Below are 57,671 nucleotides of genomic sequence, written 5' to 3'. Positions count from 1 at the left end.
GATGTCTTCCTTTGGCTTCAACCCGCCGGAAATTCATGTCGACAGCTTCCTGCAAGGTTTACCGCACGCACTACCGTATCTGGCTTCTGCAGTTCCTTTGGGCCTGGCGAACTATATTTTTGACCTTGAGAACATTGAAAGTGCGCACGCGGCGGGCGATGAGTACAACACCCGTAAGGTCATGATGGCGAACGGCTTTGCTTCCATGCTCGGCTGCATGCTGGGTAACCCGTTCCCGGTGACCGTATATGTTGGGCATGCGGGCTGGAAAGCGATGGGCGCCAGCATCGGCTATACCCTCGCTTCAGGCATCACCATGTTCCTGGTGCCGCTGTTTGGGCTGGGGGCGTTTATGCTCGCCATTATTCCGATGACCGCGATAGTGCCGATTCTGGTGTTTATCGGCGTGGTGACTGCCAACCAGGTGGTGCGAGAAACGCCTAAAGTCGAGGTTCCCGTCATCTTCATCTGTCTTTTCCCGTGGATTGCCAACTGGGCATTGACCATCGTCAACAGCGTGATGGGCGCTGCCGGAACATCCGCGGGGAAACTGGGTAGCGACTTGCTGCACAGCAAAGGTGTCTATTACGACGGACTGGTGCATCTGGGAAGCGGCGCACCGCTGGCCAGCATGCTGTGGGGCTGCGTCGCTATCTTCGCCATTATGAACAAGCCGCTGCGCGGCGCGATTGCCGCAGCCTTTGGCGCGCTGTTATCGCTGTTTGGCGTGATTCACTCCCCTGCGGTTGGCTTTGCGGAAGGCAGCTCGATGATGTTTGTTGTGGCCTACCTGATGATGAGCGGCATGTTTGTCCTCAAGCATGTTCTTGATAGCCGTGAAGCGGTGACTGCGCCTGAGCAGGAACCGACGAAAACGACCTGAATTGCCTGCAAGCGGAAGATAACACTATGAAAGAACTTGTGGTCGTTGCCATTGGCGGCAACAGCATTATCAAAGATAACGCCAGCCAGTCGATTGAACACCAGGCTGAAGCGGTGAAAGCGGTAGCGGATACGGTGCTGGAGATGCTGGCATCGGACTACAACATTGTGCTGACGCACGGTAACGGGCCACAGGTAGGGCTGGATCTGCGGCGTGCGGAAATCGCGCACGAGCGTGAAGGGCTGCCGCTTACCCCGCTGGCAAACTGCGTTGCCGATACGCAGGGCGGTATCGGTTATCTGATCCAACAGGCGCTGAATAACCGCCTGGCGCGGCGCGGTGAGCAGAAGGCAGTTACGGTAGTAACGCAAGTGGAGGTCGACAAAAACGATCCGGGCTTCGCTAATCCGACCAAGCCCATCGGGGCGTTCTTTAGCGAAGCGCAGCGTGATGAACTGCAGCGGGTCAATCCGGGCTGGCGCTTTGTTGAGGATTCGGGGCGCGGCTACCGTCGGGTAGTCGCCTCTCCACAACCGAAGCGCATTGTCGAGGCGGAGGCGATCAAAACGCTGACCCAGCAAGGCTTTGTGGTGATTGGCGCGGGCGGCGGCGGGATCCCGGTGGTGCGTAGCGAGCAAGGGGATTACCAGAGCGTGGACGCGGTGATTGATAAAGATCTCTCCACGGCGCTGCTGGCACAGGAGATCCGCGCCGACATTCTGGTGATCACCACCGGCGTCGAGCAGGTTTGTATCCATTTTGGCAAACCCAACCAGCAGGCGCTGGATACGGTGGATGTTGCAACGATGACCCGTTACATGCAGGAGGGACATTTCCCGCCTGGCAGCATGTTACCCAAGATCGTTGCCAGCCTGACGTTTCTGGAGCGTGGCGGTAAACGAGTGATCATCACCACGCCGGAATGCCTGCCTGCCGCACTGCGCGGCGAAACGGGCACCCATATTGTCCATTCCTGAGAGGAGACGTGAATGAAGGAAAGTAACAGCCGCCGTGAATTTTTAAGCCAGAGCGGAAAAATGGTGACCGCTGCCGCGCTGTTTGGCGCGGTCGCTCCGGTCGCGTATGCTGCTAATCCTGTCGGGAACACCTGCGGGTCGAAGAGCACAATGACGATTAACGATAAACACTATTACCTGGATAACGTCCTGCTGGAAGCGGGCTTTGATTACGAAAACTCAGTGGTGGTGCATACCCGTACCGCGCTGCAAACCGTTGAAATCCAGGACGAAAAAATCGTTGCGCTGCGCGAGAATAAGCAGCATCCGGATGCGACGCTGCCGCACTACGATGCGGGTGGAAAGCTGATGCTGCCCGCCATGCGCGACATGCACATCCATTTGGATAAAACCTTTTACGGCGGTCCCTGGCGTTCGCTGAACCGCCCGGCTGGCACCACTATTCAGGATATGATCCGCCTGGAACAAAAGCTGCTGCCTGAACTCCAGCCTTATACGCAGGAGCGCGCAGAAAAGCTGATCGATCTGCTGCAATCAAAAGGCACCTCGATCGCCCGCAGCCACTGCAACATAGAACCGGTTTCCGGGCTGAAAAACCTCGAAAACCTGCAGGCGGTACTGGCGCGTCGTCAGCCGGGTTTTGCCTGTGAAATCGTGGCATTTCCGCAGCATGGCCTGCTGTTATCAAAATCTGAACCGCTGATGCGCGAAGCGATGCAGGCGGGAGCGCATTACGTCGGCGGTCTGGACCCAACCAGCGTCGATGGGGCGATGGAAAAATCCCTCGACACCATGTTCCAGATTGCGCTGGATTACGATAAAGGCGTAGATATCCATCTGCATGAAACCAGTCCGGCAGGCGTGGCGGCGGTGAATTACATGGTGGAAACGGTGGAGAAAACGCCGCAGTTAAAGGGCAAACTGACCATCAGCCACGCGTTTGCACTGGCAACGTTGAACGAACAGCAGGTAGACACGTTGGCGGGCCGCATGGCGACGCAGCAGATTACCATTGCCTCGACGGTGCCGATCGGTACCTTGCACATGCCGCTCAAGCAGCTGCGCGATAAAGGCGTGGAAGTGATTACCGGAACCGACAGCGTAATTGATCACTGGTCGCCGTACGGGCTGGGCGACATGCTGGAAAAGGCAAATCTGTACGCGCAGCTCTATATTCGCCCCAACGAACTCAACCTGTCGCGGGCGTTGTTCCTCGCCACCGGCGATGTGTTGCCGCTTAACAAAAAAGGTGAGCGCGTTTGGCCGAAAGCGCAGGATGAAGCCAGCTTTGTGCTGGTGGATGCCTCCTGTTCGGCGGAAGCGGTCGCGCGAATTTCCCCACGCACCGCGACCTTCCATAAAGGGCAACAGGTGTGGGGCAATGTCGAAAGCTAGCCTGGTTTTACGCGCAGCGGCAATCGCTGCTGCGCTCTCTTAGTGTTAACCGACGATCCCCATATAGCCGTGAATCCCCATATATAAACCGACCATCGCAATGAGCACACTGGAAAAATAGGGGGCTTTGCGTGCCATCGTGTTAAATCCGCTCCAGCGTTTGGCCGCCTGCTGCACGCTGATTGCCGCTCCCACGCCCACCGTTACCAGCGTCAGTGCCAGCCCGAGGCTAAAGCACAGCACCATGGTGGCACCCAGCGTGAAGGCTTTGAGCTGGATGCAAATCAGCAGCACCGTAATGGCGGCTGGACACGGGATAAGCCCGCCGGTCAGACCGAACAATAATATTTGGCCGTTGGTGACCTCTTTGCCCGCAAAGCGGCGCTGAATATCGGTGGCATGCGCCCGTTCGTGGGCATCCTGATACTCTTTCGAGCCTTCGGTGAGTCCTGCCAGTGCGGCATGGTCGTGATTATGCTCGTGTTCGTGATGGTGATGGTGATGATCGTCATCGTGGTCATGATGATGGTCGTCATGATCATGGTGGTGGTGATGCCCGTGATCGTGGTCGTGATGCGTCTGGGCCAGCCAGTTCTGCTCTCCCTGCCAGGTTCGCCAGAACATCCAGAATGCGGTCCCGAGAATAATTATCGCCGAGACAAATTGCAGCCAGGGCTCAACGGCCTGGGCGGTAAACGCTTTGCTGATATACATGCCACCGAGCACAATCAACCAAACTACGGCGGTATGCGACAGCGTTGCAGCCAGCCCCAGCATCACCGCCTGTTTGATGGTCCCCTTAATGGCAATAATAAAGGCCGCCATCATCGTCTTGGAATGCCCCGGCTCCAGGCCGTGTAACACACCCAGTAGAATCGCGCTGGGAATGAAAAACCAGGCGTTACCTTGCTGAAGAAGCGTAGAAAACTCACCCATGAGAATGATTCTTAGTTGTTTAATTTCGCCTGATTCTACTCCCCCCCAGTATCAAATACTACCCCCCAGTAGAATGTCGATGGTATTGTCCCTACAGCCAGACGTTAAAAAGGTAAAGTTATGTCACATACGATCCGCGACAAACAAAAGCTGAAAGCCCGAACCAGCAAGATTCAGGGGCAGGTAGCGGCGTTGAAAACCATGCTGGATGAACCGCATGAATGCGCGGCGGTATTGCAGCAAATAGCGGCGATCCGCGGGGCAGTAAACGGATTAATGCGTGAAGTGATTAAAGGTCATCTGACCGAGCACATTGTGCATCAGGGCGATGAAATTAAGCGCGAAGAGGATTTGGATGTGGTCCTGAAAGTGCTGGATTCGTACATCAAATAAGTCAGTTTAACGGCTCATCCGCTTACTGGAATGAGCCGTTAAACAACACGTTCTAGCCAAAAAACATCACAGATACGCACAGCAGACCGACAATCAGAGTGATCAGATTACCCACTGAACGGTACGGCTTCAGCGCCGGGATCAGATAGGTAGACAATGTCGGCATGATAAACAGAATCATGGCAATCAGCGGGCCGCTTATCGCGTAAATCATTGAAATGGCATTAGGATTAATGCAGCAAATGATAAACGTGATAGCCGAGACCAGCATGATGGACAGAGCGCGGTTAAAGGCCCGGCTTTTCTTCACACCCACCTGATGCAACGACGTTTTTACTACCTCCGTTGCCCCTTCAATCACGCCAAAGTAGGTGCCGAGGAACGATTTTGACATCGCTACGACGGCAACGATGATCCCGGAAATCGACAGCCATGCCGGCGCGTTTGGCATCATCGACAGCGCGGAAAGAATCGTCACGCCTTCATTTTTCGCGTCTTCGATATAGTTTGTCGGAATCGAAAGCAAACAGCTGAAGACGAAAAACAGTACGCTCAGGCAGATGATGACGTAGGCTACCTTCATGATTTTTTTGCATTTACCCATGGCCTGCTCGCCGTATTTCTCTCGTCTGTCGATGGCGAACGTAGAGATAATTGGCGTATGGCTAAAAGCGAAAACCATCACGGGAATAGATATCCAAACCTGATGAAGCGTGTGCTGATCGAAAGACATCTGGCCGGTGAGTAGCGTTGGCTGCCAGCTTCCGGTCAGGTAGAGCGAAAGGAACAAAAAGTACGCGATGAGCGGGAACACCAAAAAGCCCATGACCCGAATAGTGGCTTGTCGGCCCATCAGAAAAATCAGGTTCAGCACCAGCACCACGCCAAAGCTGACCAGCATGCGGATCCGCAGATCGATAGTGATATGTTTTGCCAGCTGTTCAGTGAGTGAATTGGTTATCGCTACGGCGTAAATCAGCACCACCACAAAGAAGGCAATAAAATAGAGGGTGGTGATCAGGCTGCCAATCTTCTTGCCGTAGTAGTGAGTAACTGCGCCAGTGATCCCTTCACCAGCCGACGTTTTTGAGGACAGGATAAACTGGCACAGCGCCTTGTGCGGCCAGTAGGTTAAAGGCCAGGCGACGAGAGCGGTGATAAACAATACCACCGCGCCTGCAGAACCCAGCTGTATGGGGAGGAAGAGGGTTCCTGCGCCGACGGCAGTCCCATATAGTGCGAAGCTCCAGAGAGTCTCTTCTTTTGACCAAAATTTCGACATTATTTGAACGTATCAACTATAAAATAAACAAAAAGAAGCGCAATTTACCACAAATGGCAGGGGCTGGGGGAGATGTGAACAAGCGGGCGAGTGAATGGGACAATAGCCGGAACCGAGAAGATTCCGACTATTATTTTAATTATCAGGCAGTAACGCGCTGCTGGCGGCGCTTCATAACGCGCTCGCGTAACGTGTCATAAGCCCAGTTATAGAACATGGTGTACGGCAGGAAGAACAAGAAGAAACCTATTTCCAGCGTGAATGCCTGAACCAGGCTGACGTTTAGCACATACGCCACGATGCTCACCCCGATCACAATAAAACCGCTCTCAAAACCTAAGGCGTGAAATGCTCGCACTTTCGCCGTACGTTTTACCAGGTGCGACGGCCACAGACGGTCAAACAGGGCGTTATAAATGATATTCCAGATCATCGCTGTAGTGGCGAGAAGAATGGTCAGTCCGCCCATTTCCAGCACCGAGCGCTGCATCAACCATGCGGTGGTCGGTGCGAGGATCGCGGTGGCAATGCCTTCAAAGCAGACGGCATGAAAAATACGCTCAACTAACGAGCGGCGTTGGACAGTATCGTGTTGCATAACCTAAAACCTTCTTTGATGCCCGGATAACGGAATGGTGGCAATTTTATCGTTTTATGTGATATCTAAAAGATAGTATCCATCGATAAAGTAGATAGCTCATGCGTTATTCTCCTGAAGCATTAACGGCATTTGTGGAGACCGTTTCCTGCGGTTCATTTTCTGCGGCGGCCCGGCGGCTGCGTAAAAGCCAGTCCACTATCAGTACGGCCATTGCGCATCTGGAAGCCGATCTTGGTTTTGCACTGTTTGACCGCTCATCCCGCCAGCCAACGCTGACCGAAGAAGGTAAGCGGGTGTTGGGTTATGTGCAGGCTATTCTGACGGCCAGCGAACGTCTCGATGAGGCGGCGATCTCGCTGTCGGGTGAAACTGAGGCGCGTCTGACCTTTGTGCTGTCTGACACGCTGCATCCGGATGTGCTGGAAGAGTTGATGGTGCAGTTTGATCGCAAGTTTCCCCATACCGAGTTTGAATGCCTGATTGGCGAAGATGAAGACGTGATCGATCTGCTGCAAAAAGGACGCGCACAGGTGGGGTTGATCGAAGCGCGGGAAGATTACCCGACCGACATGGGTGTTACGCGTCTGCCGATGCAAACCTGGATGGGATTATACGTTGCAGCGTCGCATCCGCTCGCGGCTCAAGAAAAACTGCAGTGGGAGCAACTCCACACCTGGCGCGAGCTGCGTCTGAATACCTATCTGGAAAGCGGCACCAACGTGGCGCGCGGTCCCGTCTGGTCTGCTCCTAACTATCTGTTATTGCTGAGTATGGCTGTTCAGGGATTTGGCTGGTGCGCGCTCCCTTGTGCGTTGGTGGAGGAGTTTGCGGCAGAAAAACCACTGGTTCAATTACAACTGCCCGGCTGGCCAAAGGCTATCTCTATCGATCTGTTGTGGAATAAGAAATCACCGCCTGGTGTGGCAGGAAGCTGGTTGCGTGACCATTTGCAGCAGAGTGGCGTTCAGATGACCAATAAGTGATACGAATTTCCTTTGTGATAAAAATCACCGTTTTTAAACAACCTTGATAACTATTTTTAACAATCATCTACTATTGCGGTGTTATTTTGCGCTGAGGTAGTGATGAAAGAGGTTGTGATCGTCGGGGCATTAAGGACACCGATTGGCTGCTTCCAGGGGACGCTGGCGCGCCACTCTGCCGTTGAGTTAGGCAGCATGGTGGTCAAGGCGTTACTGGAACGCACGGGCGTGGACGTTCACGCTGTGGATGAAGTGATCCTCGGACAGGTGCTTACCGCAGGTGCCGGGCAGAACCCGGCGCGTCAGTCTGCCATCAATGGTGGGCTACCCAATACCGTTTCCGCCATCACCATTAACGATGTCTGTGGCTCGGGTCTGAAAGCGCTGCATCTGGCGACCCAGGCTATCCAGTGTGGCGAAGCCGACATTGTGATTGCGGGCGGACAAGAGAATATGAGCCGTGCACCGCATGTCCTTACCGATAGCCGCACTGGCGCACAGCTGGGGAACAGCCAACTGGTCGACAGCCTGGTACATGACGGTCTGTGGGATGCCTTCAACGATTATCACATGGGCGTTACCGCGGAAAACCTGGCGCGAGAATACGGAATCAGCCGAGAATTGCAGGATGCCTACGCGCTGCACTCGCAGCACAAAGCGCGGATGGCAATTGATGCCGGACGTTTTAAAGATGAAATCGTGCCGGTGGTAACGCTGCGTAACGGGCAATCGTTCGTGGTGGACACCGACGAACAACCGCGTACCGATGCCAGCGCCGAGGGGCTGGCGCGTCTGGATCCTACCTTTGACAGGCTCGGTTCGGTAACGGCGGGTAACGCGTCATCCATCAACGATGGCGCCGCTGCGGTGATGATGATGAGTGAGGCCAAGGCGCAGGAACTGAACTTACCTGTGTTGGCCCGTATTCGCGCCTTTGCCAGCGTCGGGGTCGATCCCGCGCTCATGGGGATTGCGCCAGTGTATGCAACGCGCCGCTGCCTTGAGCGTGTGGGCTGGCAACTGGCTGATGTTGATCTTATCGAAGCTAATGAAGCCTTCGCCGCGCAGGCATTATCCGTTGGGAAAATGCTGGAGTGGGATGAACGGCGGGTAAATGTGAACGGCGGGGCCATTGCGCTCGGCCATCCGATTGGCGCATCTGGTTGCCGAATTCTGGTTTCACTGGTACATGAAATGGTGAAGCGTCGGGCGCACAAAGGACTGGCAACGCTGTGTATCGGCGGCGGTCAGGGGGTGGCGCTCGCTATCGAACGAGACTAATTTCCCTTCGATTTCTCTGCTTAAACGCCTTTTCTGATGATTTTCTCCTGCATCTATAAAAAAGCCCTCCAACAGGAGGGCAAGGCCAGTTACAGAAACATACACTCTAAACCCTACCAACATATCAAAACGTTGTTTCATTTCATGTGATTGATAGCGCACTTTGTTAGAAAAGGTGTGTGAATGACGTATGAGCCTGGCTGTATTTTCAATATCTTATCCCTGCCACTAATGATCTGCTTTTTTGTGTTTTTATCTATCTAATTGTTTTAAATGATTTTATTGAAACAAATTTTGCGATTTATATGCGCTAGCGTGATCGCACTTACACTTTTGATAATAAGATGCGGAAAAAGTGAAACATCGTTTTAGTTATAATTGAAAACACATTCAGGGAGGGATATCATGAGCGCATAAGATAAAACGGAACAGCGTTTTGCTATTCGTTTAAGCATTCACGGTCAATTTATCACTGGAGGTAAATGTGGACGTAAGACAAAGTATCCATAGTGCGCATGCGAAAACCCTGGACACTCAGGGGCTGCGTAATGAGTTTTTGGTCGAAGAAGTGTTTGTCGCAGATGAATACACCATGGTCTACAGCCACATCGACCGCATCATTGTTGGCGGCATTATGCCAGTGGCCAAAACCGTCTCTGTGGGTGGCGAAGTCGGCAAACAGCTGGGCGTAACCTATTTTCTCGAACGTCGTGAGCTGGGTGTGATCAATATCGGCGGCCCGGGCACGATTACCGTTGACGGCCAGTGCTATGAAATTGGTCATCGCGACGCGCTGTACGTCGGAAAAGGGGCAAAAGAAGTGGTCTTCGCCAGTATTGATGCGGCGAAACCGGCGAAATTTTACTACAACTGCGCGCCGGCACACTCGACTTACCCAACTAAGAAAGTCACGCCTGCAGACGTTGCGCCAGTGACATTGGGCGATAACCTCACCAGCAATCGTCGCACCATCAACAAATACTTTGTGCCGGATGTTCTGGAAACCTGCCAGTTGAGCATGGGTCTGACTGAACTGGCACCGGGTAACCTGTGGAACACCATGCCGTGTCATACCCATGAACGTCGTATGGAAGTCTATTTCTACTTCAATATGGAAGAAGATACCTGCGTCTTCCACATGATGGGTCAGCCTCAGGAAACGCGTCATATTGTGATGCACAACGAGCAGGCGGTGATTTCTCCAAGCTGGTCTATTCACTCCGGTGTCGGCACAAAAGCTTATACGTTCATTTGGGGCATGGTCGGCGAAAACCAGGTCTTTGATGATATGGACCATGTTGCAGTAAAAGATCTGCGCTAGTTGCGGGCGACAGCCGTGCCTGCTGCGGTGGGCATTATAAAAAATTAAGGATTTACAATGATTTTGAATGCATTCTCTCTTGAAGGTAAAGTCGCCGTTGTGACCGGTTGTGACACAGGTTTGGGTCAGGGTATGGCGCTTGGTCTGGCTGAAGCAGGTTGCGATATCGTCGGTATCAACATTGTTGAACCGACAGAAACCATCGAACGCGTGACCGCACTGGGCCGCCGTTTTTTAAGCCTGACCGCCGATCTGCGTCAAATCGATGGTATTCCGGCGCTGCTGGAGCGCGCAGTGGCAGAATTCGGCCATATCGATATTCTGGTCAACAACGCGGGTCTTATCCGTCGTGACGATGCGATCGACTTCAGCGAAAAAGACTGGGATGACGTGATGAACCTGAACATTAAGAGCGTGTTCTTTATGTCTCAGGCCGCGGCGAAGCACTTTATCGCTCAGGGTAACGGCGGCAAAATTATCAACATCGCCTCTATGCTTTCCTTCCAGGGCGGGATCCGCGTGCCGTCTTACACCGCGTCTAAAAGCGGCGTAATGGGCGTTACCCGTCTGATGGCGAACGAGTGGGCAAAACATAACATCAACGTCAACGCGATTGCACCGGGTTACATGGCGACGAATAACACTCAACAGCTGCGAGCTGATGAGCAACGTAGCGCAGAAATCCTCGATCGTATTCCGGCGGGTCGTTGGGGTCTGCCGAGCGATCTTATGGGGCCTGTCGTGTTCCTGGCGTCCAGCGCATCTGACTATATCAACGGCTATACCGTTGCAGTAGATGGCGGCTGGCTGGCACGTTAATTCGCTTTCTAGAACCGTTAAACCCTGCCCTCTGGCAGGGTTTTTTTATATTCGGATCATTAAAATCCATATTGTGGTTATAAATTATTCCATATTAAATTTCATACGTATAAATTTATTGTTTTTAATATTCTTTAATATCAATTAGTTAAATTTAATTGAGTGATTGTCGGTAAATTTTAAAATTGGAATATCCATCACATAACCATGTGGTGTAGCTATTTAATCCATGTTTTTGCCGTTTCCCGCCTGACGCTTCCTGCAAGGGATCCCTTACTTTCAATGGCATGGTTACTCTGTATCTGGCAGGAAAAAATGGTCTCAATAAATAATGATGCTGCTTTAGCGCCGCGCCCAGCGCGCGATACGCGACGTATGAATATGTTTGTTTCTATCTCTGCGGCTGTCGCAGGGTTGTTATTCGGCCTGGATATTGGCGTGATTGCTGGCGCGTTGCCTTTTATCACCGATCACTTTGTGTTGACCAGCCGCCTGCAGGAGTGGGTGGTAAGCAGCATGATGCTGGGTGCGGCAATTGGTGCGCTGTTTAACGGTTGGTTGTCATTCCGCCTGGGGCGCAAATACAGCCTGATGGCGGGCGCGATCCTTTTCGTCGTCGGATCTCTGGGCTCGGCGTTTGCCTCCAGCGTAGAAATGCTCATTTTTGCCCGCGTGGTGCTGGGCGTAGCGGTGGGGATCGCGTCTTACACCGCACCGCTCTATCTCTCCGAAATGGCCAGCGAAAACGTGCGTGGCAAGATGATCAGTATGTATCAGCTGATGGTGACGCTGGGTATCGTTCTGGCCTTTTTGTCCGATACCGCGTTCAGCTACAGCGGTAACTGGCGCGCTATGCTTGGCGTGCTGGCGCTTCCGGCTGTATTGCTGATTATTCTGGTTGTTTTCTTGCCCAACAGCCCGCGCTGGCTAGCGGAGAAAGGTCGCCACATCGAAGCTGAAGAAGTACTGCGCATGTTGCGCGATACGTCAGAAAAAGCCCGCGATGAGCTGAACGAAATCCGTGAAAGCCTGAAGCTGAAGCAGGGTGGTTGGGCGCTGTTTAAAATTAACCGTAACGTGCGTCGCGCGGTTTTCCTTGGAATGTTACTGCAGGCGATGCAGCAGTTCACCGGGATGAACATCATCATGTATTACGCGCCGCGCATTTTTAAAATGGCGGGTTTTACCACCACAGAGCAGCAGATGATTGCCACGCTGGTAGTTGGCTTAACGTTTATGTTCGCCACCTTTATTGCCGTCTTCACGGTCGACAAAGCAGGACGTAAACCGGCGCTGAAAATTGGTTTCAGCGTAATGGCCATCGGGACACTGGTGCTTGGTTATTGTCTGATGCAGTTTGATAACGGCACGGCTTCCAGTGGGCTATCCTGGCTGTCAGTTGGCATGACGATGATGTGTATTGCAGGCTATGCGATGAGCGCCGCGCCGGTGGTGTGGATCCTGTGTTCGGAAATTCAGCCGCTGAAATGCCGTGATTTTGGTATTACCTGCTCCACCACCACCAACTGGGTGTCGAACATGATTATTGGCGCAACGTTCCTGACGCTGCTCGACAGCATTGGCGCCGCCGGTACGTTCTGGCTCTATACTGCGCTGAACGTCGTATTTATTGGTATTACGTTCTGGCTGATTCCAGAAACCAAAAACGTCACGCTGGAGCATATCGAACGTAAGCTGATGGCTGGCGAGAAGTTAAGAGATATTGGGGTGTAAGTCAGATAAGCATGCCGGATGGCGGTTCAGCCTTATCCGGCCTGCGAGTGGAGTCTCTTATAGGCCGGGAAAGCGTCAACGCGACCCGGTTTTTTTAATTAGCGCCTTACCCGTGCAGAAAATCTTCGCGAATTGGGGTAAAGGTATCCAGCAGCGTTCCCGGTTTTAAGCAGACGCAGCCATGCATAATGTTGGGCTGTTTATACAGGGTATCGCCCGCCCTAACGATATGTTTCTCTTCGCCAATGGTAAATTCAAACTCACCGGACAACACGTAAGTCAACTGCTCGTGCGGATGATTGTGCATCGGGCCGATTGCGCCTTGCTCGAAGTTCACCTCAACCGCCATCATGTTACCGCCGTGAGCAAGAATGCGCCGGGTAACGCCATTGCCCAGATCGTCAAGCGTGGTCTCTTTATGAAAAATAAACATCCGGCCTTCCTGTAATTAATTAAAACAACGTTTCATTAAAGCTATATCAGAAAATTAAAAAAAGAAATGCACGCCAACAGATGTGGAAAGTTGATCACATCTTTGGTTCACTGGAGAGACAACAACGAGTCAGGGGAAATGATGAAAACGATCGGTCTGTTAGGCGGTATGAGCTGGGAATCTACCATTCCTTATTATCGACTCATTAATGAAGGGGTAAAACAGCGTCTGGGTGGACTGCATTCGGCACAGATTCTGTTGCACAGCGTGGATTTTCACGAGATTGAAGCCTGTCAGTCAAGCGGTGACTGGCAGCGAGCCGGTGAGATCCTCGCGCAGGCCGCCATAGGGCTACAGCAAGCCGGGGCGCAAGGAATTGTGCTGTGTACCAACACCATGCACAAAGTTGCTGAGGCGATTGAAAGCGCCTGTGATGTGCCGTTTCTGCATATTGCCGACGCGACGGGGCGGGCGATACAAAAGCAGCAAATGAGCAACGTGGCGCTACTGGGTACGCGTTACACCATGGAGCAGGATTTTTACCGCGGGCGTTTACAGACTGAATTTGGCATTAGCACGCTGATCCCTGAAGCTGATGATCGTCAGAAAATAAACCAGATTATTTTCGACGAGCTGTGTCTCGGTGAATTCAGCGAGGCTTCCCGCGATTATTACCTGGGCGTCATCGACCAACTGGCGAAACAGGGGGCGCAAGGGGTGATCTTTGGCTGTACCGAGATTGGTCTGCTGGTTCCCACCGAGCTAAGCCCACTACCGGTTTTCGACACCGCGGCAATCCATGCGCAAGATGCGGTGGCGTTTATGCTTTCGGCTGCGGATGCAAAATAGCCTCCAGCGGGTCAATAAGCCTCGGTAGATGGGCCTGCAGATGTGCCGTAAAAGCATCAACCAGCGCCGAGGCGGGGCGATGAAGTGGGTGAATCAGGCTGACTGTAAAGGGTACCGAAATACTGAAGCGGCGGATAACGACTCCGCTGCTGGCGTAATCCAGCGCCGTCAGTGGGTTTACCACCGAGATCCCAACGCCCGCCCGCACCATTGCACAAATTGAAGCAGCGCTATGGGTTTCAATCACCATGCGGCGCTTCACCTGGTGCTCATTAAACAGTGTATCCAGTAGCTGACGGTAGCTGTCGGTGCGCGACAGGCTGATGTAGTTTTCTCCCTGAAAATCCTGCGGCGTTAACACCGCTTTCTTAGTCAGCGGATGGCCCTGCGGCAGCACGCACACTTCATCCAGCGCCAGCAATTCGGTGCGTTTCGTTCCGGCAGGCGTATGCAGCGTTTCCGTTAACCCCAGATCGTGGCGCTGCGCCGACAGCCACTCTTCCAGCAGCGGTGACTCCTGCGGCACTATCTGAATATTGACCTGTGGATAGCGTGCGAGGAATGGCTGCAGCAGCGGCGGTAAAAAAGACTGTGAGAATACCGGCAGGCAAACAATCGACAATTCGCCCTGGCGAAACTCACGCAGGCTTTCGGCGGCGCTCACAATTCTATCAAGGCCATACCACGAACGTTGCACCTCTTCAAACAGACGTAACCCTTGCACGGTTGGGTGCAGTCGGCCACGCGTGCGTTCAAACAGCGTTAATCCCAGCACTTTCTCGAATCGGGCCAGTTCCCGGCTGACGGTGGGCTGCGAGGTATGTAGCATGCGCGCGGCTTCTGTCAGATTGCCTGCCGTCATGATGGCGTGAAAAATTTCGATGTGTCGCAGGTTAACGGCGGGCATGGGCAATCCTCGAATGAATCAATCCATATCATTTTTGCATAGACTCACGATAAAACGATATTTTTTATTCTTTTCGGGCTGTGGCGTAATCATAAAAAAGCCAATATCGGAGCACACCATGCCACGCCCACTCAATAGTACTGACACTGACCTGACCGCCGACAACCTGCTGCGCCTGCCTGCCGAATTCGGCTGCCCGGTGTGGGTCTATGATGCTCAGATTATCCGCGCGCAGATTGCCAAATTGAGTCAGTTTGACGTGGTGCGTTTCGCCCAAAAGGCATGTTCGAATATTCATATTTTGCGCCTGATGCGCGAGCAGGGCGTGAAGGTTGATTCCGTCTCGCTTGGCGAAATTGAACGTGCGCTGGCGGCAGGCTTCGTACCGGGGAAAGATGAAATCGTCTTTACCGCCGATATGATTGATGAAGCGACGCTCGCGCGGGTGCATGAATTGAGCATTCCGGTAAATGCCGGGTCGGTGGATATGCTGGAACAACTGGGCCAGGTCTCGCCGGGCCATCGCGTGTGGCTACGCGTAAACCCTGGCTTTGGACATGGGCACAGCCAGAAAACCAATACCGGCGGTGAAAACAGCAAGCACGGGATCTGGTATAGCGATCTTCCCGCGGCGCTGGAGGTGATTCAGCGCTATAAGCTGAAGCTGGTGGGGATTCATATGCATATCGGCTCCGGCGTAGACTACGGCCATCTGGAGCAGGTGTGCGGCGCAATGGTGCGCCAGGTGGTTGAATTTGGTCAGGATCTGGAGGCGATCTCCGCGGGCGGTGGTTTATCAATCCCGTATCGCGAAGGGGAAGAGGCGATCGATACCGATCACTACTTTGGATTGTGGAACGCTGCGCGTGAACAGATTGCTAAACACCTGGGCCACCCGGTCGCACTTGAGATAGAGCCGGGTCGTTTTCTGGTCGCGGAAGCCGGTGTGTTAGTGGCGCAGGTACGTAGCGTAAAAGAGATGGGTAGCCGCCACTTTGTGCTGATCGATGCGGGCTTCAACGATCTAATGCGCCCGGCCATGTACGGTAGTTATCACCATATCTCAGCGCTGGCAGGGGATGGTCGCTCTCTGGAACACACCCCGCAACGGGAAACCGTGGTAGCCGGGCCGCTGTGCGAATCTGGCGATGTGTTTACCCAGCAGGAGGGCGGAAATGTGGAAACCCGACTGTTGCCTGCGGTGGTGCCGGGCGATTATCTGGTGCTGCATGATACCGGGGCGTACGGCGCGTCAATGTCGTCAAACTACAATAGCCGCCCGCTGCTGCCGGAGGTTTTGTTCGATAACGGCGTGGCGCGGCTAATTCGCCGTCGCCAGACCATTGATGAGCTGTTAGCGCTGGAGCTAATCTGAGGGAATGCCCGATGGCGCTGCGCTTATCGGGCCTACGGGGATGTAGGCCGGATAAGGCGCTTGCGCCGCCATCCGGCACGTTATTTGTAATACGGCCCCGTCGTCACCGAATCACGTAGTACCAGTTTGCCGGTAAACGGTGGGATTGGCTCGACGCTCTCGCCGTTGGCCAGCCGAATAGCCTGGTCGATTGCCGTGGTTATCATGGTATCAATCGGTAGATAAACGGTAGACAGCCCCGGCTCCAGCCATTTGGCGCTGGGCGCATCATCAAAACCAAACAGTGAGACGTCCGTTGGGATCCTCAGCCCGGCCTGATGTAACGCTTTTGATGCGCCTAATGCCATGTCATCGTTACAGGCGAACAGGGCGCTAAATTTCACCCCTTCCTCCAGCAGTTCACGGCAGGCCTCATAGCCTCGCGTCATCGTGGAGTCGCCGTATTTGACCTTATCGGGATCCCAGGGAATACCGTTTTTTTCCAGCGCCTTACGATACCCCATCAGGCGGGATTTACCGGTAGGCGTATGGCCTGGCACAGTGATACAAGCAATATCGCTATGGCCCTGGGAGATCAGATAATTGACCGCCTGATAGGCCGCGTCTTCCTGTTCAAAGAAAATTGCGCGATCGCGGGCCTGGCTGACATCACGGTTGATGACCAGCAAGGGCATAGCAATGCTGTTCATCAACGACATAATCGCCTTTTCACTCATATAGCGGGTATAGAGAATAATGGCGTCGCACTGCCTGTCCGCCAGCATTTGCACGGCTTCCTGCTCACGCTCTGGTGTGTCGTGGCCGTCGGTGACGATCAACTGCTTGCCGTGAGATTCCGTCTGGCGTGAAGCCTGTTGCAGCAGGCGGCCAAAGTAGAATCCATCAAATGTGGAAACTACCAGACCAATGCTGTTGCTGGTGCGGTTTGCCAAAGAGCGCGCTAAAAAATTAGGCCGATAATCAAGTGCCTGCATGGCCTTAAACACTTTCTGGCGCGTGCTCTCTTTTACCTGACCCGTGCCATTCAGTACGCGCGAAACGGTCGCTTTTGAGACGCCTGCGTGTCGTGAAACGTCCAACATCGTAGTCATAACGCTATCCTGGTTAATCGTTTGACGATGAATTCCCCGGCTCTGTCAGCGTCGAAACGGAATGGCGACGCACCAGAGTTGGGTTAAAAACGTGGGTAATTTCAGGCACGGGACGCTTCTCCGCCAGCGCGAGCGCCAGTTCGGCAGCCTGGGTTGCCATCGTCACGATCGGGTAGCGCACCGTGGTCAAACGCGGGCGCACGTAGCGGGAAACCAGCACATCATCAAAACCAATCAGCGAGATTTCTCCCGGCACATCAATGCCGTTATCATTCAATACCCCCATGGCACCAGCCGCCATTGAGTCGTTGTAGCAGGCTACCGCAGTGAAGTTTTTGCCACGGCCAAGTAACTCGGTCATAGCCTGTTCACCGCCGCTTTCATCCGGTTCACCAAACGTTACCAGGCGATCGCTGACAGGAATATTGCTCTCTGCCAGCGCGTCGTAATAGCCTTGCAGACGATCTTCCGCATCTGAAATCGTGTGATTGGAGCACAGATAGCCAATGCGCGTATGGCCTTGTTGAATGAGGTGTCGGGTCGCGAGCCAGGCGCCGAAACGGTCATCAAGGGCAACGCAGCGTTGTTCGAATCCCGGCAGAATTCGGTTAATCAATACCATGCCGGGGATTTGCTTCATGAGTGATGCCAGCTCAGCATCCGGGATAATTTTTGCGTGGACAACAAGGGCTGCGCAGCGGTGGCGAATGAGCTGTTCAATCGCCTGTCGTTCCTTCTGTTCGTTATGGTAGCCGTTACCAATCAGTAAAAAATTACCGGTGTTATAGGCCACCTGCTCGACAGCTTTAACCATTGCCCCAAAGAATGGATCGGACACATCTCCCACCACCAGACCGATGGTCTCTGTGGATTGTTGTGCCAGCGCACGCGCATTGGCGTTGGGGTGGTAGCTGAGTGATTCCATTGCACTTGTTACGGCCAGGCGCGATGCTTCGCTGGCTTTAGGGGAATCATTGATCACTCGAGAAACGGTGGCGACTGATACACCAGCTAGTCGGGCTACATCCTTTATGGTCGCCATGATAGTACCTGTTGTGGGTAAACGCTTACATTCCGTCAGTGTTACGGAAAATGGCTGGCTGTTCAAGCAGATTGCCTGTCAGAACGTCGCAAATGTGAGCGCACACGAGCGAAGTAAGACAGAAAATAGAAAATGCTAATTTTTGCTTACACTTTGCGATGTGCTGTTGCGATTGTTCGCTGGTGAGGGAACTGAGCAGATTGCTAGAGTTGAGATCCCAGAGGTATTGATAGGTGAAATCAACTTTCGGGTTGATCACTAGAATTACACCAGCCTGCGCAGATGCGCAGGTTTTTTTTTACCTTCAGCCTATCTGTAACAGTAACCGATAATTTACACAACTCGTTGCATTTGGGTTCATTCCTTTGCGTTTTCGCACTGGCGTATCTGGCTGCTGACGACCACAATCAAGATCCCAGAGGTATTGATTGGTGAGATTATTCGGTACGCACTTCGTACCTGTCTCTTGCACCAACCTGCGCGGATGCGCAGGTTTTTTTTCGGATTGTATTTACCAGTTACCTGTCGCGCCCATTCCCCAACTCGTATACTCTCCCACCATTGATGTTTATATAATTAATGGCACAGGGAGTTGAGATGCTATTTGGCTTTTTTCGTAATCTGTTTCGCGTGCTTTTCCGCGTTCGCGTCACGGGCGATGTCAGCGCGCTACAGGGAGAACGCGTTCTAATCACTCCCAACCATGTCTCATTTATAGACGGCATCCTGTTGGCGCTCTTTTTACCGATTCGTCCCGTCTTCGCTGTTTACACCTCTATCAGCCAGCAATGGTATATGCGCTGGCTAACTCCGCTGATTGATTTCGTACCGTTAGATCCAACTAAACCGATGTCGATTAAACATCTGGTTCGTCTGGTCGAACAGGGCCGTCCGGTGGTTATTTTCCCGGAAGGACGTATTTCGACGTCCGGTTCGTTAATGAAAATTTATGACGGCGCGGGGTTTGTCGCCGCAAAGTCTGGGGCGACGGTCGTTCCTGTGCGCATTGAAGGCGCGGAGCTTTCCCGCTTTAGCCGCCTGAAAGGTTTGGTTAAACAGCGATTCTTCCCGCGCATCCGCTTACATATCCTACCGCCGACACAACTGCCGATGCCGGAAGCACCGCGTGCTCGCGATCGCCGCAAAATCGCCGGAGAGATGCTGCATCAAATTATGATGGAAGCACGCATGGCGGTTCGTCCGCGTGAAACGCTATACGAGTCGCTGCTGGCAGCGAAATACCGTTTTGGCGCAGGCAAAAACTGCATTGAAGATGTTAACTTTACCCCGGACAGCTACCGCAAACTGCTGACAAAGACGCTCTTTGTGGCCCGTATTCTGGAAAAATACAGCGTCGAAGGTGAAAAAATCGGCCTGATGCTGCCAAACGCGGGGATCAGCGCAGCGGTCATTTTTGGCGCCATTGCGCGTCGACGCATTCCGGCCATGATGAACTACACCGCGGGCGTGAAAGGATTAACCAGCGCCATTACTGCGTCTGAAATCAAAACGATCTTCACATCCCGACAGTTTCTCGATAAAGGCAAACTCTGGCATTTACCGGAACAGCTCACCCAGGTGCGTTGGGTTTATCTGGAAGACTTAAAAGCTGATGTGACCTTCAGCGATAAGCTGTGGATTTTCTCACATCTGCTGGCACCTCATCTGGCGCAGGTGAAGCAACAGCCGGAAGACGCTGCGGTGATCCTCTTTACTTCTGGTTCAGAAGGCCATCCGAAAGGCGTGGTTCACAGTCATAAAAGCATTCTGGCGAACGTTGAGCAGATCAAAACGATTGCCGATTTCACCGCCGATGACCGTTTTATGTCGGCGCTGCCGCTGTTCCACTCCTTTGGCCTGACGGTGGGATTATTCACGCCGCTACTGACTGGCGCAGAAGTGTTTCTTTATCCCAGCCCGCTGCATTACCGCATTGTGCCAGAGCTGGTATACGACCGGAACTGCACCGTGTTGTTTGGTACTTCAACGTTCCTCGGCAACTATGCGCGTTTTGCGCATCCGTACGATTTCCACCGCCTGCGCTATGTGGTGGCGGGAGCGGAAAAACTTCAGGACAGCACAAAGCAGCTGTGGCAGGAGAAATTTGGCCTGCGCGTTCTTGAAGGCTATGGCGTGACGGAATGTGCGCCGGTTGTGTCGATTAACGTACCAATGGCGGCAAAATCGGGAACGGTAGGGCGCATCTTGCCTGGTATGGATGCTCGACTGTTGGCCGTTCCGGGAATTGAGGACGGTGGGCGTTTACAGCTGAAAGGTCCTAATATTATGAGCGGTTATTTGCGCGTCGAAAAACCTGGCGTGCTGGAAGTGCCGACAGCAGAGAATGCGCAAGGTGAGATTGAGCGCGGCTGGTATGACACCGGAGACATCGTGCGCTTTGATGAAAACGGCTTTGTACAGATTCAGGGGCGCGCTAAGCGTTTCGCTAAAATTGCCGGAGAGATGGTTTCGCTGGAAATGGTTGAGCAACTTGTGTTGGCGGTATCTGCAGACAAAATGCACGCCACGGCGATCAAGAGTGATGCCAGCAAAGGTGAGGCGCTGGTGCTGTTCACTACCGATAGCGAACTTACGCGTGAAAAACTACAGCAGTATGCGCGGGCGCACGGCGTACCTGAACTCGCTGTACCGCGTGATATTCGCCACCTGAAGCAACTCCCATTACTCGGCAGCGGTAAGCCGGATTTTGTTACGCTGAAAAGCTGGGTCGATGAGCCGGAAAAACAACATGAGTGAGTCAGTGCACACTAACACTTCAATCTGGTCCAAAGGTCTGATGTCCGTTATCGCCGCACAGTTTCTGTCGGCGTTTGGCGATAACGCGTTGCTGTTTGCTACGCTGGCGTTGCTGAAGGAGCAATTTTATCCGGACTGGAGTCAGCCGATCCTGCAAATGGTGTTTGTGGGCGCTTACATCCTTTTTGCCCCCTTTGTTGGACAGGTGGCGGATAGCTTTGCCAAAGGCAGAGTGATGATGTTCGCGAACGCTCTGAAATTGCTGGGCGCGGCGAGTATTTGCTTCGGCATTAATCCGTTTCTTGGGTATACGCTGGTGGGAATCGGCGCGGCGGCGTATTCACCAGCCAAGTATGGCATTCTCGGTGAACTGACTACCGGCGACAAACTGGTGAAGGCTAACGGCCTGATGGAAGCCTCCACCATTGCCGCGATTTTGCTCGGTTCTGTCGCCGGCGGCGTTCTGGCCGACTGGCACGTAATTGCCGCGCTTTCTGCCTGTGCCCTGGCCTATGCTGGCGCGGTGGTGGCTAACCTGTATATCCCGAAACTGGCCGCGGCTCGTCCTGGCCAGTCCTGGCATCTGGGGAAAATGACGCGCAGTTTCTTCTGTGCGGCTTCATCGTTGTGGCGCAACGGTGAAACACGCTTCTCGTTGGTGGGAACCAGCCTTTTTTGGGGCGCGGGCGTTACGCTGCGTTTTCTGCTGGTGCTGTGGGTCCCGGTGGCGCTCGGCATCACCGATAACGCCACGCCGACCTACCTCAATGCCATGGTAGCGATCGGGATTGTGGTCGGTGCGGGTGCGGCAGCGAAGCTGGTAACGCTGGAAACCGTTTCGCGCTGTATGCCTGCGGGGATCCTGATTGGCGTCGTGGTGCTGATTTTCTCTCTTCAACATTCGCTGCTTCCGGCCTACGCATTGCTGATGCTTATCGGCGTGTCGGGTGGCTTCTTTGTGGTGCCGCTGAATGCGTTGCTGCAGGAACGGGGTAAGAAAAGCGTCGGCGCAGGTAATGCGATAGCGGTACAAAACCTGGGTGAAAACAGCGCGATGCTGTTGATGCTCGGTATTTACTCACTGGCGGTGCTGGTGGGGATCCCGGCTGTTGCGATTGGTATTGGATTTGGTGCGCTGTTTGCGCTGGCGATTGCGGCGCTGTGGATTTGGCAGCGCCGCCATTAGTCTGTTGTATGCTGTTGCCGTATCAGGCCTACAGGGAAGTTGTCTGTAGGCCTGATAAGCGTAGCGCCATCAGGCGCTAACTGTTACGGTGCAGGATAGGTATACACCTGATGCACCGCTTCAATCTCTGCCAGTACTTCTTCGCTCAACTCCAGATGCAGACTTTCAACGTTGGTTTTTAGCTGCTCCATCGTCGTGGCGCCCAGCAAAGTGCTGGCGACAAACGGCTGACGACGCACGAATGCCAGCGCCATTTGCGCGGGATCCAGATTATGGCGTTTCGCGATATCCACATAGGCCGCAACGGCTTTCTGCGTCTGCTCGCCGCTGTAGCGCGTGAAACGGCTAAACAACGTATTGCGTGCACCGGCAGGTTTCGCGCCGTTCAGGTATTTCCCGGTTAACGTACCGAAGCCCAGGCAAGAGTAAGCCAGCAGCTCAACGCCTTCATACTGGCTCACTTCAGCCAGTCCAACCTCAAAGCTGCGGTTCAGCAGGCTGTAGGGGTTCTGGATGGTGGCGATGCGTGGCAGATCGTGTTTGTCCGCCAGGTGCAGATAGCGCATCACGCCAAACGCGGTTTCATTAGAAACGCCGATGTAGCGAATTTTCCCGGCGCGCTGAAACTCGGCCAGCGCGTCCAGGGTATCGAGAAGGGAAACGACTGGCGCGGAGTCTGTCCAGCTGTAGCCTAACTTACCAAAGCAGTTGGTCGGGCGCTGCGGCCAGTGAACCTGATACAGATCCAGATAATCGGTTTTTAGTCTTTTCAGGCTGTCGTGCAGCGCTTCACGGATATTTTTACGGTCCAGCGCCTGATTCGGTCGAATGCCGCTGTCGTTGTTACGTGATGGTCCGCTGACCTTAGAAGCAACGATCAGCTTTTCGCGGCTGCCGTGTTTGGCGAGCCAGTTACCTACGTAGGTTTCGGTGAGGCCCTGGGTTTCAGGACGCGGCGGTACCGGATACATCTCGGCAACGTCGATCAAATTAATGCCCTGTGCTACGGCATAATCGAGCTGTGCATGTGCGTCGGCTTCGCTGTTTTGTTCACCAAACGTCATTGTGCCCAGCCCCAGTGTACTGACTTCCAGCGAGCTGTGGGGTATACGGTGATATTGCATAGCCGTTTCCTTTTTATAATCACGACATAAGGATTATAAAAATGGCTGAGGGAAGAGAAAAAGGGAAGTAAAATTGTTAAGGCCAGCGCGCTGCTGACCTCAACCATCAGCGTTCAATGATTTGAGACACATCATCGCGGTTAATCTGCATCGCATTGCCCTGCTGATCGTGATAGCTCACCAGACCGGTATCATCGTCAATTTCTGGTTTTCCATCGGTCAGGATCATTCGACCATCTTTTGTCGCCATTACATAATCGCTGCTGCATCCGGAAACGGCAAAAGCCAGTCCTACGGCGGAAATCAAAACTGCCCATTTTTTCATCTGCTTATCCTCACATGGCCTGCGTCTGACAATAGTTTAGTAATAACGCGAAGTTGTGCAGGGTGAAAGCAGTAAAATCTTAAACTGTGAGAAGGGGTAGGTGTGGCTGGCATTCGCTCCCCTTGCGGGGAGCGATGGATTTCATCAGAGCGGATTTTTTTTATTACGCCACAGGTTCAGGGTCTCTACCGCGATTGAGAAGAACATGGCGAAATAGATATATCCTTTCGGAACGTGGACGTCGAAACTTTCCAGAATCAGCGTAAAACCGACCAGAATCAGAAACGAGAGCGCCAGCATTTTTACCGAAGGGTGGCGATCGACAAACTCACCAATCGGGCGAGCAGCAAACATCATGACGCCTACGGCAATCACCACCGCCGCCATCATGATAAACAGATGATCGGACAAGCCTACCGCAGTAATCACGGAATCCAGACTGAAGATAATGTCTAACAACATGATCTGTACAATCGCACCCAGAAAAGAGGATACGCGAGTTTTCAGACCTTCTTCCTCACCTTCAATGGATTCGTGGATCTCTTTACTGGCTTTCCAGATCAGGAACAATCCCCCCAGCAGAAGGATCAGGTCGCGTGCTGATATCGCCTCGCCAAACAGCTCGAATAACGGGTTTGTCAGCCGCGTTACCCAGGCGATAGAAGCCAGCAGTGCCAGACGCATGATCATCGCCGCCGCCAGCCCAATACGTCGGGCATGATTGCGTTGCGCTGTCGGGAGTTTGGCTACAACCAGAGAAAGGAAAATAATATTGTCGATCCCAAGAACGATCTCCAGCAGCGTCAGCGTACCGAGCGCAAGCCAGGCGTTAGGATCGGTTATCCATGCAAATAACATCGAACAAAGTCCTGCCAAAAAAAAGAAGCGGTAATTATAGGCCCGTAACGCGGCGGGTGAAAGGCCGGACGGTGCCTATTGCGCCTGGAACAAGAAATGTCGCTCAAGCAATGCGCGGGTGAAGTTCTTTTTCAGGTAAAAGCCGCGTGGCAGGGTCAGGATGGGTTCGCCGTTGGCGCCAATGGCCTCGGTAAGCGCGCGGGCGTTGGCGGCTTTAGGACGCAGTTGCAGTACTTCCCCATGGCGAGCGGTGATGCGTTCGACATGACCTAACACAATCATGTCCATTAACTCTTCCCAGTCCAGACGCAATTGCCGGTCTTCTTCTTCATTCGGGCTCCACAGCAGGGGAGAGCCGACGCGGCGCTCAGCCAGAGGGATGCTGCGTTCGCCTTCTACCGGGATCCACAGAACACGTTTGAGTTTGTGCCGTACATGGCTGGTTTCCCAGGTGACGCCGGTATTGCCGGTTAACGGCGCCACACACACAAAGGTGGTTTCCAGCGGTCTGCCAAGACTGTCCACAGGGATCGTTTTCAGCTCCACGCCCAGCGCCGCAAAATCCTGCTCTGGTTTACTGCCCGCGCTGGCACCGAGCCAGATTTCCAGCAGGACGCCAATCCAGCCTTTATCGCGCTTAAGATCCTTCGGCGTAATGATTCCCGCCATTGCCGCTAATTCTCCTAACGCGTAGCCCGAAAGCTGCCGTGCCTGGCTCAGCAACTGGGCTTCAGATTCAGGGGGAGAAAGCAACGGACGGAGTTCTGGCATCGGGTTAACCCTTAGGTGAAAAAATGAGCAGTGATTTTATACCGTATGGACAGAGTTTATCTTTTTCCACATGCTTTATTCAATTCTATGATTTATATTGGTTTTTAGATTCACGTTCGCAGAGTTGCGCAACAGCGAAGCGGGTTTTCCAATTCTGGTCACTGACAATGAACAGGATCTTACACCATGTTATCCACAGAAAGATGGGATAACTGTGAAAAACCCCCACTACTGTTTCAATTTACAGCCTTGACGTGCGACGAAAATCGAATTTTCACACAAATTGTGCCTAACTTATTGGCATAATCTGTGGATAAAACCAACGCTGGTCGATCTTTCATCAGCGTGAAGATCGTATGCGTGATGCACATCACATTTCTGTGTGTTTATCTGCGTGGATCGGTTTTAACTTTATGAATGTATAAGAGTATTTTTGATATGTGACGAATGTCTTATTCGGACTGTTCTGGGTTTTCCCATAGTAATTCCGTACTTCTTCACAACTATATCCACAGAAAAGGTGAATAAAATCGCCTTGCTTGCCCTTCTTCTGTTTATAACTCGGCCTTTAACTGTGAGTTATTCAATTGTTATTAGAATATCGCACCCTTAACAGAGTGGTTTACCGCCCCTCAGGAGTGTGAAACAATCGTTTGTATATAAGGTTTATGTTGAGGTAGTCCGGTGATTGATGACGATGGCTACCGCCCGAATGTAGGGATAGTAATTTGTAACCGCCAGGGGCAGGTCATGTGGGCCCGGCGATTTGGTCAGCACTCCTGGCAATTCCCACAAGGTGGGATCAATGCAGGAGAGACAGCAGAGCAGGCGATGTACCGGGAACTCTTTGAAGAAGTGGGTCTCAGTCGTAAAGATGTACGGATCCTTGCTTCTACTCGTAACTGGTTGCGTTACAAGTTACCGAAACGTTTGGTGCGTTGGGACACGAAGCCGGTTTGTATCGGCCAGAAACAAAAATGGTTTCTTCTGCAATTGGTCAGTAGCGATGCTGAAATCAATATGCAAACCAGCAGTACACCTGAGTTCGACGGCTGGCGCTGGGTGAGTTACTGGTATCCGGTTCGACAGGTGGTGTCATTTAAACGCGATGTCTATCGCAGGGTGATGAAAGAATTCGCAAGTGTTGTCATGGCGCTTCAGGAGAGCACTCCTAAACCGCAAAGCGCACCTGCGTACAGACGTAAAAGAGGTTAAGCTACGCAAATTATGCTCACCCGCCTGCGCGAAATAGTCGAAAAGGTGGCCAGTGCTCCGCGTCTGAACGAAGCGCTGAATATACTGGTTACCGATATCTGTCTTGCGATGGATACCGAGGTCTGCTCGGTCTATCTGGCCGATCACGATCGACGTTGTTATTACCTCATGGCGACCCGGGGACTAAAAAAACCACGTGGTCGCACTGTCGCACTCGCGTTTGATGAAGGTATCGTTGGCCTGGTTGGCAGGCTGGCGGAACCTATCAACCTCGCCGATGCGCAAAAACATCCCAGCTTTAAATACATTCCTTCGGTAAAAGAAGAGCGTTTTCGTGCATTCTTAGGCGTACCGATCATTCAGCGTCGCCAGCTTTTAGGTGTGCTGGTGGTGCAGCAGCGTGAGCTGCGTCAGTACGATGAAAGTGAAGAGTCTTTCCTCGTCACGCTCGCCACGCAAATGGCGGCCATACTTTCGCAGTCGCAGCTAAACGCGCTGTTCGGTCAATACCGTCAAACACGTATCCGTGCGCTGCCTGCCGCTCCCGGTGTGGCAATAGCCGAAGGTTGGCAGGATGCGACGCTGCCGTTGATGGAACAGGTCTACCAGGCTTCAACGCTGGATCCAGTGCTTGAACGCGAGCGACTGACTGGTGCGCTGGAAGAGGCGGCGAACGAATTCCGCCGCTACAGCAAGCGTTTTACCGCTGGGGCGCAGAAAGAAACGGCGGCGATCTTTGATCTTTACTCGCACTTGCTTTCCGATACCCGTCTGCGCCGCGAGCTGTTTGCGGAAGTGGATAACGGTTCGGTGGCCGAGTGGGCGGTTAAAACGATCATCGAAAAGTTTGCCGAACAGTTCGCCGCGCTGAGCGATAACTACCTCAAAGAGCGGGCCGGAGATTTACGCGCGCTGGGCCAGCGTCTGCTGTTCCACCTTGATGACTCTATCCAGGGGCCGAATGCCTGGCCGGAACGCTTTGTGCTGGTGGCGGATGAACTTTCAGCAACCACGCTGGCGGAGCTTCCTCAGGACCGGTTAGTTGGCGTGGTTGTCCGGGACGGCGCAGCCAACTCTCATGCGGCAATTATGGTGCGTGCGCTGGGTATCCCTACCGTTATGGGGGCCGATATCCAGCCGTCGGTGCTGCATCGCCGTACGCTGGTGGTGGACGGTTATCGCGGTGAACTGCTGGTCGATCCGGAACCGGTATTGATCCAGGAATACCAGCGTCTTATCAGTGAAGAAATTGAGCTGAGCCGCCTGGCGGAAGACGACGTCAACCAGCCAGCACAGCTGAAAAGCGGCGAGCGCGTGAAGGTGATGCTCAATGCGGGTCTCAGCCCGGAACATGAAGAAAAGCTGGGTAGCCGAATCGACGGCATTGGCCTCTATCGCACCGAAATCCCGTTCATGCTGCAAAGCGGATTTCCTTCGGAAGAAGAACAGGTTGCGCAGTATCAGGGGATGCTGCAAATGTTTAACGACAAGCCGGTGACCCTGCGTACGCTGGATGTCGGCGCCGATAAACAGCTGCCCTATATGCCGATCAGTGAAGAGAACCCGTGCCTTGGCTGGCGAGGGATCCGCATAACGCTCGATCAGCCGGAGATCTTTTTGATCCAGGTTCGCGCTATGCTGCGTGCGAATGCGGCAACCGGAAACCTGAGCATTTTGCTGCCGATGGTAACCAGCATCGATGAAGTGGACGAAGCGCGACGTTTGATTGAACGCGCCGGACGCGAAGTGGAGGAGATGATCGGTTACGAGATCCCGAAACCGCGCATTGGCATCATGCTGGAAGTTCCGTCGATGGTGTTCATGCTGCCGCATCTGACAAACCGGATAGACTTTATCTCGGTTGGAACCAACGACCTTACCCAGTACATACTGGCCGTCGATCGTAACAACACACGGGTAGCCAGCATTTATGACAGCCTGCATCCGGGTATGTTGCGTGCGCTGGCGATGATTGCGCAGGAAGCCGAAAGAAGCGGTATCGATTTGCGCCTGTGTGGTGAAATGGCGGGCGACCCGATGTGCGTGGCTATTCTGATCGGTCTCGGTTTCCGTCATTTGTCGATGAACGGTCGTTCTGTCGCTCGCGTAAAATATCTGCTGCGCCATATCGATTTTGATGAGGCGCAAACGCTGGCGCAGCGCAGCCTGGAGGCACAGATGGCAACAGAAGTACGCCATCAGGTAGCGGCCTTCATGGAGCGTCGTGGCATGGGGGGCTTGATTCGCGGGGGATTGTAGGTCTGACAAGCGTAGCGCTATCAGGTATTACGGGGGATAGAGATTACCTATACAGATCTTTTACATCTTCCCGGCATCCGCTTCTAACCCCTTGTGCTATCATTCGCACCTTTGGAGCGCCTGCATTATGCAGGCGCGCTTATCAATTGCTGTCTGACTTCAGCGAAATAACAAGAACTTGTGGTGACAGATGACCAGTAGCTATCTGCATTTTCCGGATTTCGATCCGGTCATTTTCTCAATCGGACCCGTCGCGCTTCATTGGTACGGCTTAATGTATTTGGTGGGGTTTATTTTCGCGATGTGGCTGGCGACGCGCCGCGCGAATCGTCCGGGCAGTGGCTGGACCAAAAATGAAGTAGAAAACTTACTGTATGCGGGCTTCCTCGGGGTTTTCCTCGGTGGGCGTATTGGTTACGTACTGTTCTATAACTTCCCGTTATTCCTCGATAATCCCCTGTATCTGTTCCGCGTCTGGGACGGCGGTATGTCCTTCCACGGTGGACTTATCGGTGTGATCCTGGTGATGATTATCTTCGCCAAACGCACTAAGCGTTCGTTCTTCCAGGTTTCTGATTTCATTGCCCCGCTGATTCCGTTTGGCTTGGGTGCAGGGCGTCTGGGCAACTTTATCAACGGTGAGCTGTGGGGACGCGTTGACCCGAACTTCAAGTACGCCATGCTGTTCCCCGGCTCCCGTACCGAAGATATTTTACTGCTGCAAACTAACCCGCAATGGCAGTCTATTTTTGATACCTACGGCTCGCTGCCACGCCACGCCTCACAGCTTTATGAGATGGCGTTGGAAGGCGTTGTGCTGTTTATCATTCTGAACTTGTACATTCGCAAACCGCGCCCGATGGGTTCGGTATCCGGTCTGTTCCTGATTGGTTATGGCGCGTTTCGTATTATTGTTGAATTCTTCCGCCAGCCGGATGCGCAGTTTACCGGCACCTGGGTACAGTACATCAGCATGGGGCAGATCCTCTCTATCCCGATGATTGTCGCAGGCATTATTATGATGGTTTGGGCGTACCGCCGCAGCCCACAGCAACACGTTTCCTGAGGAACCATGAAACAGTATTTAGAACTGATGCAAAAAGTGCTGGATGAAGGCACACAGAAAAACGACCGTACCGGAACCGGAACGCTTTCCATTTTTGGTCATCAGATGCGTTTTAATCTGCAGGAAGGGTTCCCGCTGGTTACGACTAAACGCTGCCATTTACGCTCGATCATTCATGAGCTGCTGTGGTTCTTGCAGGGCGATACTAACGTTGCCTACCTGCATGAAAACAACGTCTCAATCTGGGACGAATGGGCGGATGAAAACGGTAATTTAGGCCCGGTTTACGGCAAACAATGGCGCGCGTGGCCTACGCCAGATGGTCGCCATATCGACCAGATCACCACCGTGCTAAACCAGCTGAAAAATGATCCGGACTCTCGTCGCATCATCGTTTCCGCATGGAACGTCGGTGAGCTGGATAAAATGGCGCTGGCACCGTGCCATGCGTTCTTCCAGTTCTACGTGGCGGATGGCAAGCTCTCCTGCCAGCTGTATCAGCGTTCGTGCGATGTGTTCCTCGGCCTGCCGTTTAACATTGCCAGCTACGCTTTGCTGGTACACATGATGGCGCAGCAGTGCGATCTGGAAGTGGGTGATTTTGTCTGGACCGGCGGCGACACGCACCTGTACAGCAACCATATGGATCAAACGCATCTGCAGCTTAGCCGTGAACCTCGCGCGCTGCCGAAACTGGTTATCAAACGTAAGCCTGAATCAATCTTTGACTATCGCTTCGAAGACTTCGAAATTGAAGGCTACGATCCGCACCCGGGTATTAAAGCGCCGGTAGCTATCTAACCTGTTTCAGGCTGTCACAACCGACGCCCATGTGCGTCGGTTTTTTTTGTCTCAAATCGCGTTTTTCGGCGTGGATTCCTGAAATATTGCAACGGCCTGTAACGCGCTAAATATTCCCCATAGCTCGCCGTAGAAACCGAATTTCCCGCTCGTTATTCATTTTCCTCACGCCATACTGGCGACATGAAAAAACAACAAGGTTACACGCTTCTCGAAACTCTCATTGCGATGCTGATTGTCGCGGCGCTTGGTGCATCTGGGCTGTATGGTTGGCAGCGCTGGCAGCAACAGCAGCGGCTGTGGCAGACAGCCTGCCAGGTGCGGGACTACCTGCTGCAACTGCGTGAAGATGCTAACTGGCGTAACCGCGATCACGTGATAAGCGTGATTCGGGATGGCACATCATGGTGTTTTGTCAGCTCTGCGGCTTCGCAAACCACGTGTCGACCCGTTTCGTCTTTGGTTTTTACACCGCCCTGGGATGACGTCGAAATGGCAGAGATAACACCTTCACTGGCCTTTTTTGGACTGCGCAATACGGCATGGGCCGGACATATACGCCTGAAAAATACGGCAGGGGAATGGCGCGTGGTGGTGTCTGGCTGGGGACGAATCAGGCTTTGCGAGCGCGATGAGGCCAGATTATGTCAGTAAACGAACGGGGATTTTCACTGCTGGAGATGCTCATTGCCATGGCGATTAGCAGTATTTTATTGCTTAGCTCAGCGCGATTTTTACCGGCGCTACAGCGAGAGATTCTGCGTAACACCCGCCAGTTAGTACTGGAAGATGAAATATGGCAGCGGGTCTACACCGTGGCGAAGCATCTTCAGCGGGCGGGATATTGCCGGGGAAACTGTGTCGGAGAGGGACTGGTGATATCGGCTAAGGGAGACTGTGTTATTGCCCGCTGGGATGCCAACAGCAATGGCGTTTGGGAAAGCAGTCCCGTGAAAGAGGCTGATTCTATTGGGTTTCGTTTACAGGACAAGGTGTTGGAAACCGTGCGTGGAGCCACCGGCTGCACTGGCAAAGGATGGGAGAAAATGACCGATCCGGCCACGATGAAGATTGAGGCATTCCAGGTTGAAAGGCTGAATTACAGCGGATATTCCCCGCTTCTTACGCTGCGTTTGCGTGGAGTGAGCAATGACCAACCACAAAAAGTTGTTGAAGCGATCTACAGCGTTACGGGATTCAACCTATGAACCGTGAGAGAGGCGTATCCTCTCTGACAATGGTCCTGTTGCTGCTGGTGCTCGGTAGTCTGCTGCTGCAAGGCGTTAGCAGACAGGAGGCCAGTTTTGCTGCGCGTGTGGTCACACAAAGTCAGGCGCTGCAGCGTCAGGCGGTAGTGCAATCCGCGATGGAATGGGGGCGTACGCAGCCCTGGCGCTTACAACCCGCCGTACAGTGTCGGCGCGTTCCCACGCAGGATGCCGCGGTTTGCCTGCGTCTGCTTACCAATAATTTTGTGCTGCTTATTGCCCACTATGAAGAGATATCGTTATGGCGTCAGGGGGCGGTTATTGATGGCAACATAGAATTCTCGGCGCGTGGCTGGAGCGATTTTTGTCCGCTAAAGGAGCAGACGTTATGCCAGATCCCCTGAACAGACAGCGTGGCTTTAGTCTGCCGGAAGTGATACTGGCAATGGTACTAATGGTAATGATTGTGACCGCGTTGTCAGGATATCAGCGGGTGCTAATGAACAGCTTTATCATCAGAAACCAGTATCAGCAACTCTGGCGCCACGCCTGGCAGCAAACCCAGCTGTACCCGTTTTCATCGCCTGTGAACTGGCAGGTTAACCGAATGCAGACAACGAGAGCGGGATGTGTCAGCATCAACGTTATAATTTCTTCACCCCTCGGCAGGCAGGGTCAGATGACGCGTCTGCATTGCCCGAATCGTCAGTAGTCAGGAGTCGCTATGTTAAGGGTCTACCACTCCAACCGTCTGGATGTGCTGGAAGCGTTAATGGAATTTATCGTTGAGCGCGAGCGGCTGGACGACCCCTTTGAGCCTGAGATGATCCTGGTTCAAAGTACCGGTATGGCGCAGTGGCTACAAATGACTCTTGCACAGAAGTTTAGTATTGCCGCCAATATCGATTTTCCGCTGCCCGCGAGTTTTATCTGGGATATGTTTGTGCGCGTGCTGCCGGATATCCCGAAAGAGAGTGCGTTCAGCAAACAGAGCATGAGCTGGAAGTTGATGACGCTGTTGCCACAATTGCTGGATAGCGATGACTTCGCATTGCTACGCCACTATCTGACGGACGACACTGATAAACGTAAGCTTTTTCAGCTTTCCTCGCGCGCGGCTGACCTTTTCGACCAGTATTTAGTCTACCGCCCTGACTGGTTGACCCAGTGGGAAGCGGGGCGACAGGTTGAGGGACTTGGCGAGTCTCAGGCCTGGCAGGCACCGTTGTGGAAAGCGCTGGTGGAATACACCGCGGAATTGGGCCAGCCGCGCTGGCATCGTGCCAATTTATACCAACGATTTATTCAGACGTTGGAAAACGCGTCCGAGTGCCCGCAGGGACTGCCTTCTCGCGTCTTTATTTGCGGTATTTCGGCGCTGCCGCCGGTTTATTTGCAGGCATTGCAGGCACTGGGTAAGCACATTGATATTCATCTGCTGTTTACCAACCCTTGTCGCTACTACTGGGGGGATATTAAAGATCCTGCCTGGCTGGCGAAGCTGATGGCACGTCAGCGTCGGCACAGCTTTGAAGAACGGCATCTGCCGCTGTTTCGTGATAATCAGAAAGCCGAAGGATTATTTAACAGCGATGGCGAACAGGATGTGGGCAACCCGATGCTGGCCTCGTGGGGCAAGCTGGGGCGTGATTACATTTATTTGCTTTCGGAGCTGGAAAACAGTCAGGAACTGGATGCGTTTGTCGACATTACACCTGACAACCTTTTGCATAATATTCAATCAGATATTCTGGAACTCGAAAGTCATGCCGTAGCGGGCGTTACGCTGGAAGAATATTCCCGTAGCGACAATAAACGACGGCTTGAGCTGAACGACACCAGCGTGACTTTCCATGTCTGCCATAGCCCACAGCGCGAGGTGGAAATTCTTCATGACCGGCTGTTGGCCATGCTGGAAGCGGACCCAACGCTGACGCCGCGCGATATTATCGTGATGGTGGCGGACATCGACAGCTACAGCCCATTCATTCAGTCGGTCTTTGGTAGCGCGCCAGCCGAGCGTTACTTACCTTATGCAATATCTGACCGTCGGGCACGCCAGTCTCATCCCGTCTTACAGGCTTTTATTAGTCTGCTGTCTCTACCGGATAGCCGTTTTGTCTCCGAGGATGTCCTGGCGTTACTGGATGTCCCCGTGCTGGCGGCGCGTTTCAACATTGATGAAGAAGGGCTGCGCTATCTTCGCTTATGGGTCAATGAATCCGGGATTCGTTGGGGAATTGACGACGATAACGTGCGTGAACTGGAACTTCCGCCTACAGGTCAGCATACCTGGCAATTTGGTTTAACGCGTATGCTGCTCGGCTACGCGATGGAAAGCGCGCAGGGCGAGTGGCAATCGGTGTTGCCTTACGATGAGTCCAGCGGTTTGATTGCCGAACTGGTAGGGCATCTGGCCTCGTTGCTGATGCAGCTTAATCTCTGGCGTAGAGGATTAGCGCAGGAACGTCCGTTGGAAGAGTGGCTACCCGTTTGTCGGGAAATGCTTAATGATTTCTTCCTGCCGGACGCGGACACCGAAGCGGCGATGACGCTGATTGAACAGCAGTGGCAGGCTATTATCACTGAAGGTTTAGGGGCCGAGTACGGCGATGCAATACCGCTCTCTCTGTTACGTGATGAGCTGGCCCAGCGCCTTGACCAGGAACGCATCAGCCAGCGCTTCCTGGCGGGTCCCGTTAACATTTGTACGCTGATGCCGATGCGCTCCATTCCGTTCAAAGTGGTGTGCCTGCTGGGTATGAACGATGGGGTTTATCCACGTCAACTTGCGCCGCTGGGCTTTGATTTAATGAGCCAAAAACCGATGCGGGGCGATCGCAGTCGTCGCGATGATGACCGCTATCTGTTCCTCGAAGCATTAATTTCGGCACAGCAGACGCTCTACATCAGCTACATTGGCCGCTCTATTCAGGATAACAGCGAGCGCTTCCCGTCGGTGCTGGTACAAGAACTGATGGACTACATTGGGCAAAGCCACTACCTACCGGGCGATGAATCATTGACCTGCGATCAAAGCGAGGCAAGGGTAAAAGCGCACATAACCCGTTTGCATACCCGTATGCCCTTTGATGCACAAAACTATTTGCCGGGTGAACAGCAAAGCTATGCCCGGGAATGGCTGCCTGCGGCGAGTCTGTCAGGAAAAGCGCACACGGATTTTGTGCAGCCTCTTCCTTTTGAAATGCCAGAAACGCTAACGCTGGAAACGCTGCAGCGATTTTGGGCACATCCGGTACGCGCCTTTTTCCAGATGCGTTTGAGGGTCAACTTCCGCTCTGAAGAGAGCGAGATCCCGGATACGGAACCTTTCACTCTTGAAGGGTTGACCCGCTACCAGCTTAATCAGCAATTGCTTAATACGCTGGTTGAAGAGAACGATGCTGAACGACTGTTCCGCCGTTTTCGTGCGGCGGGCGCGCTACCCTATGGGCCGTTTGGCGAAATTCTGTGGGATACGCAGCGTCAGGAAATGCAGTCGCTGGCTGAACGCATTATCGCCTGTCGTCAGCCCTGTCAGAGCATGGAAATCGATCTTAACTGTCACGGCGTGCAAATCACCGGCTGGCTGCCGCAGGTGCAAGAGGATGGTTTGTTGCGCTGGCGCCCATCTTTGATAAGCATTGCGCAGGGTGTGCAACTTTGGCTGGAACATCTTGTCTATTGTGCCAGTGGCGGTAGGGGAGAGAGCCGATTGTTCCTGCGTAAAGACGGAGAATGGCGTTTTCCGCCGCTGGATGCAGAACAGGCGTTGCTGTACCTGTCGCAACTCATTGAGGGGTATCGGGAAGGCATGTCGTCACCGTTGATGGTATTACCCGAAAGCGGTGGTGCATGGATAAAAACCTGTTATGACGCCGCAAATGATGCCATGTTAGATGACGATGCAACGTTGCAAAAAGCGCGCAGTAAGTTTCTGCAAGCCTATGAAGGCAACATGATGGTACGTGGCGAAGGTGATGATATCTGGTATCAGCGTCTTTGGCGTCAACTGGATGCTGATACTCAGGAGGCTATTGTTTTACAGTCTCAGCGCTACCTGTTACCGATTTTTCGCTTTAATCAGTCATGATGATTGTATAAAAATTGCGCAATTTGATGGCTTCCACTATGATGCGCATTCTGTCACGGACTGATTCTTACAAAGAGAAGATGCTGGCTCGTTCAGCACATAGTCTTGCCCTGTTCAGGTCATGTATTTATACGTGGTTTGTAGTGAACAGGTGAATTCGTTAATGATGAGGTTTGTGAATGCCCCGCAGCACCTGGTTCAGTGCATTACTGTTGTTCGTCGCCCTTTGGGTTCCCGTAAGTCAGGCAGATACCGGTTGGCAGCCTTTAGCTGAAACCATCCGTAAAAGCGATAAAGACACCCGTCAGTATCAGGCCGTGCGCCTTGATAACGGCATGGTTGTGCTGCTGGTATCCGATCCTCAGGCCGTGAAATCCCTTTCTGCACTGGTAGTCCCCGTGGGCTCGCTGGAAGATCCGGACGATCATCAGGGGCTGGCGCACTATCTCGAACACATGTGTCTGATGGGCTCGAAAAAATACCCACAGCCGGACAGCCTGGCTGAATTCCTGAAAATGCACGGCGGTAGCCACAATGCCAGTACTGCGCCTTATCGTACGGCCTTCTATCTTGAAGTCGAAAACGACGCGCTGGTGGGGGCGGTGGATCGCCTGGCGGATGCTATTGCCGATCCATTGCTGGATAAAAAATATGCCGACCGCGAGCGTAACGCGGTTAACTCCGAGCTGACGCTGGCGCGTACCCGAGACGGGATGCGTATGGCGCAGGTTAGCGCTGAGACGATCAACCCGGCGCACCCTGGCTCGCGTTTCTCTGGCGGGAATCTCGAGACATTAAGCGATAAACCGGGCAACCCGGTGGTGCAGGCATTACAAAAATTTCATGAAAAGTACTACTCTGCTAACCTGATGAAGGCGGTGATTTATAGCAATAAACCGCTGCCAGAGCTGGCGCGGATAGCGGCTGACACCTTTGGGCGCGTACCGAACAGGAATATCGCAAAGCCTGAAATTACCGTACCGGTCGTCACTGATGCGCAAAAGGGCATCATCATCCACTATGTTCCGGCAATGCCGCGTAAAGTATTGCGCGTCGAGTTTCGTATCGATAACAACAGCGCGCAGTTCCGCAGTAAAACCGATGAACTGGTGACCTACCTGATTGGCAATCGTAGCCCGGGCACGTTGTCTGACTGGCTGCAAAAGCAGGGCCTGGTTGAGGGTATTCGCGCGGACTCCGATCCGGTGGTCAACGGGAACAGCGGCGTATTAGCCATTTCCGCGACGTTAACCGACAAGGGGCTGGCGAACCGCGATGAAGTTGTCGCGGCAATCTTTAGCTACCTCAATTTGTTACGCGAGAAAGGTGTCGATAAACGCTATTTTGACGAGCTGGCGCACGTGCTGGATCTCGATTTCCGTTATCCCTCCATCACCCGTGATATGGACTACGTGGAATGGCTGGCTGATACTATGATCCGCGTTCCCGTCGAGCATACGCTGGATGCGGTGAATATTGCTGACCAGTACGATGCGAAAGCCGTTGAGCAACGTCTGGCAATGATGACGCCGCAGAATGCGCGTATCTGGTATATCAGCGCGAAAGAGCCGCATAATAAAACCGCTTATTTTGTCGATGCGCCTTACCAGGTGGATAAAATCAGCGACAAAACCTTTGACGACTGGCAGCAAAAAGCGCAGGGCATTGCGCTGTCGTTACCGGAGTTGAACCCCTACATTCCGGATGATTTCACGCTGATTAAGACGGATAAAAAATACGCTCATCCTGAGCTGATCGTTGATGAGCCGGATTTACGTGTGGTGTATGCCCCGAGCCAGTATTTTGCCAGCGAGCCAAAGGCTGACGTCAGCGTGATCCTGCGTAATCCGAAAGCCATGGACAGCGCCCGCAACCAGGTCTTATTCGCACTTAACGATTACCTGGCAGGGATTGCGCTCGATCAGTTAAGTAACCAGGCATCGGTAGGTGGAATTGGTTTCTCTACCAACGCTAACAATGGGTTGATGCTTAACGCCAACGGCTACACCCAACGTTTGCCGCAGCTTTTTCAGGCGCTGTTGAGCGGCTATTTCAGCTACACCTCAACGGACGAACAGCTGGAACAGGCGAAATCCTGGTATGCCCAGATGATGGATTCCGCAGAAAAGGGTAAAGCTTACGATCAGGCTATTATGCCGGTGCAGATGCTTTCTCAGGTGCCGTACTTCTCCCGCGACGAGCGCCGTAAACTGCTGCCTTCCATCACCCTGAAAGAGGTGATGACCTACCGCGACGCCTTAAAAACCGGTGCGCGACCTGAATTCCTGGTCATTGGCAATATGAGCGAAGCTCAGACGACGAGCATGGCGCGGGATATCCAAAAACAGCTAGGTGCGAACGGGTCACAGTGGTGTCGCAACAAAGATGTGGTTGTGGACAAGAAGCAGTCCGTCATCTTTGAAAAAGCAGGCAGCAGCACGGATTCAGCGCTGGCCGCGGTATTTGTGCCAACCGGATACGATGAATACGCCAGTTCAGCCTACAGCGCTATGTTAGGTCAGATTGTTCAGCCGTGGTTCTACAATCAGCTGCGTACTGAAGAACAGTTAGGCTACGCCGTATTTGCTTTCCCGATGAGCGTTGGCCGTCAGTGGGGAATGGGGTTCCTGCTGCAAAGCAGTGATAAGCAGCCGTCTTACCTCTGGGAGCGTTATAAAGCGTTCTTCCCGACGGCGGAAGCGAAGCTGCGGGCGATGAAACCTGAAGAGTTTGCGCAAATTCAGCAGGCGATTATTGCGCAAATGCTGCAGGCGCCGCAAACGCTGGGGGCAGAAGCCTCACAGTTAAGCAAAGATTTTGATCGCGGCAATATGCGCTTCGATTCACGTGATAAAATAGTGGCTCAGATTAAACTGCTGACGCCGCAAAAACTTGCCGACTTCTTCCATCAGGCGGTGGTTGAGCCGCAAGGCATGGCGATATTGTCACAGGTTTCCGGCAGTCAGAATGGGAAAGCAGAATATGTGCACCCGGAAGGCTGGAAAGTGTGGCAGACCGTCAGCGCGTTGCAGCAAACCTTACCCCTGATGAGTGATAAGAATGAATGATGCCGCTGAGTCCCTTGATCCACTGCGCTTGCCCCTGACGGGCGAGCGTCTGATTGAAGCCTCTGCGGGCACCGGTAAAACCTTTACCATCGCCGCCCTGTATTTACGTTTACTGCTTGGATTGGGCGGCTCTGCCGCCTTTCCTCGTCCTCTGACCGTCGAAGAACTGCTGGTGGTCACCTTCACCGAGGCGGCTACCGAAGAGTTGCGCGGTCGAATTCGTAGCAATATTCATGAACTGCGAATTGCCTGCCTGCGTGAAACCACCGACAACCCGCTATATGCCCGTTTTTTAGATGAAATTGCCGATACAAAACAGGCCGCGCAGTGGCTGCTATTGGCTGAAAGACAGATGGATGAAGCTGCGGTGTTTACCATCCACGGCTTTTGTCAGCGTATGCTCAGTCTCAACGCCTTTGAGTCAGGCATGCTGTTCGAACAGCAGCTGATAGAAGATGAATCGCTGCTGCGCTATCAGGCTTGCGCGGACTTCTGGCGTCGGCACTGCTACCCGCTGCCCCGCGACATTGCGCAGGTGGTTTTTGAAACGTGGAAAGGACCGCAAGCGCTGTTGAGAGATATCGATCGCTATCTGCAGGGGGAAGCGCCGGTTATCAAGGCGCCACCGTCTGATGACGAAACGCTGGCCTCCCGGCATGAACAAATTCTCGCACGCATTAACCAGATCAAGCAGCAATGGCGTGATTCTGTTGATGAGCTGGATGGCCTGATGGAAGCCTCCGGAATTGACCGGCGTAAATTTAATCGCGGTAATCAGGGCAAGTGGATCGAAAAGATCAGCGCGTGGGCGCAGGAAGAAACACAAAGTTACCAGCTTCCTGACGCGCTGGAGAAATTCTCACAGCGTTTTCTGGAAGAGCGCACCAAAGCGGGTGGGATAACCCCTCAGCACCCGCTGTTTGTCGCTATTGATGAACTGCTTAGCGAACCGTTAACTCTCCGCGATCTGGTGATCACCCGGGCGCTGGCGGAGATCCGCTCGGCAGTTGCCGAGGAAAAACGTCGCCGCGGCGAGCTGGGTTTTGACGATATGCTCAGCCGTCTGGATGCGGCGTTGCGCAGTGAAAGCGGCGATGCGCTGGCGACGGCTATTCGTACTCGTTTTCCAGTCGCCATGATCGATGAATTCCAGGATACCGATCCACAGCAGTACCGTATTTTTCGTCGGATCTGGCAGCATCAGCCGGATACCGCACTGCTGCTAATTGGTGATCCGAAACAGGCAATTTACGCGTTTCGCGGCGCGGATATCTTCACCTATATGAAGGCGCGCAGCGAAGTCAGCGCACACTATACGCTCGATACCAACTGGCGTTCGGCCCCCGGCATGGTCAATAGCGTGAATACGCTTTTCAGCCAGATGGACGACGCCTTTATGTTCCGCGAAATCCCTTTCAGCCCGGTAAAATCCGCAGAAAAAAACCAGGGGTTACGGTTTGTTTTACGCGGCGAAACGCAGCCCGCTATGAGTATGTGGCTGATGGAAGGAGAAAGTTGCGGCGTAGGCGATTATCAGAGCTACATGGCGCAGGTGTGCGCCACGCAAATTCGCGACTGGCTTAAGGCCGGGCATTCTGGCGCAGCGCAACTGGTAAGTGGCAAAGCATCCAGCCCGGTACGCGCGTCGGACATTAGCGTATTGGTTCGTAGCCGCCAGGAGGCGGCGCTGGTCCGTGATGCACTGACGCAACTGGCCATTCCCTCTGTCTACCTCTCCAACCGTGACAGCGTATTTGAAACGCTGGAAGCACAGGAGTTGCTGTGGGTACTGCAGGCGGTGATGACGCCGGAGCGTGAGAACACGCTGCGTAGCGCGCTGGCAACGTCAATGATGGGGCTGAATGCGCAGGATCTTGAAGCGTTAAATAACGACGAAAATGCCTGGGATGCGGTGGTCGAAGAGTTCGATGGCTATCGTCAGATCTGGCATAAACGCGGCGTGATGCCGATGCTGCGTGCGCTGATGACAGCTCGCCAGATTGCGGAGAACCTGCTGGCGACGGCGGGAGGCGAACGTCGACTGACCGACATTTTACATATCAGCGAACTGTTGCAGGAAGCGGGCTCGCAGCTGGAAAGCGAGCATGCGCTGGTGCGCTGGTTGTCCCAGCATATTCTTGAACCCGACAGCAACGCGTCAAGCCAGCAGCTCAGGCTGGAAAGCGACAAGCATCTGGTCAAAATCGTCACCATCCATAAATCGAAAGGGCTGGAATATCCGCTGGTCTGGCTGCCGTTTATCACCAATTTCCGCGTTCAGGATCAGGCTTTCTATCACGATCGCAGCTCTTTTGAAGCGGTGCTGGATCTCAGCGATGCCGAGGAGAGCGTTGAGCTAGCCGAAGCAGAGCGTCTGGCGGAAGACCTGCGTTTGCTGTATGTCGCGCTAACCCGTTCGGTATGGCATTGCAGCCTTGGCGTTGCGCCGTTGGTACGACGTCGGGGCGATAAAAAAGGGGATACCGATGTGCATCAGAGCGCCCTTGGTCGCCTGTTGCAAAAAGGCGAGCCGATGGATGCCGTGGGTCTGCGTAGCGCGATTGAAGCGCTTTGCAGCAACGATATTGCTTGCCAGACTCCCGCGCAGCCTGACGGTGAACCCTGGCAGGTTGCGCAGGCTGTTAGCAGCGAACTGAGTGCAAAAATACTGCAGCGTAAGCCCGGTGATAGCTGGCGCGTGACCAGTTATTCCGGTCTGCAACAGCGTGGACAGGGTATCGCGCAGGATCTGATCCCACGACTGGATATCGATGCCGCAGGCGTCGGTGAGGTTATTGAAGAATCAGGACTTACACCGCATCAGTTCCCGCGCGGCGCTTCGCCAGGTACGTTCTTGCATAGCCTGTTTGAAGATCTCGATTTTACGCAACCGGTGGATCCGCATTGGGTCGAGGAGCAACTGGCGTTGGGCGGTTATGACGCACACTGGACGCCGGTTTTGACCGAATGGCTGGACGCCATTTTGCAGGCGCCTCTCAACGAGACGGGCGTGAGTTTGAGCCAGCTATCCGCGCGTGAAAAACAGGTGGAGATGGAGTTTTATCTGCCGATTTCGCAGCCGTTAATGGCCAACCAGCTTGATGCGTTAATTCGCCAATACGATCCGCTCTCGGCGGGGTGCCCTGCGTTGGACTTTATGCAGGTTCGCGGCATGCTGAAAGGCTTTATTGACCTGGTATTCCGCCACCAGGGGCGTTATTACCTGCTCGATTACAAATCGAACTGGCTGGGCGAAGACAGCTCTGCCTATACGCAGCAGGCGATGGCCTCTGCCATGCAGGCGCATCGCTACGACCTTCAATACCAACTTTATACCCTCGCGCTGCATCGCTACTTACGCCATCGCATTGCTGATTACGATTATGAACGCCATTTTGGCGGCGTTATCTATCTCTTCCTGCGCGGCGTTGACAGTGAAAATCCGCAGCAGGGAATTTACGCGACCCGACCTGACGGAGAGTTGATTGCATTGATGGACGAGATGTTTGCCGGTGCGGTGCAGGAGACGATGTTATGACAATCCAGAAACGATTTCTGGAGGCTGTTGAGCAAAAACAGCTCCGGCCTCTGGATGCTCAGTTCGCGCTGGCGGTTGCCGGAAGTGACAACCCAGCTGTTGCGCTGGCTGCGGCGTTGCTCAGCTGTGAAGCGGGAGAAGGGCACGTCTGCTTACCGCTTTCACGGTTATCTCTGAGCGAGGACGCGCATCCTCTGTTAAGCGCCTGGCTCGCTGAAACGGGCGAGCCTGAAGACTGGGCGGAATGTCTGTTGGCTTCCAGTGCGGTAAGTCGTGGCGAGCAACCTACGCCGCTGGTGCTGTACGGCGATCGCCTGTATCTGAACCGGATGTGGCATAACGAACGTACGGTAGCTCGCTTTTTTAGTGAAGTGAACCACGCCATTGAAGTGGATGAACAACGGCTGACCCACACGCTGGCATCGCTGTTCCCATCCTCTGAGGGGGTTAACTGGCAAAAAGTGGCCGCTGCTGTCGCGCTGACCCGCCGGATATCGGTGATCTCCGGCGGACCGGGGACGGGAAAAACGACAACGGTCGCAAGGCTGCTGGCGGCGTTGATTCAAATGGCAGACGGTGAGCGCTGTCGTATTCGACTGGCGGCGCCAACGGGAAAAGCGGCTGCGCGCCTGACCTCCTCACTAGGAGCGGCGCTACGAGAACTACCGCTAACCGATGAGCAAAAGAAACGCATCCCCGATGACGCCAGTACGCTGCATCGATTATTAGGCGCTCAGCCTGGCAGTCAGCGCCTGCGTCATCATGCGGGAAACCCGCTGCATTTGGATGTGCTGGTGGTGGATGAAGCCTCGATGATCGATTTGCCGATGATGTCGCGCCTTATCGATGCGCTGCCGCCGCACGGACGGGTGATTTTTCTGGGCGATCGCGACCAGCTCGCTTCCGTCGAAGCGGGGGCGGTGCTTGGGGATATCTGTGCTTTCGTCGGTGACGGGTTTACCCCGGAACGCGCCCGCCAGCTCAGTCGCCTGACCGGAAGCGCTATTCCGGCAGGTACGGGAACTCAGGCTGCTGCTCTGCGCGACAGTCTGTGCCTGCTGCAAAAGAGCTACCGTTTCGGCAGCGATTCCGGAATCGGTCAGTTGGCCGCTGCGATTAATTGCGGCGATAAATCTGCGATAAAAACGATTTTCCAGCAGGGATTTAGCGACATCGAAAAACGCACTTTACACAGCAGCGAGGATTACGCCGCGATGCTGGATGAGGCGCTGGCGGGTTATGGGCATTACCTGGATTTGCTGCGCGAGGGCGCAGAGCCGGGAGCTGTCATTCAGGCCTTCAATGAGTATCAACTGCTATGCGCCCTGCGGGAAGGTCCGTTTGGCGTTAGTGGTTTGAATGAACGCATTGAGCAGGTGATGGCGCAAAAACGTAAAATACATCGTTCGACGCATAGCCGCTGGTATGAGGGAAGGCCGGTGATGATCGCGCGCAATGACAGTTCGCTGGGATTATTTAACGGTGATATCGGCATTGCCCTCGACCGTGGACAGGGCCTGAGGGTGTGGTTTGCGTTGCCGGATGGTTCTATCAAATCGGTGCAGCCCAGCCGCTTGCCTGAACATGAAACCACCTGGGCGATGACGGTGCACAAATCGCAGGGATCTGAGTTTGACCACGCGGCGTTGATTTTACCCAGCCAGCATTCACCCGTGGTTACCCGCGAGCTGGTCTATACCGCCGTTACCCGCGCGCGTCGCCGCTTGTCGCTGTATGCCGATGAGCGGATATTGAGCCGCGCCATTACCACCCGCACTGAACGTCGCAGCGGACTGTCAGCATTATTTAATGACGGCATGATGTAGATGTAGGCCGGATAAGCGTCAGCGCCATCCGGCCTAAAAAAATGTGCCAGCGATGTAGGCCGGATAAGGCTGTTATGCCGCATCCGGCAACCACTCCTATGCCAAATCCGCCATTAGCACTTTTGACCGCCGCTGATAGTTGTACATCTCTTTCTTGCTTTCCGGCAGCAGGTCGATATCCACCGGCGTGAAGCCGCGCTCCTGGAACCAGTGGATGCTGCGTGTGGTTAACACAAACAGCTTGCTCAACCCCATTTGCCGGGCCTGCGCGGCGATTCGTTCCAGCAACACTTCCCCGCGTGACGAGCTACGGTAGTCCGGATGCACTGCCACGCACGCCATTTCGCCAATTCTCTCTTCCGGGAAAGGGTACAGAGCGGCACAGGCGATGGTCAGGTTATCACGCTGAATAATCGTGAATTTGTCGATCTCCATTTCCAACTGCTCGCGCGAGCGGCGAACCAGAATACCTTGTTGCTCCAGCGGGCGGATAAGCTCCAGAATCCCGCCGATATCGTTAATGGTAGCGCGACGGATCTGCTCGGCGCTTTCCATCACGATCTGCGTACCGATCCCGTCGCGGGAGAACAGTTCCTGCAGCAATGCACCATCTTCCTGATAGCTGATCAGATGGCAGCGGCGTACGCCACTGCGACAGGCCTTCACTGCCCCACGCAGGAAGCGCACCGTGCCGGAGCTGTAATCGCCTTTCTCTTCCTGCAACTCAACGCGAGCCTGAGCTTCGTTAGGAAACAGCTCGGAAATAATATCGCCGTCATCGTTGGTGACACCCTGAGAGGAGCAAAAGCCGATCATTTTCTCGGCCTTCAGTTTGATAGCCAACTGCGTGGCGACCTCTTCTGACGTCAGGTTAAAGCTCTCACCGGTGACGGAAACGGCAACCGGGCCCATCAGCACAATTGCGCCACTGTCTAACTGGCGGTGAATGGCATCTTCATCAATACGACGAATACGCCCGCTATGGCAGTAATCTACGCCGTCATCAACGCCCAGCGGCTGAGAGATAATAAAATTACCGCTGACCACATTGATGTGAGCACCCTGCAATGGCGTATTATTCAGGCTCATCGACAGGCGGGCGGTAATATCAAGCTGAAGTAAACCCGCAGCCTGTTTGACCAGCTCCAGCGTTTTAGCGTCGGTAACGCGTGTATTTTTGTGGTACACCGGCTCATGATGATGCGCCGCAAGATTGGCATCAATCTGCGGTCGTGCGCCATAGACCACGACCAGGCGGATGCCGAGGCTATGAAGAAGACCAATGTCATTGACGATACTGGAAAAATTTTCATGCTCGATGGCTTCGCCGCCCAGCATAATGACAAACGTTTTTCCCCGATGGGTATTGATATAGGGAACAGAATGGCGGAATCCCTGTACCAGTTCGGTTCTACGCTCCTTCACCACGGCACACCCTCATTGCATGATTATTCGTAATTTGTGTATTTTTATTCTGTTTTTGCGCTGTGCGCAAGCGTAATTTTTACCCATGCCGAAGATTTTTCTCAGTAATGCCGTGAATATAAAAAGAATGTTTACCCTTTTATAGATGACAGATTATGCGTCATTCGCTAAAGTTTCCGGTCAATTCGGACGTTTTACGTATTACCTCTAAAAAAGATTTCTTTGCTCGGGAGAAGCATGTCGGGATCCAATTCAGCAATCAGTCGCCGCCGTTTATTGAAAGGTGCGGGTGCTATGTGGCTTTTGAGCGTCAGCCAGGTGGGTCTGGCGGCCGTGAGTCAGGTCGTTGCCGTCCGTATCTGGCCTGCGTCCAGCTACACTCGCGTCACGGTAGAATCTAACCGTCTGCTGAAATACAAACAGTTTGCCCTGAGTAATCCTGAGCGTGTGGTTGTGGATATTGAAGACGTTAATTTGAACTCGGTGCTCAAGGGCATTGGGACGCAGATTCGTCCTGACGATCCGTATATTAAGTCTGCGCGCGTTGGCCAGTTTGATCCAAAGACCGTGCGGATGGTGTTCGAGCTGAAACAGAATGTGAAGCCGCAACTTTTCGCGCTGGCTCCGGTGGCAGGCTTTAAAGAACGTCTGGTGATGGATCTCTATCCCGCGAATGCCCAGGACGTTCAGGACCCGCTGCTGGCATTGCTGGAAGATTACAACAAGGGCGATCTGGATAAACAGGTGCCACCTGCACAAAGTGGCCCACAGCCGGGTAAAGCGGGGCGCGATCGTCCCATTGTCATTATGCTGGATCCGGGCCACGGCGGAGAAGACTCCGGTGCGGTGGGGAAATACAAGACGCGTGAAAAGGATGTGGTGCTGCAGATTGCCCGCCGCCTGCGAGCCCTCATAGAGAAAGAGGGCAACATGAAGGTCTTTATGACACGAAATGAAGATATCTTCATTCCGCTTAAAGTCCGCGTGGCGAAAGCGCAGAAGCAGCGTGCTGACCTGTTTGTCTCTATTCACGCCGATGCCTTTACCAGTCGACAACCCAGCGGTTCGTCGGTGTTTGCGCTCTCGACCAAAGGCGCGACAAGTACCGCCGCGAAATATCTGGCGCAGACCCAGAACGCCTCGGATCTCATTGGTGGCGTCAGTAAGAGCGGTGACCGCTACGTCGACCACACCATGTTCGATATGGTGCAGTCGCTGACCATCGCCGACAGCCTGAAGTTTGGTAAAGCGGTATTGAACAAGCTTGGCAAAATCAACAATCTGCACAAGAATCAGGTTGAACAGGCCGGGTTTGCGGTACTAAAAGCGCCAGATATCCCGTCTATTCTGGTCGAAACGGCATTTATCAGTAACGTTGAGGAAGAGCGTAAACTCAAAACGGCGACCTTCCAGCAGGAAGTTGCAGAGTCGATTCTGGCAGGGATTAAAGCCTACTTTGCCGATGGGGCGACGCTGGCGAGAAGGGGATAACAAAAAAGCGCTGAAAAGCGCTTTTTTTATGGGCAACAGAAACAAAAAAACACCCGTTAAGGTGTTTAATGTGTTGGTTGCGGGGGCCGGATTTGAACCGACGACCTTCGGGTTATGAGCCCGACGAGCTACCAGGCTGCTCCACCCCGCGTCACCGTACTGCTTATACTTCATCAAATTTTAATTGGTTGCGGGGGCCAGATTTGAACTGACGACCTTCGGGTTATGAGCCCGACGAGCTACCAGGCTGCTCCACCCCGCGTCCGTGGATGCGCACTATACTCTGCTCGCATTTTCATGCAACCCTTTTTTCACCTTGATCACGTTTTTAGGGTGAAAATGAACAAAAACAACGCATTCTGGATTATTTTTTGCTCAAAATTTGCGTTCGGGTATGTATACGCATTTCATTAGGTTCGGGGGTTTGTTATCTTCGTCTCGCATTCAGGCAACATAAGACGAGAACAATGAAAGGACGTTGGGCAAAATATCTTCTGGCGGGAGCTGTAGTCGCGATGCTCGCCGCGTGTTCCTCAAAACCCACCGATCGTGGGCAGCAGTATAAAGACGGGAAATTTACCCAGCCTTTCTCACTGGTGAACCAGCCTGATGCGGTTGGCGCGCCAATCAATGCCGGTGATTTCGCCGAGCAGGTTAATCAAATTCGCAGCGCTTCGCCACGTTTGTACGGCAACCAGAGCAACGTCTACAACGCTATCCAGCAATGGTTACGTGCGGGCGGTGATACGCGCAGTATGCGCCAGTTTGGTATTGATGCCTGGCAAATGGAAGGGGCGGACAACTACGGTAACGTCCAGTTTACCGGTTACTACACACCGGTTATCCAGGCGCGCCATACGCGCCAGGGCGAGTTTCAGTATCCTATCTATCGCATGCCGCCAAAACGTGGGCGCTTACCCTCTCGTGCCGAGATCTACGCGGGCGCGCTAAGCGACAATTATATTCTGGCATACAGCAACTCCCTGATGGATAACTTCATTATGGATGTTCAGGGCAGTGGCTACATCGATTTTGGCGATGGCAGCCCGCTCAACTTCTTTAGCTATGCCGGGAAAAATGGCCACGCCTATCGCAGTATCGGTAAAGTGCTTATCGACCGTGGCGAAGTGAAAAAAGAAGATATGTCGATGCAGGCTATTCGCCACTGGGGTGAGACGCACAGCGAAGCCGAAGTGCGTGAGCTGCTGGAGCAGAACCCATCGTTTGTCTTCTTTAAACCGCAATCTTTTGCTCCGGTGAAAGGGGCCAGCGCGGTGCCGCTGATTGGCCGCGCGTCCGTAGCTTCTGACCGTAGTATCATTCCTGCGGGCACAACGTTACTGGCGGAAGTCCCGTTACTGGACAATAACGGCAAGTTTACCGGCCAGTACGAACTGCGCCTGATGGTGGCGTTAGATGTGGGTGGGGCTATTAAAGGGCAACACTTCGACATCTATCAGGGTATTGGCGCTGACGCCGGACACCGTGCCGGGTGGTATAATCACTACGGTCGCGTATGGGTACTAAAAACAGCGCCGGGTGCGGGTAACGTGTTCAGCGGTTAATTGCCGGATGGTGCTTCGCTTATCAAGCCTACATTATTGAGTAGGCCTGATAAGGCGTAGCCGACATCAGGTAGTCAGACTGCTCGGTATTAATGAATTTGAGGTTCTATGTCTGTGGTTATTAGCGATGCCTGGCGCCAACGTTTTGGTGGTACGGCACGTCTGTATGGCGAAAATGCGTTGCAGCTGTTTGCCCAATCGCACGTTTGCGTGGTTGGGATTGGCGGAGTAGGGTCATGGGCGGCGGAAGCGCTGGCGCGAACCGGTATTGGCGCTATCACACTCATTGATATGGATGATGTGTGCGTCACCAATACAAACCGCCAGATCCATGCGCTGCGTGATAACGTCGGTCTGGCAAAAGCTGAAGTGATGGCGGAGCGTATCCGACAAATTAACCCGGAGTGCCGGGTGAACGTGGTCGATGATTTTGTTACGCCAGATAACGTTGCTGAATATATGAATGCAGGATTTTCGTACGTCATCGATGCGATTGATAGCGTGCGCCCAAAAGCGGCACTGATCGCGTACTGTCGGCGTAACAAAATTCCGCTGGTGACCACCGGTGGTGCGGGCGGACAGATCGATCCTACGCAGATTCAGGTCGTTGATTTGGCAAAAACCATCCAGGATCCGCTGGCGGCCAAGCTGCGTGAGCGGCTGAAAAGCGATTTTGGCGTGGTGAAAAACAGCAAAGGCAAGCTGGGCGTGGACTGCGTGTTCTCGACCGAAGCGCTGGTTTACCCGCAGGCGGATGGCTCGGTATGTGCTATGAAAGCGACGGCGGAAGGGCCGAAGCGTATGGATTGCGCGTCCGGGTTTGGCGCGGCTACCATGGTGACAGCCACCTTTGGCTTTGTTGCTGTCTCCCATGCGCTGAAGAAGATGATGGCGAAGGCCGCGCGTCAGGCCTGATTGTGTCGGATGGCGCTATGCTTATCCGACCTACGGTTCGTGCAGTGTTGTAGGCCGGATAAGACGTATCTGCGTCGTCATCCGACTTTCTGGGCCGCCTCGAGAATCGCCTCGTTTAGAGCATGCAGCCCCTGGCTACGCGAGGCGCTGAGCTGCGCGCGTAAACCCAGTTCGTCAAATAACGCCATCGGCGAACGCGCCAGTAACTCGGCTGCGGTTTTACCTTCGACCGCCGTGAGTAATACCGCCAACAGCCCGCGTACTATTCGACCTTCGCTGTCGCCGAAGAAATGCAGAGTGCCATTCTCATGAAGAGTATGCCCCAGCCAGACGCGGTTTTCGCAGCCCGAAATTTCTTTGGCCTGCGCCTTTAGCGTATCCGGAAGCGCCGGCAACTGCTTACCCAGCAGAATCAGCTGGCGATATTTATCTTCCCACTGAGTAAGCGGGATAAAGGTATTGCGTAACGTCTCTTCGGTTACGGTTGTGCCAAACGGGTGTCCGGCGAACAGAGGGCTTGTCATTAATCCACCAATATTTCCAGCGCGCGGTCGACGGCTGCGACCAACGCATCCACATCGCTTTGGGTATTATAAGGGGCAAATGAGGCGCGTAGTGTTCCGGATACGCCAAGTTCCGCCAGCAGAGGCTGTGCACAGTGTTGCCCCGCGCGCAGCGCAATGCCATATTCGGCCAGCAGAGTGACCATATCGCTGTGATGAACACCCGCGAAATCAAAGGCTAACAGACTGGAGTCCTGGCAGCGGAAGGAACGAAAGCCAGGGCGTTTCGCCAGGGCATCTTCTGCCAGCGTCGCCAGACCCCGGCTCCAGTTTTCGGCCTGTGCAACGTCGACGTCCGCCAGCCATTCGAGCGCCGCGCTTAGCCCGATAACGCCTGCAACGTTAGGCGTACCGGCTTCCAGCTTCCATGGTGCGGGCTGAGTGGTGAAACCGTCAAAACTGACTTCGCTAATCATCTTACCGCCCCCAAGCCAGGGAGACATGGCTTCCAGCAGTTCCGGCTTACCGTACAGCACGCCAATACCGGTGGGGCCATATAGCTTGTGGCCTGAAAACGCATAGAAATCAATATCCAACTGCTGTACATCGGCAGGGTAATGCACAATTCCCTGGGCACCATCAACCATCACCACCATGCCAGCCGCATGGGCGAGCGTAATGGCGCGGGCCAGATCCGGGCAGCCACCAGTGACGTTCGACATTTGCCCGAGCGCCAGAATGCGGCTGCGCGGGGTAATGAGCTGCGTGAGGCGCTCAACGTCTGGCAATAAATGGGGGTTGAGTGGGAGTTTGACGACCTTAGCCCCCGTTTGCTCCGCGACCATCAGCCAGGGAACGAGGTTGGCGTGATGTTCCGCTGCGCTAACGATAATCTCATCACCCGGTTGAAGGCGTGGACGCGCATAGCTTTGGGCAACCATGTTGATCGCTTCCGTTGTGCAGCGGGTCCAGACGATGGTTTTGTCATCCGACGCATTAATCAGGTGTGCGACTTTTTCCCGCGCGGCTTCATAGCGAGCGGTCAGGCGCTGGGCTTCAGCAAACTGGCTGCGATGGACGTTCCCGGCACTCAGGCTATAAAACTGATGGGTTGCCTCAATGACCGCCTGCGGCTTCAGCGCCGTAGCAGCGCTGTCGAGATAAACGCCAGCATCGTTGAGTGCGGGAAATTGTGCGCGAAACTGCGCGGGGTTAAAAGCGTTCATGGTATTCCTCAGTTCAGTAAACCGATCGTGGCGCAAAAAGGGCATTGATACAAGGGTTGTGCTAACCATCGGAATACTCTGGATATCCTGGCAAAGCCCGTTCAGTGTCTTATGCTAAATAGCGTTAGGCGAACAATTTTGCCTGTTACGGAGTATGTTTTTAATAGCATAAATCGCTTTAAGGAGAAGAAGATGAAAAAGACTGCCGCCATAATTTCTGCCTGTATGCTGACTTTTGCCCTGAGCGCCTGTTCTGGTTCGAATTACGTGATGCACACCAATGATGGCCGATCAATCGTAGCTGATGGTAAACCACAGACCGATAATGAGACGGGGATGATTTCGTATAAAGACGCTAACGGCAACAAACAGCAGATTAACCGTACTGACGTGAAAGAGATGGTAGAACTGGAGCAATAATAGCAGGTCGGCCATCGACGAAACGTGGTCAAAAAAAAGCACCGCAATTTGGCGGTGCTACATTAATCACTATGGACAGACAGGGTAAATGTACAGGAAGTGAAAAAGGGTAGCTTTGCTACCATGGTCTGAATCGCAGACCAATTGCAAACACAACAACACAACATCACAACCGTAAGCCAAAAGCCCACCAGAACACGCATTCCGATAAAACTTTTCGTTCCGGCTTCAGGAAGTGCCGCCACTATAGGTATTTGCTGGTAGAACCTCAACGGACAATTTATAATGGCTCAGATAAAAAAAACTAATAGGTTACAGCCTGTTAGCTAATTGTTAAATTCATTTAACATCAAAGCCTAAAAGTCATGTCAAAACGATTACCACCCTTAAATGCGTTACGTGTTTTTGATGCTGCAGCGCGTCATTTAAGCTTTACTCGCGCAGCAGAAGAGCTTTTTGTGACGCAGGCCGCAGTAAGTCACCAAATCAAGTCACTTGAGGATTTTTTGGGGCTAAAACTGTTTCGTCGACGCAATCGATCTTTGCTGTTAACGGAAGAAGGTCAAAGCTACTTTCTCGACATTAAAGAGATTTTTTCGCAATTAACCGACGCGACGCGTAAACTTCAGGCACGCAGTGCAAAAGGTGCGCTTACCGTGAGTTTATTGCCCAGTTTTGCGATCCAATGGCTGGTGCCCAGACTCTCTAGCTTTAACTCAGCTTATCCGGGAATCGATGTCAGGATCCAGGCGGTGGACCGTCAGGAAGACAAACTGGCTGATGATGTTGATGTGGCGATTTTCTACGGACGTGGCAACTGGCCGGGTCTGCGCGTGGAAAAATTGTACGCAGAATATTTATTGCCGGTCTGCTCTCCGCTGTTGCTTACCGGTGATAAACCGCTAAAGACACCGGACGACCTGGCAAAACACACTTTATTGCATGATGCGTCGCGACGAGACTGGCAAGCCTATACGCGCCAGCTTGGCCTGAATCATATCAACGTACAGCAAGGACCTATCTTCAGCCATAGCGCCATGGTGCTACAGGCTGCAATCCATGGACAGGGGATCGCGCTGGCTAACAACGTCATGGCGCAGTCCGAAATTGAAGCCGGACGTCTGGTCTGTCCGTTTAACGATGTTCTGGTCAGCAAAAACGCATTTTATCTGGTTTGTCATGACAGTCAGGCAGAACTGGGTAAAATAGCCGCCTTCCGTCAGTGGATTCTGGCGAAAGCGGCCACGGAACAAGAAAAATTCCGCTTTCGTTATGAACAATAATTTACGTAGGGTATTCAAATGACCAGCCGTTTTATGCTGATTTTTGCCGCCGTAAGTGGCTTTATTTTTGTGGCGTTGGGCGCCTTTGGGGCACATGTTCTGAGTAAAACCCTCGGTGTTGTTGAAATGGGGTGGATTCAGACCGGCCTTGAGTATCAGGCGTTTCATACGCTGGCTATCTTTGGCCTGGCCGTCGCCATGCAACGGCGCATTAGTATTTGGTTTTACTGGAGTAGCGTGTTTCTGGCATTAGGTACAGTGCTGTTTAGCGGCAGCCTGTATTGTCTCGCGCTCTCTCATTTACGCCTGTGGGCGTTTGTTACCCCTGTTGGCGGCTTCAGCTTCCTCGTAGGCTGGGCGCTGATGTTAGTGGGCGCTATTCGATTGAAACGTAAGGGCGTTAGCCATGAATAAGGTTGTATTGTTGTGTCGCCCAGGTTTTGAAAAAGAGTGCGCCGCAGAAATTACGGATAAAGCAGGACGCCGGGAAATCTTCGGTTTTGCCCGCGTGAAAGACAATGCGGGTTACGTCATCTTCGAATGCTATCAGCAGGACGATGCTGAAAAGTTAGTGAAAGAGCTGCCGTTTAGTTCGCTGATTTTTGCTCGTCAAATGTTTGTGGTGGGCGAGTTGCTGCAATACTTACCGCCGGAAGATCGCATTACGCCGATCGTTGGCATGTTGCAGGGCGTGGTGGAAAAGGGTGGCGATCTGCGAGTAGAAGTTGCCGACACCAATGAAAGCAAAGAGCTGGTTAAATTTTGCCGTAAATTTACCGTACCGTTGCGTGCAGCGCTGCGCGAAGCGGGCGTACTGGCAAAGTATGAAACGCCAAAGCGTCCGGTGGTTCACGTCTTCTTTATCGCCCCTGGCTGTTGTTATACCGGCTATTCCTGGCCTGACAATAACTCACCGTTTTACATGGGGATTCCGCGTCTGAAGTTTCCAGCCGATGCGCCGAGCCGTTCAACGCTCAAGCTGGAAGAAGCGCTGCACGTGTTTATCCCTGCCGATGAATGGGATGAGCGTCTGGCGAACGGGATGTATGCGGTGGATTTAGGCGCCTGCCCGGGCGGATGGACCTATCAGCTGGTTAAACGCAACATGTGGGTTTACTCCGTGGATAACGGCCCGATGGCGCAAAGCCTGATGGATACCGGACAGGTCACCTGGCTGCGTGAAGACGGATTTAAGTACCGTCCGAATCGCAACAACATTTCGTGGATGGTCTGTGACATGGTGGAGAAGCCGGCGAAGGTTGCCGCGCTGATGGCACAATGGCTGGTCAACGGCTGGTGTCGTGAGACGATCTTCAACCTCAAACTGCCGATGAAAAAACGCTACGAAGAGGTGTCACAGAACCTGGCTTACATTCAGGCCCAGCTTGATGAACATGGTGTAAATGCCCAGATTCAGGCGCGTCAGTTGTATCATGACCGTGAAGAAGTAACCGTTCACGTACGTCGTCTGTGGGCTGCCGTCGGCGGTCGTCGCGACGAGCGATAAGGCTACAACCCAGGTCGGATGGCGGCGTAATCGCCCTATTCGGCCTGGATTGCTTCAATCAGCTGTGTATCTGAAACAATATGCGTCACATCATCCAGATGCCCAATTCTGGCCTCTCCCGAACGATTAAATTTACTTTTATCGATCAGTAATAAAGACTGCGATGCACGCTTAAGCAGAATGGATTTGAAGTCTGCGTTGGTTGCATTTGAGTCCCAGAGCGCACCGTCGCTGTCGATCCCTTCGCAGGAAAAAATAAACAGGTCAATCTCGAGTGGTTTTAGCTGCGAGATAAGCGAGGGATTAACGTAGCAACCGTATTTGCGCTCAAGACGACCGCCGGAGCTGATAAGCTGAATGTGTTCACGTTTAGCCAATTCCTGGCAGATGGGCTGGCTGTTGGTAAAAACGTGAATGTTGATGTCCGGTAACTGTCGCGCCAAATACCAGCAGGTAGAGCTGGCGTCTAAGGCAATTACCATACCTTCTTCGATCCATGCCAACGCTTCACGGGCGATATCCGCTTTGTGTGCATAGTGGCTTTTGAGTCGAATATGAAATGGGTCACCGCTGTCCTGATTTTCCCGGTGAATAACTTTGGCCCGACCGTGGTTGCGTAACACTTTTCCCTGGGTCTGTAACTCGCTGAGATCGCGGCGGATGGTCTCTTTGCTGACGTTAAGCTGCAAAGCCAGGGCTTCGGTTGTCAGGCTTTTGTGGTTAGTAAGCAGATCTACGATTGCCTGCTGGCGCGCCGCTTTCATGTTCTGATCCTCATCTAATGATGAATGCCCGTACCTGACGGGCATTCTGACCAGAGATTACGGCGTTACCCCTTTTTTTAAAAGAATATTCCCGTACTTTGCCCGCTCTCCTGTGATAACGATCGCAAACGCCTTTTGTGCTCGTTCGTAAAAGGCATAGCGGTCAATACGCGTGATGTCCGGGCAGGGGGTCTGTAATGAAAGTGCCTGACGATAGCGAGCCTCAACGTCAGGATCGAGAGTGTCACCTTCAACCGCAGCCATCATCACCAGCGGTGGGGCGTAGCTGTCCAGTTCAAATAGCGGAATAAGCGCCCGCAGCAGATCGCTGACCAGCAGACCGTCAGCGCGGATGACCTGCGGCCCCATGCTGTTGGCCGGGAAGTGGGCATCGGAAAAGATAATCTCATCGCCGTGTCCCATTTCGGCCAACACTTTCAGTAAGTCGGGGGAAATTAAGGGAGATATCGTTTTAAGCATGTTACTCGACTCCTGTGAGTTCGGATTCGGTTTGCGGATAGAAGTAACGGTACTGATAGCGCACCTGTTCGCGTGCCTGCTCCGGAGAGATAAATTCCCCGATGCCTGACCAGGCAAACATTGCGGCGCCTGCCACGGTGGTTTCGGCATCATCCAGCACTTTGACAGGGATCCCGAGAACGTTCGCTTTGATTTGGTTCCACAAGATGTTGCGGCTGCCCCCGCCAACTAATAGCAGTTCAGTGGCCTGGAAATGGCCGATTTTTTCCAGCGTTTGCAGATTCCGCTGCAGCTGTTCTGTCAGTCCTTCCAGCGCGGCGCGATAAAAGTGCCCACGGGTAGTATTGAGGGTAACCCCTTGCCAGCCCGCATTCTGACAGGCCAGCAGGTCGCAGTGCATCTTCACCCCTTCGGCACCAGCGGGAATATCCCGAGCTTCATCAATCAACGTTTGCCAGGGCGTGTCCGCGGTCCATAACAGCTTTCGAACCCATTCAAGCACGCCGGAGGCCAGCCACTGCATACCGGGATTGTTAAGCCCAGCCTGACTATCCAGCTCACAGGTGGAGCCCGCATAATGACTGAGCAGGGAGGTGTTTACCTGCGCACTGCGTACCATCAGAATTTCCCATGTGCCGGAAGAGAGTACCGGTTCATCCTGCTGGGCTCCTGCGCCAAATAGCGCAAACTGTGTGTCGTGTCCGGCAGAGATGACTGGAATACCCTCTGGAAGTCCGAGCTGGCTGGCGGCCTCGCGTTGCAGTACCCCAATTTGTTCGCCTGCTTCAACCAGGCGCGGAAACAGGCGACGCGGTATGCCTGTTGCCTGCAAAATGTCCTGGCTGAAATCACGTTGCTGGATATCCAGCATCTGGCTGGTTCCCGCCATGGTGATGTCAGTTGTGAACTCGCCGGTTAAACGTTGGTTGATAAGCGACGAGATAAACAGCCAGGCGTGCGCCTGTTCCAGTAATTGCGGGTGGTTCTCTTTCAGCCACACCAGTTTGTACAGCGTATTGAAGCTAAACGCCCCAACGCCGGAGATTTCCTGCAGTTGCTGCGGTGACATGTAGCGATGGATATTCTCCATTACCGCTGCTGTACGTGGGCATTTCCAGCTGATCACCGGATACAGTTGTTTGCCGTTCTTATCCACCAGCGCGCCATCCACGCCGAAGGTGGTGACGGCGATCCCGCGAATTTGGCAGGCGGCCAATTGTGAGGAAAGCCGCTGACAGCAGTCGGCAAAGCGCTGCAGAATGGCCTCCAGCGACCATTGGTGCCAGGCACTGTTTTCTGCGGCGATGTCACTGGCGTTCGGGGTCGCTGCGCGGGCGACAATCTTTCCCTGTCGGTCAACGGCAATGGCCCGTACGTTGGTCGCGCCACAGTCGAGAACCAGAATAACCTCTTGTTTCATAATTGCTCCTGGGAGATTACCTATTGCCGGATGGCGGCTTCGCCTTATCCGGCCTACAAAACCGTGTGCTTCGTAGGCCACGCCGCCATCAGGCAATCGCTCGATGTTTAACGCTTATACAGCGGACCGTAGTTCTGACAAGCGCGGTAATCCTGACCTTCCGTATCCATACCGTGGGCGGCCCAGGAGGAAGGACGATAAATTTTCTCGTCTTCCACGTTGTGCATGCACACCGGGATACGCAGCATGGCAGCCAGAGTGATAAAGTCCGCACC

General features: G+C 53.4%; 50 protein-coding genes and 2 tRNA genes (2 of these 52 cut by a window edge). 32 read left to right on the top strand and 20 right to left on the bottom strand.

What is annotated here, in order from left to right:
• The 3 genes in view from OGX92_RS04360 to OGX92_RS04350 are tightly spaced (at most 26 nt apart) and all read left to right on the top strand, a layout consistent with a single transcriptional unit that may run on beyond the window.
• Positions 1-883: the 3' portion of a hypothetical protein gene (locus OGX92_RS04360; protein WP_003825560.1), read on the top strand. The gene continues 668 nt to the left of window position 1, outside the view; only the last 883 of its 1,551 coding nucleotides appear in the window; its start codon lies off the left edge, out of view; its stop codon occupies positions 881-883.
• Positions 884-909: 26 nt separating this feature from the next.
• On the top strand, positions 910-1,860 hold the full coding sequence (locus OGX92_RS04355) for a carbamate kinase family protein (protein WP_286586274.1): 951 nt from the start codon (positions 910-912) through the stop codon (positions 1,858-1,860).
• 12 nt (positions 1,861-1,872) lie between these two features.
• Positions 1,873-3,255, top strand: a complete 1,383-nt coding sequence (locus OGX92_RS04350; RefSeq protein WP_286586273.1) for an amidohydrolase family protein — start codon at positions 1,873-1,875, stop codon at positions 3,253-3,255.
• Between the two features lie 45 nt (positions 3,256-3,300).
• Here the strand turns inward: OGX92_RS04350 and OGX92_RS04345 are convergent, their stop codons facing one another.
• The gene (locus OGX92_RS04345; RefSeq protein WP_286586272.1) at positions 3,301-4,191 is read right to left on the bottom strand and encodes a nickel/cobalt efflux protein RcnA; all 891 of its coding nucleotides are present in this window, start codon (positions 4,189-4,191) and stop codon (positions 3,301-3,303) included.
• Positions 4,192-4,311: 120 nt separating this feature from the next.
• Here OGX92_RS04345 and rcnR point away from each other — a divergent pair, with 120 nt between their 5' ends.
• A complete protein-coding gene (rcnR, locus tag OGX92_RS04340; protein ID WP_003825567.1) occupies positions 4,312-4,584 on the top strand; it encodes a Ni(II)/Co(II)-binding transcriptional repressor RcnR in 273 nt (90 codons plus the stop codon).
• Positions 4,585-4,636: 52 nt separating this feature from the next.
• On the opposite strand, the gene OGX92_RS04335 is transcribed toward rcnR, so the two are convergent.
• Positions 4,637-5,866: an amino acid permease gene (locus OGX92_RS04335; RefSeq protein ID WP_003825569.1), complete on the bottom strand. Its 1,230-nt coding sequence runs from the start codon at positions 5,864-5,866 to the stop codon at positions 4,637-4,639.
• A gap of 142 nt (positions 5,867-6,008) precedes the next feature.
• On the bottom strand, positions 6,009-6,464 hold the full coding sequence (locus OGX92_RS04330) for a multidrug/biocide efflux PACE transporter (protein WP_008785723.1): 456 nt from the start codon (positions 6,462-6,464) through the stop codon (positions 6,009-6,011).
• A gap of 101 nt (positions 6,465-6,565) precedes the next feature.
• Here OGX92_RS04330 and OGX92_RS04325 point away from each other — a divergent pair, with 101 nt between their 5' ends.
• The 5 genes from OGX92_RS04325 (at position 6,566) to araE (ending at position 12,605) form a co-directional block, all read left to right on the top strand.
• A complete protein-coding gene (locus OGX92_RS04325) occupies positions 6,566-7,450 on the top strand; it encodes a LysR family transcriptional regulator (RefSeq protein ID WP_003825574.1) in 885 nt (294 codons plus the stop codon).
• Positions 7,451-7,552: 102 nt separating this feature from the next.
• Complete coding sequence (locus OGX92_RS04320; RefSeq protein WP_003825576.1) at positions 7,553-8,731, top strand: acetyl-CoA C-acetyltransferase; 1,179 nt, start codon at positions 7,553-7,555, stop codon at positions 8,729-8,731.
• Between the two features lie 484 nt (positions 8,732-9,215).
• Positions 9,216-10,052, top strand: a complete 837-nt coding sequence (gene kduI / locus OGX92_RS04315) for a 5-dehydro-4-deoxy-D-glucuronate isomerase (RefSeq protein ID WP_003825578.1) — start codon at positions 9,216-9,218, stop codon at positions 10,050-10,052.
• A gap of 57 nt (positions 10,053-10,109) precedes the next feature.
• The gene (kduD, locus tag OGX92_RS04310) at positions 10,110-10,871 is read left to right on the top strand and encodes a 2-dehydro-3-deoxy-D-gluconate 5-dehydrogenase KduD (RefSeq protein WP_003033923.1); all 762 of its coding nucleotides are present in this window, start codon (positions 10,110-10,112) and stop codon (positions 10,869-10,871) included.
• Positions 10,872-11,186: 315 nt separating this feature from the next.
• On the top strand, positions 11,187-12,605 hold the full coding sequence (gene araE, locus OGX92_RS04305) for an arabinose-proton symporter AraE (protein WP_286586275.1): 1,419 nt from the start codon (positions 11,187-11,189) through the stop codon (positions 12,603-12,605).
• A 106-nt stretch (positions 12,606-12,711) separates the two neighbouring features.
• Here the strand turns inward: araE and OGX92_RS04300 are convergent, their stop codons facing one another.
• Positions 12,712-13,038 (bottom strand): cupin domain-containing protein, encoded by a 327-nt coding sequence (locus OGX92_RS04300; protein WP_003825583.1) that lies wholly within the window; start codon positions 13,036-13,038, stop codon positions 12,712-12,714.
• Between the two features lie 141 nt (positions 13,039-13,179).
• Between OGX92_RS04300 and OGX92_RS04295 the strand changes: the two genes are divergently transcribed.
• Positions 13,180-13,887 (top strand): aspartate/glutamate racemase, encoded by a 708-nt coding sequence (locus OGX92_RS04295; protein WP_063940932.1) that lies wholly within the window; start codon positions 13,180-13,182, stop codon positions 13,885-13,887.
• Here OGX92_RS04295 and OGX92_RS04290 read toward each other — a convergent pair.
• A complete protein-coding gene (locus tag OGX92_RS04290; protein ID WP_008785717.1) occupies positions 13,859-14,794 on the bottom strand; it encodes a LysR family transcriptional regulator in 936 nt (311 codons plus the stop codon). The genes OGX92_RS04295 and OGX92_RS04290 overlap by 29 nt on opposite strands.
• A 118-nt stretch (positions 14,795-14,912) precedes the next feature.
• Here OGX92_RS04290 and lysA point away from each other — a divergent pair, with 118 nt between their 5' ends.
• A complete protein-coding gene (gene lysA, locus OGX92_RS04285; protein ID WP_126956633.1) occupies positions 14,913-16,169 on the top strand; it encodes a diaminopimelate decarboxylase in 1,257 nt (418 codons plus the stop codon).
• 80 nt (positions 16,170-16,249) lie between these two features.
• Here lysA and OGX92_RS04280 read toward each other — a convergent pair whose 3' ends face one another.
• Both OGX92_RS04280 and galR read right to left on the bottom strand, forming a co-directional pair.
• On the bottom strand, positions 16,250-17,260 hold the full coding sequence (locus OGX92_RS04280) for a LacI family DNA-binding transcriptional regulator (protein ID WP_181510309.1): 1,011 nt from the start codon (positions 17,258-17,260) through the stop codon (positions 16,250-16,252).
• Between the two features lie 13 nt (positions 17,261-17,273).
• Positions 17,274-18,302: an HTH-type transcriptional regulator GalR gene (galR, locus tag OGX92_RS04275; RefSeq protein ID WP_003033945.1), complete on the bottom strand. Its 1,029-nt coding sequence runs from the start codon at positions 18,300-18,302 to the stop codon at positions 17,274-17,276.
• Positions 18,303-18,899: 597 nt separating this feature from the next.
• On the opposite strand from galR, the gene aas reads away from it, so the two are divergent.
• The gene (gene aas / locus OGX92_RS04270) at positions 18,900-21,059 is read left to right on the top strand and encodes a bifunctional acyl-ACP--phospholipid O-acyltransferase/long-chain-fatty-acid--ACP ligase (RefSeq protein WP_286586271.1); all 2,160 of its coding nucleotides are present in this window, start codon (positions 18,900-18,902) and stop codon (positions 21,057-21,059) included.
• Positions 21,052-22,245, top strand: a complete 1,194-nt coding sequence (gene lplT, locus OGX92_RS04265; protein WP_286586270.1) for a lysophospholipid transporter LplT — start codon at positions 21,052-21,054, stop codon at positions 22,243-22,245. Before aas ends, lplT begins: the two co-directional genes overlap by 8 nt.
• Positions 22,246-22,328: 83 nt before the next feature.
• Here lplT and OGX92_RS04260 read toward each other — a convergent pair whose 3' ends face one another.
• The 4 genes from OGX92_RS04260 to mutH all read right to left on the bottom strand — a co-directional run bounded on the left by OGX92_RS04260 (position 22,329) and on the right by mutH (position 25,323).
• On the bottom strand, positions 22,329-23,369 hold the full coding sequence (locus tag OGX92_RS04260) for an NADP(H)-dependent aldo-keto reductase (protein ID WP_003825597.1): 1,041 nt from the start codon (positions 23,367-23,369) through the stop codon (positions 22,329-22,331).
• Between the two features lie 106 nt (positions 23,370-23,475).
• Positions 23,476-23,694 carry a lipoprotein YgdR gene (ygdR, locus tag OGX92_RS04255; protein ID WP_000758660.1) on the bottom strand — a complete coding sequence of 73 codons (219 nt, stop codon included), beginning with the start codon at positions 23,692-23,694 and terminating at the stop codon, positions 23,476-23,478.
• Between the two features lie 144 nt (positions 23,695-23,838).
• Entirely contained in the window at positions 23,839-24,552 is a 714-nt protein-coding gene (locus OGX92_RS04250) for a TerC family protein (RefSeq protein WP_003033961.1), read from the bottom strand.
• 75 nt (positions 24,553-24,627) lie between these two features.
• Positions 24,628-25,323, bottom strand: a complete 696-nt coding sequence (gene mutH, locus OGX92_RS04245; protein ID WP_003825600.1) for a DNA mismatch repair endonuclease MutH — start codon at positions 25,321-25,323, stop codon at positions 24,628-24,630.
• A 684-nt stretch (positions 25,324-26,007) separates the two neighbouring features.
• Between mutH and rppH the strand changes: the two genes are divergently transcribed.
• The 12 genes from rppH to recD all read left to right on the top strand — a co-directional run bounded on the left by rppH (position 26,008) and on the right by recD (position 44,397).
• Complete coding sequence (rppH, locus tag OGX92_RS04240; RefSeq protein WP_003825602.1) at positions 26,008-26,538, top strand: RNA pyrophosphohydrolase; 531 nt, start codon at positions 26,008-26,010, stop codon at positions 26,536-26,538.
• 12 nt (positions 26,539-26,550) lie between these two features.
• Positions 26,551-28,797, top strand: a complete 2,247-nt coding sequence (gene ptsP / locus OGX92_RS04235) for a phosphoenolpyruvate--protein phosphotransferase (protein ID WP_003825604.1) — start codon at positions 26,551-26,553, stop codon at positions 28,795-28,797.
• A gap of 190 nt (positions 28,798-28,987) precedes the next feature.
• Positions 28,988-29,863, top strand: coding sequence for a prolipoprotein diacylglyceryl transferase (lgt, locus tag OGX92_RS04230; RefSeq protein WP_003825606.1), 876 nt, complete (start codon positions 28,988-28,990; stop codon positions 29,861-29,863).
• A gap of 6 nt (positions 29,864-29,869) precedes the next feature.
• Positions 29,870-30,664 carry a thymidylate synthase gene (gene thyA, locus OGX92_RS04225; RefSeq protein WP_003033990.1) on the top strand — a complete coding sequence of 265 codons (795 nt, stop codon included), beginning with the start codon at positions 29,870-29,872 and terminating at the stop codon, positions 30,662-30,664.
• Positions 30,665-30,847: 183 nt separating this feature from the next.
• Positions 30,848-31,318 carry a prepilin peptidase-dependent protein gene (locus OGX92_RS04220; RefSeq protein WP_126956637.1) on the top strand — a complete coding sequence of 157 codons (471 nt, stop codon included), beginning with the start codon at positions 30,848-30,850 and terminating at the stop codon, positions 31,316-31,318.
• Positions 31,309-31,872, top strand: a complete 564-nt coding sequence (locus tag OGX92_RS04215; protein ID WP_126956639.1) for a prepilin peptidase-dependent protein — start codon at positions 31,309-31,311, stop codon at positions 31,870-31,872. The genes OGX92_RS04220 and OGX92_RS04215 overlap by 10 nt, the downstream gene beginning before the upstream one ends.
• Complete coding sequence (locus OGX92_RS04210; protein ID WP_003825615.1) at positions 31,869-32,276, top strand: DUF2509 family protein; 408 nt, start codon at positions 31,869-31,871, stop codon at positions 32,274-32,276. The genes OGX92_RS04215 and OGX92_RS04210 overlap by 4 nt, the downstream gene beginning before the upstream one ends.
• On the top strand, positions 32,261-32,584 hold the full coding sequence (locus tag OGX92_RS04205; protein ID WP_126956641.1) for a prepilin-type N-terminal cleavage/methylation domain-containing protein: 324 nt from the start codon (positions 32,261-32,263) through the stop codon (positions 32,582-32,584). The genes OGX92_RS04210 and OGX92_RS04205 overlap by 16 nt, the downstream gene beginning before the upstream one ends.
• Before the next feature lie 12 nt (positions 32,585-32,596).
• Positions 32,597-35,965 (top strand): exodeoxyribonuclease V subunit gamma, encoded by a 3,369-nt coding sequence (gene recC, locus OGX92_RS04200; protein WP_126956643.1) that lies wholly within the window; start codon positions 32,597-32,599, stop codon positions 35,963-35,965.
• 179 nt (positions 35,966-36,144) lie between these two features.
• The gene (gene ptrA, locus OGX92_RS04195) at positions 36,145-39,033 is read left to right on the top strand and encodes a pitrilysin (protein ID WP_126956645.1); all 2,889 of its coding nucleotides are present in this window, start codon (positions 36,145-36,147) and stop codon (positions 39,031-39,033) included.
• On the top strand, positions 39,026-42,571 hold the full coding sequence (gene recB / locus OGX92_RS04190) for an exodeoxyribonuclease V subunit beta (RefSeq protein ID WP_126956647.1): 3,546 nt from the start codon (positions 39,026-39,028) through the stop codon (positions 42,569-42,571). The genes ptrA and recB overlap by 8 nt, the downstream gene beginning before the upstream one ends.
• Positions 42,568-44,397 (top strand): exodeoxyribonuclease V subunit alpha, encoded by a 1,830-nt coding sequence (gene recD, locus OGX92_RS04185; RefSeq protein WP_126956649.1) that lies wholly within the window; start codon positions 42,568-42,570, stop codon positions 44,395-44,397. Before recB ends, recD begins: the two co-directional genes overlap by 4 nt.
• A gap of 96 nt (positions 44,398-44,493) precedes the next feature.
• On the opposite strand, the gene argA is transcribed toward recD, so the two are convergent.
• The gene (argA, locus tag OGX92_RS04180) at positions 44,494-45,825 is read right to left on the bottom strand and encodes an amino-acid N-acetyltransferase (protein WP_003034012.1); all 1,332 of its coding nucleotides are present in this window, start codon (positions 45,823-45,825) and stop codon (positions 44,494-44,496) included.
• Positions 45,826-46,059: 234 nt separating this feature from the next.
• Here argA and amiC point away from each other — a divergent pair, with 234 nt between their 5' ends.
• Positions 46,060-47,313, top strand: coding sequence for an N-acetylmuramoyl-L-alanine amidase AmiC (gene amiC / locus OGX92_RS04175; RefSeq protein ID WP_003034016.1), 1,254 nt, complete (start codon positions 46,060-46,062; stop codon positions 47,311-47,313).
• A 74-nt stretch (positions 47,314-47,387) separates the two neighbouring features.
• Here the strand turns inward: amiC and OGX92_RS04170 are convergent.
• Positions 47,388-47,464 (bottom strand) — tRNA-Met (locus tag OGX92_RS04170).
• A gap of 34 nt (positions 47,465-47,498) precedes the next feature.
• Positions 47,499-47,575, bottom strand: a tRNA-Met gene (locus OGX92_RS04165).
• Between the two features lie 205 nt (positions 47,576-47,780).
• Between OGX92_RS04165 and mltA the strand changes: the two genes are divergently transcribed.
• Together mltA and tcdA are read left to right on the top strand one after the other, a co-directional pair.
• A complete protein-coding gene (mltA, locus tag OGX92_RS04160; RefSeq protein ID WP_115454812.1) occupies positions 47,781-48,878 on the top strand; it encodes a murein transglycosylase A in 1,098 nt (365 codons plus the stop codon).
• Between the two features lie 108 nt (positions 48,879-48,986).
• Positions 48,987-49,793 carry a tRNA cyclic N6-threonylcarbamoyladenosine(37) synthase TcdA gene (gene tcdA / locus OGX92_RS04155; RefSeq protein ID WP_003825630.1) on the top strand — a complete coding sequence of 269 codons (807 nt, stop codon included), beginning with the start codon at positions 48,987-48,989 and terminating at the stop codon, positions 49,791-49,793.
• 77 nt (positions 49,794-49,870) lie between these two features.
• Here the strand turns inward: tcdA and csdE are convergent, their stop codons facing one another.
• Together csdE and csdA are read right to left on the bottom strand one after the other, a co-directional pair.
• Positions 49,871-50,317 carry a cysteine desulfurase sulfur acceptor subunit CsdE gene (gene csdE, locus OGX92_RS04150; protein ID WP_126956651.1) on the bottom strand — a complete coding sequence of 149 codons (447 nt, stop codon included), beginning with the start codon at positions 50,315-50,317 and terminating at the stop codon, positions 49,871-49,873.
• Positions 50,317-51,522, bottom strand: a complete 1,206-nt coding sequence (gene csdA / locus OGX92_RS04145) for a cysteine desulfurase CsdA (RefSeq protein ID WP_286586269.1) — start codon at positions 51,520-51,522, stop codon at positions 50,317-50,319. Before csdA ends, csdE begins: the two co-directional genes overlap by 1 nt.
• A gap of 192 nt (positions 51,523-51,714) precedes the next feature.
• Between csdA and OGX92_RS04140 the strand changes: the two genes are divergently transcribed.
• From OGX92_RS04140 to rlmM, 4 genes are all read left to right on the top strand, one after another.
• Positions 51,715-51,942, top strand: coding sequence for a YgdI/YgdR family lipoprotein (locus tag OGX92_RS04140; RefSeq protein ID WP_003825635.1), 228 nt, complete (start codon positions 51,715-51,717; stop codon positions 51,940-51,942).
• A 365-nt stretch (positions 51,943-52,307) separates the two neighbouring features.
• Entirely contained in the window at positions 52,308-53,225 is a 918-nt protein-coding gene (gcvA, locus tag OGX92_RS04135) for a glycine cleavage system transcriptional regulator GcvA (RefSeq protein WP_003034035.1), read from the top strand.
• Positions 53,226-53,243: 18 nt separating this feature from the next.
• The gene (locus OGX92_RS04130; protein WP_003034037.1) at positions 53,244-53,639 is read left to right on the top strand and encodes a DUF423 domain-containing protein; all 396 of its coding nucleotides are present in this window, start codon (positions 53,244-53,246) and stop codon (positions 53,637-53,639) included.
• A complete protein-coding gene (gene rlmM, locus OGX92_RS04125; RefSeq protein WP_003034040.1) occupies positions 53,632-54,732 on the top strand; it encodes a 23S rRNA (cytidine(2498)-2'-O)-methyltransferase RlmM in 1,101 nt (366 codons plus the stop codon). Before OGX92_RS04130 ends, rlmM begins: the two co-directional genes overlap by 8 nt.
• A 35-nt stretch (positions 54,733-54,767) precedes the next feature.
• On the opposite strand, the gene fucR is transcribed toward rlmM, so the two are convergent.
• The 4 genes from fucR to fucI all read right to left on the bottom strand — a co-directional run.
• Positions 54,768-55,496 carry an L-fucose operon activator gene (fucR, locus tag OGX92_RS04120; protein WP_003825642.1) on the bottom strand — a complete coding sequence of 243 codons (729 nt, stop codon included), beginning with the start codon at positions 55,494-55,496 and terminating at the stop codon, positions 54,768-54,770.
• 57 nt (positions 55,497-55,553) lie between these two features.
• The gene (fucU, locus tag OGX92_RS04115; RefSeq protein WP_048215640.1) at positions 55,554-55,976 is read right to left on the bottom strand and encodes an L-fucose mutarotase; all 423 of its coding nucleotides are present in this window, start codon (positions 55,974-55,976) and stop codon (positions 55,554-55,556) included.
• A 1-nt stretch (position 55,977) separates the two neighbouring features.
• Positions 55,978-57,396 (bottom strand): L-fuculokinase, encoded by a 1,419-nt coding sequence (gene fucK / locus OGX92_RS04110; protein WP_057067291.1) that lies wholly within the window; start codon positions 57,394-57,396, stop codon positions 55,978-55,980.
• Positions 57,397-57,503: 107 nt separating this feature from the next.
• Positions 57,504-57,671, bottom strand: partial view of an L-fucose isomerase gene (gene fucI, locus OGX92_RS04105; RefSeq protein ID WP_267455141.1) — the final stretch only. It continues 1,608 nt past the right edge of the window; 168 of the gene's 1,776 nt are visible here — the last part of the coding sequence; the start codon falls outside the window, past its right edge — the gene reads right to left on this strand; it ends in the stop codon at positions 57,504-57,506.

The organism is Citrobacter sp. Cpo089, from assembly GCF_030332695.1.
GTDB lineage: Bacteria > Pseudomonadota > Gammaproteobacteria > Enterobacterales > Enterobacteriaceae > Citrobacter > Citrobacter portucalensis.
The sequence above is the reverse complement of the archived record's forward strand: the minus strand, read 5'-3'. Positions and strand labels throughout refer to the sequence as shown.

Coding starts and splice junctions, on each gene's coding strand:
- ptsP (WP_003825604.1), top strand. CDS start 26,551: ATGCTCACCCGCCTGCGCGAAATAGTCGAAAAGGTGGCCAGTGCTCCG.
- csdA (WP_286586269.1), bottom strand. CDS start 51,522: ATGAACGCTTTTAACCCCGCGCAGTTTCGCGCACAATTTCCCGCACTC.
- OGX92_RS04335 (WP_003825569.1), bottom strand. CDS start 5,866: ATGTCGAAATTTTGGTCAAAAGAAGAGACTCTCTGGAGCTTCGCACTA.
- recC (WP_126956643.1), top strand. CDS start 32,597: ATGTTAAGGGTCTACCACTCCAACCGTCTGGATGTGCTGGAAGCGTTA.
- OGX92_RS04300 (WP_003825583.1), bottom strand. CDS start 13,038: ATGTTTATTTTTCATAAAGAGACCACGCTTGACGATCTGGGCAATGGC.
- mutH (WP_003825600.1), bottom strand. CDS start 25,323: ATGCCAGAACTCCGTCCGTTGCTTTCTCCCCCTGAATCTGAAGCCCAG.
- OGX92_RS04260 (WP_003825597.1), bottom strand. CDS start 23,369: ATGCAATATCACCGTATACCCCACAGCTCGCTGGAAGTCAGTACACTG.
- thyA (WP_003033990.1), top strand. CDS start 29,870: ATGAAACAGTATTTAGAACTGATGCAAAAAGTGCTGGATGAAGGCACA.
- recB (WP_126956647.1), top strand. CDS start 39,026: ATGAATGATGCCGCTGAGTCCCTTGATCCACTGCGCTTGCCCCTGACG.
- fucU (WP_048215640.1), bottom strand. CDS start 55,976: ATGCTTAAAACGATATCTCCCTTAATTTCCCCCGACTTACTGAAAGTG.
- OGX92_RS04280 (WP_181510309.1), bottom strand. CDS start 17,260: ATGACTACGATGTTGGACGTTTCACGACACGCAGGCGTCTCAAAAGCG.
- rlmM (WP_003034040.1), top strand. CDS start 53,632: ATGAATAAGGTTGTATTGTTGTGTCGCCCAGGTTTTGAAAAAGAGTGC.
- amiC (WP_003034016.1), top strand. CDS start 46,060: ATGTCGGGATCCAATTCAGCAATCAGTCGCCGCCGTTTATTGAAAGGT.
- OGX92_RS04220 (WP_126956637.1), top strand. CDS start 30,848: ATGAAAAAACAACAAGGTTACACGCTTCTCGAAACTCTCATTGCGATG.
- lgt (WP_003825606.1), top strand. CDS start 28,988: ATGACCAGTAGCTATCTGCATTTTCCGGATTTCGATCCGGTCATTTTC.
- csdE (WP_126956651.1), bottom strand. CDS start 50,317: ATGACAAGCCCTCTGTTCGCCGGACACCCGTTTGGCACAACCGTAACC.
- OGX92_RS04250 (WP_003033961.1), bottom strand. CDS start 24,552: ATGTTATTTGCATGGATAACCGATCCTAACGCCTGGCTTGCGCTCGGT.
- fucR (WP_003825642.1), bottom strand. CDS start 55,496: ATGAAAGCGGCGCGCCAGCAGGCAATCGTAGATCTGCTTACTAACCAC.
- fucK (WP_057067291.1), bottom strand. CDS start 57,396: ATGAAACAAGAGGTTATTCTGGTTCTCGACTGTGGCGCGACCAACGTA.
- OGX92_RS04210 (WP_003825615.1), top strand. CDS start 31,869: ATGAACCGTGAGAGAGGCGTATCCTCTCTGACAATGGTCCTGTTGCTG.
- OGX92_RS04295 (WP_063940932.1), top strand. CDS start 13,180: ATGAAAACGATCGGTCTGTTAGGCGGTATGAGCTGGGAATCTACCATT.
- OGX92_RS04355 (WP_286586274.1), top strand. CDS start 910: ATGAAAGAACTTGTGGTCGTTGCCATTGGCGGCAACAGCATTATCAAA.
- araE (WP_286586275.1), top strand. CDS start 11,187: ATGGTCTCAATAAATAATGATGCTGCTTTAGCGCCGCGCCCAGCGCGC.
- OGX92_RS04350 (WP_286586273.1), top strand. CDS start 1,873: ATGAAGGAAAGTAACAGCCGCCGTGAATTTTTAAGCCAGAGCGGAAAA.
- OGX92_RS04325 (WP_003825574.1), top strand. CDS start 6,566: ATGCGTTATTCTCCTGAAGCATTAACGGCATTTGTGGAGACCGTTTCC.
- OGX92_RS04320 (WP_003825576.1), top strand. CDS start 7,553: ATGAAAGAGGTTGTGATCGTCGGGGCATTAAGGACACCGATTGGCTGC.
- ygdR (WP_000758660.1), bottom strand. CDS start 23,694: ATGAAAAAATGGGCAGTTTTGATTTCCGCCGTAGGACTGGCTTTTGCC.
- ptrA (WP_126956645.1), top strand. CDS start 36,145: ATGCCCCGCAGCACCTGGTTCAGTGCATTACTGTTGTTCGTCGCCCTT.
- OGX92_RS04215 (WP_126956639.1), top strand. CDS start 31,309: ATGTCAGTAAACGAACGGGGATTTTCACTGCTGGAGATGCTCATTGCC.
- OGX92_RS04130 (WP_003034037.1), top strand. CDS start 53,244: ATGACCAGCCGTTTTATGCTGATTTTTGCCGCCGTAAGTGGCTTTATT.
- OGX92_RS04140 (WP_003825635.1), top strand. CDS start 51,715: ATGAAAAAGACTGCCGCCATAATTTCTGCCTGTATGCTGACTTTTGCC.
- tcdA (WP_003825630.1), top strand. CDS start 48,987: ATGTCTGTGGTTATTAGCGATGCCTGGCGCCAACGTTTTGGTGGTACG.
- aas (WP_286586271.1), top strand. CDS start 18,900: ATGCTATTTGGCTTTTTTCGTAATCTGTTTCGCGTGCTTTTCCGCGTT.
- OGX92_RS04345 (WP_286586272.1), bottom strand. CDS start 4,191: ATGGGTGAGTTTTCTACGCTTCTTCAGCAAGGTAACGCCTGGTTTTTC.
- mltA (WP_115454812.1), top strand. CDS start 47,781: ATGAAAGGACGTTGGGCAAAATATCTTCTGGCGGGAGCTGTAGTCGCG.
- OGX92_RS04205 (WP_126956641.1), top strand. CDS start 32,261: ATGCCAGATCCCCTGAACAGACAGCGTGGCTTTAGTCTGCCGGAAGTG.
- galR (WP_003033945.1), bottom strand. CDS start 18,302: ATGGCGACCATAAAGGATGTAGCCCGACTAGCTGGTGTATCAGTCGCC.
- lplT (WP_286586270.1), top strand. CDS start 21,052: ATGAGTGAGTCAGTGCACACTAACACTTCAATCTGGTCCAAAGGTCTG.
- rcnR (WP_003825567.1), top strand. CDS start 4,312: ATGTCACATACGATCCGCGACAAACAAAAGCTGAAAGCCCGAACCAGC.
- kduD (WP_003033923.1), top strand. CDS start 10,110: ATGATTTTGAATGCATTCTCTCTTGAAGGTAAAGTCGCCGTTGTGACC.
- OGX92_RS04330 (WP_008785723.1), bottom strand. CDS start 6,464: ATGCAACACGATACTGTCCAACGCCGCTCGTTAGTTGAGCGTATTTTT.
- recD (WP_126956649.1), top strand. CDS start 42,568: ATGACAATCCAGAAACGATTTCTGGAGGCTGTTGAGCAAAAACAGCTC.
- OGX92_RS04290 (WP_008785717.1), bottom strand. CDS start 14,794: ATGCCCGCCGTTAACCTGCGACACATCGAAATTTTTCACGCCATCATG.
- lysA (WP_126956633.1), top strand. CDS start 14,913: ATGCCACGCCCACTCAATAGTACTGACACTGACCTGACCGCCGACAAC.
- gcvA (WP_003034035.1), top strand. CDS start 52,308: ATGTCAAAACGATTACCACCCTTAAATGCGTTACGTGTTTTTGATGCT.